47 protein-coding genes, 1 tRNA gene and 1 pseudogene (1 of these 49 running past the window's edge) are annotated in these 57,671 nt (G+C 48.5%); 23 read left to right on the top strand and 26 right to left on the bottom strand.

Going from position 1 to position 57,671, the window contains the following annotated elements:
* From lipA to ACTTHR_RS06830, 6 genes are all read left to right on the top strand, one after another.
* A protein-coding gene (lipA, locus tag ACTTHR_RS06855) for a lipoyl synthase (protein WP_442605636.1) crosses the window boundary here: on the top strand, positions 1-389 show its final stretch. Its footprint begins 496 nt before the window's first position; 389 of the gene's 885 nt are visible here — the last part of the coding sequence; the start codon falls outside the window, past its left edge; it ends in the stop codon at positions 387-389.
* Positions 390-421: 32 nt separating this feature from the next.
* A complete protein-coding gene (locus ACTTHR_RS06850) occupies positions 422-1,189 on the top strand; it encodes a type III pantothenate kinase (RefSeq protein ID WP_442605635.1) in 768 nt (255 codons plus the stop codon).
* Complete coding sequence (locus ACTTHR_RS06845; RefSeq protein ID WP_442605634.1) at positions 1,170-2,471, top strand: hypothetical protein; 1,302 nt, start codon at positions 1,170-1,172, stop codon at positions 2,469-2,471. The genes ACTTHR_RS06850 and ACTTHR_RS06845 overlap by 20 nt, the downstream gene beginning before the upstream one ends.
* Positions 2,472-2,537: 66 nt before the next feature.
* A complete protein-coding gene (locus ACTTHR_RS06840) occupies positions 2,538-3,908 on the top strand; it encodes a tetratricopeptide repeat protein (RefSeq protein ID WP_442605633.1) in 1,371 nt (456 codons plus the stop codon).
* 85 nt (positions 3,909-3,993) lie between these two features.
* Complete coding sequence (gene lptC / locus ACTTHR_RS06835; RefSeq protein ID WP_281676182.1) at positions 3,994-4,593, top strand: LPS export ABC transporter periplasmic protein LptC; 600 nt, start codon at positions 3,994-3,996, stop codon at positions 4,591-4,593.
* On the top strand, positions 4,590-5,879 hold the full coding sequence (locus ACTTHR_RS06830) for a hemolysin family protein (protein WP_442605632.1): 1,290 nt from the start codon (positions 4,590-4,592) through the stop codon (positions 5,877-5,879). The genes lptC and ACTTHR_RS06830 overlap by 4 nt, the downstream gene beginning before the upstream one ends.
* A 437-nt stretch (positions 5,880-6,316) precedes the next feature.
* Here ACTTHR_RS06830 and ACTTHR_RS06825 read toward each other — a convergent pair whose 3' ends face one another.
* The 3 genes from ACTTHR_RS06825 to ACTTHR_RS06815 all read right to left on the bottom strand — a co-directional run bounded on the left by ACTTHR_RS06825 (position 6,317) and on the right by ACTTHR_RS06815 (position 9,322).
* Positions 6,317-7,177, bottom strand: a complete 861-nt coding sequence (locus ACTTHR_RS06825) for a hypothetical protein (protein WP_442605631.1) — start codon at positions 7,175-7,177, stop codon at positions 6,317-6,319.
* A 627-nt stretch (positions 7,178-7,804) separates the two neighbouring features.
* Positions 7,805-8,140, bottom strand: a complete 336-nt coding sequence (locus tag ACTTHR_RS06820) for a hypothetical protein (RefSeq protein ID WP_442605630.1) — start codon at positions 8,138-8,140, stop codon at positions 7,805-7,807.
* Between the two features lie 78 nt (positions 8,141-8,218).
* On the bottom strand, positions 8,219-9,322 hold the full coding sequence (locus tag ACTTHR_RS06815) for an ATP-dependent nuclease (protein ID WP_442605629.1): 1,104 nt from the start codon (positions 9,320-9,322) through the stop codon (positions 8,219-8,221).
* Between the two features lie 460 nt (positions 9,323-9,782).
* Here ACTTHR_RS06815 and ACTTHR_RS06810 point away from each other — a divergent pair, with 460 nt between their 5' ends.
* The 3 genes from ACTTHR_RS06810 to ACTTHR_RS06800 all read left to right on the top strand — a co-directional run bounded on the left by ACTTHR_RS06810 (position 9,783) and on the right by ACTTHR_RS06800 (position 13,054).
* Positions 9,783-10,037, top strand: coding sequence for a type B 50S ribosomal protein L31 (locus tag ACTTHR_RS06810; protein ID WP_004333980.1), 255 nt, complete (start codon positions 9,783-9,785; stop codon positions 10,035-10,037).
* 395 nt (positions 10,038-10,432) lie between these two features.
* On the top strand, positions 10,433-11,920 hold the full coding sequence (locus ACTTHR_RS06805) for a Do family serine endopeptidase (protein ID WP_442605628.1): 1,488 nt from the start codon (positions 10,433-10,435) through the stop codon (positions 11,918-11,920).
* A 270-nt stretch (positions 11,921-12,190) separates the two neighbouring features.
* Positions 12,191-13,054, top strand: a complete 864-nt coding sequence (locus ACTTHR_RS06800; RefSeq protein WP_004333914.1) for a sigma-70 family RNA polymerase sigma factor — start codon at positions 12,191-12,193, stop codon at positions 13,052-13,054.
* Positions 13,055-13,255: 201 nt separating this feature from the next.
* Here the strand turns inward: ACTTHR_RS06800 and aroC are convergent, their stop codons facing one another.
* The 10 genes from aroC to ACTTHR_RS06750 form a co-directional block, all read right to left on the bottom strand.
* Positions 13,256-14,326 (bottom strand): chorismate synthase, encoded by a 1,071-nt coding sequence (gene aroC / locus ACTTHR_RS06795; protein WP_442605627.1) that lies wholly within the window; start codon positions 14,324-14,326, stop codon positions 13,256-13,258.
* An 85-nt stretch (positions 14,327-14,411) separates the two neighbouring features.
* Positions 14,412-14,993, bottom strand: a complete 582-nt coding sequence (locus tag ACTTHR_RS06790; RefSeq protein WP_377452781.1) for an FKBP-type peptidyl-prolyl cis-trans isomerase — start codon at positions 14,991-14,993, stop codon at positions 14,412-14,414.
* Positions 14,994-15,060: 67 nt separating this feature from the next.
* On the bottom strand, positions 15,061-15,510 hold the full coding sequence (locus tag ACTTHR_RS06785; protein WP_004333893.1) for a hypothetical protein: 450 nt from the start codon (positions 15,508-15,510) through the stop codon (positions 15,061-15,063).
* Between the two features lie 13 nt (positions 15,511-15,523).
* Positions 15,524-15,928 carry a hypothetical protein gene (locus ACTTHR_RS06780; protein ID WP_442605626.1) on the bottom strand — a complete coding sequence of 135 codons (405 nt, stop codon included), beginning with the start codon at positions 15,926-15,928 and terminating at the stop codon, positions 15,524-15,526.
* A gap of 72 nt (positions 15,929-16,000) precedes the next feature.
* The gene (locus ACTTHR_RS06775) at positions 16,001-16,573 is read right to left on the bottom strand and encodes an RNA polymerase sigma factor (protein WP_424038695.1); all 573 of its coding nucleotides are present in this window, start codon (positions 16,571-16,573) and stop codon (positions 16,001-16,003) included.
* Positions 16,574-16,701: 128 nt separating this feature from the next.
* The gene (locus ACTTHR_RS06770; protein ID WP_442605625.1) at positions 16,702-18,006 is read right to left on the bottom strand and encodes an MFS transporter; all 1,305 of its coding nucleotides are present in this window, start codon (positions 18,004-18,006) and stop codon (positions 16,702-16,704) included.
* A gap of 321 nt (positions 18,007-18,327) precedes the next feature.
* The gene (gene rpmH / locus ACTTHR_RS06765) at positions 18,328-18,474 is read right to left on the bottom strand and encodes a 50S ribosomal protein L34 (protein WP_004333961.1); all 147 of its coding nucleotides are present in this window, start codon (positions 18,472-18,474) and stop codon (positions 18,328-18,330) included.
* Positions 18,475-18,492: 18 nt separating this feature from the next.
* Positions 18,493-19,110 (bottom strand): Maf family nucleotide pyrophosphatase, encoded by a 618-nt coding sequence (locus ACTTHR_RS06760; protein WP_442605624.1) that lies wholly within the window; start codon positions 19,108-19,110, stop codon positions 18,493-18,495.
* Positions 19,111-19,138: 28 nt separating this feature from the next.
* On the bottom strand, positions 19,139-19,663 hold the full coding sequence (locus tag ACTTHR_RS06755) for a KdsC family phosphatase (RefSeq protein WP_442605623.1): 525 nt from the start codon (positions 19,661-19,663) through the stop codon (positions 19,139-19,141).
* The gene (locus tag ACTTHR_RS06750; protein ID WP_442605622.1) at positions 19,656-20,519 is read right to left on the bottom strand and encodes a Rossmann-like and DUF2520 domain-containing protein; all 864 of its coding nucleotides are present in this window, start codon (positions 20,517-20,519) and stop codon (positions 19,656-19,658) included. Before ACTTHR_RS06750 ends, ACTTHR_RS06755 begins: the two co-directional genes overlap by 8 nt.
* 237 nt (positions 20,520-20,756) lie before the next feature.
* Between ACTTHR_RS06750 and ACTTHR_RS06745 the strand changes: the two genes are divergently transcribed.
* From ACTTHR_RS06745 to ACTTHR_RS06735, 3 genes are all read left to right on the top strand, one after another.
* A complete protein-coding gene (locus ACTTHR_RS06745) occupies positions 20,757-21,734 on the top strand; it encodes a L,D-transpeptidase (protein WP_442605621.1) in 978 nt (325 codons plus the stop codon).
* A 10-nt stretch (positions 21,735-21,744) separates the two neighbouring features.
* Positions 21,745-22,323: a hypothetical protein gene (locus ACTTHR_RS06740; RefSeq protein ID WP_442605620.1), complete on the top strand. Its 579-nt coding sequence runs from the start codon at positions 21,745-21,747 to the stop codon at positions 22,321-22,323.
* A gap of 148 nt (positions 22,324-22,471) precedes the next feature.
* Positions 22,472-22,559, top strand: a tRNA-Ser gene (locus ACTTHR_RS06735).
* 164 nt (positions 22,560-22,723) lie between these two features.
* Here the strand turns inward: ACTTHR_RS06735 and ACTTHR_RS06730 are convergent.
* Positions 22,724-25,963 carry a sacsin N-terminal ATP-binding-like domain-containing protein gene (locus tag ACTTHR_RS06730; protein ID WP_442605619.1) on the bottom strand — a complete coding sequence of 1,080 codons (3,240 nt, stop codon included), beginning with the start codon at positions 25,961-25,963 and terminating at the stop codon, positions 22,724-22,726.
* Position 25,964: 1 nt separating this feature from the next.
* A pseudogene (locus ACTTHR_RS06725) lies at positions 25,965-26,124 on the bottom strand (helix-turn-helix domain-containing protein).
* 187 nt (positions 26,125-26,311) lie between these two features.
* Here ACTTHR_RS06725 and hcp point away from each other — a divergent pair.
* On the top strand, positions 26,312-27,964 hold the full coding sequence (hcp, locus tag ACTTHR_RS06720) for a hydroxylamine reductase (RefSeq protein WP_442605618.1): 1,653 nt from the start codon (positions 26,312-26,314) through the stop codon (positions 27,962-27,964).
* Between the two features lie 20 nt (positions 27,965-27,984).
* Positions 27,985-28,731 carry an iron-sulfur cluster repair di-iron protein gene (gene ric / locus ACTTHR_RS06715; protein WP_442605617.1) on the top strand — a complete coding sequence of 249 codons (747 nt, stop codon included), beginning with the start codon at positions 27,985-27,987 and terminating at the stop codon, positions 28,729-28,731.
* A 28-nt stretch (positions 28,732-28,759) separates the two neighbouring features.
* Here the strand turns inward: ric and hcpR are convergent, their stop codons facing one another.
* The 6 genes from hcpR to ACTTHR_RS06685 form a co-directional block, all read right to left on the bottom strand.
* Entirely contained in the window at positions 28,760-29,449 is a 690-nt protein-coding gene (hcpR, locus tag ACTTHR_RS06710; protein ID WP_314942649.1) for a nitrosative stress-sensing transcriptional regulator HcpR, read from the bottom strand.
* Positions 29,450-29,555: 106 nt separating this feature from the next.
* Entirely contained in the window at positions 29,556-30,062 is a 507-nt protein-coding gene (locus ACTTHR_RS06705; RefSeq protein WP_004333340.1) for a threonine/serine exporter family protein, read from the bottom strand.
* Between the two features lie 27 nt (positions 30,063-30,089).
* Entirely contained in the window at positions 30,090-30,872 is a 783-nt protein-coding gene (locus ACTTHR_RS06700) for a threonine/serine ThrE exporter family protein (protein ID WP_424772518.1), read from the bottom strand.
* Between the two features lie 102 nt (positions 30,873-30,974).
* Positions 30,975-32,339 (bottom strand): MATE family efflux transporter, encoded by a 1,365-nt coding sequence (locus ACTTHR_RS06695; protein ID WP_442605616.1) that lies wholly within the window; start codon positions 32,337-32,339, stop codon positions 30,975-30,977.
* Between the two features lie 45 nt (positions 32,340-32,384).
* Positions 32,385-32,786: a rhodanese-like domain-containing protein gene (locus ACTTHR_RS06690; protein WP_442605615.1), complete on the bottom strand. Its 402-nt coding sequence runs from the start codon at positions 32,784-32,786 to the stop codon at positions 32,385-32,387.
* A gap of 23 nt (positions 32,787-32,809) precedes the next feature.
* On the bottom strand, positions 32,810-34,309 hold the full coding sequence (locus ACTTHR_RS06685; RefSeq protein ID WP_442605614.1) for a potassium/proton antiporter: 1,500 nt from the start codon (positions 34,307-34,309) through the stop codon (positions 32,810-32,812).
* Between the two features lie 655 nt (positions 34,310-34,964).
* Here ACTTHR_RS06685 and ACTTHR_RS06680 point away from each other — a divergent pair.
* From ACTTHR_RS06680 to porW, 5 genes are all read left to right on the top strand, one after another.
* Entirely contained in the window at positions 34,965-36,404 is a 1,440-nt protein-coding gene (locus tag ACTTHR_RS06680) for a leucine-rich repeat protein (protein ID WP_442605613.1), read from the top strand.
* A gap of 31 nt (positions 36,405-36,435) precedes the next feature.
* Entirely contained in the window at positions 36,436-37,788 is a 1,353-nt protein-coding gene (locus tag ACTTHR_RS06675) for a saccharopine dehydrogenase family protein (protein WP_311551983.1), read from the top strand.
* A gap of 69 nt (positions 37,789-37,857) precedes the next feature.
* Positions 37,858-39,531, top strand: coding sequence for a diphosphate--fructose-6-phosphate 1-phosphotransferase (locus ACTTHR_RS06670; protein WP_442605612.1), 1,674 nt, complete (start codon positions 37,858-37,860; stop codon positions 39,529-39,531).
* Between the two features lie 108 nt (positions 39,532-39,639).
* A complete protein-coding gene (locus ACTTHR_RS06665) occupies positions 39,640-40,095 on the top strand; it encodes a hypothetical protein (protein WP_442605611.1) in 456 nt (151 codons plus the stop codon).
* A 16-nt stretch (positions 40,096-40,111) separates the two neighbouring features.
* On the top strand, positions 40,112-43,381 hold the full coding sequence (gene porW / locus ACTTHR_RS06660; protein ID WP_442605610.1) for a type IX secretion system periplasmic lipoprotein PorW/SprE: 3,270 nt from the start codon (positions 40,112-40,114) through the stop codon (positions 43,379-43,381).
* 107 nt (positions 43,382-43,488) lie between these two features.
* On the opposite strand, the gene ACTTHR_RS06655 is transcribed toward porW, so the two are convergent.
* From ACTTHR_RS06655 to ACTTHR_RS06645, 3 genes are read right to left on the bottom strand one after another with little or no spacing between them, the layout of a single operon-like run.
* Positions 43,489-44,562 carry a sirohydrochlorin cobaltochelatase gene (locus ACTTHR_RS06655; protein WP_442605609.1) on the bottom strand — a complete coding sequence of 358 codons (1,074 nt, stop codon included), beginning with the start codon at positions 44,560-44,562 and terminating at the stop codon, positions 43,489-43,491.
* A complete protein-coding gene (locus ACTTHR_RS06650) occupies positions 44,559-45,269 on the bottom strand; it encodes a precorrin-2 C(20)-methyltransferase (protein ID WP_442605608.1) in 711 nt (236 codons plus the stop codon). The genes ACTTHR_RS06655 and ACTTHR_RS06650 overlap by 4 nt, the downstream gene beginning before the upstream one ends.
* 17 nt (positions 45,270-45,286) lie before the next feature.
* On the bottom strand, positions 45,287-47,518 hold the full coding sequence (locus tag ACTTHR_RS06645; RefSeq protein WP_442605607.1) for a TonB-dependent receptor: 2,232 nt from the start codon (positions 47,516-47,518) through the stop codon (positions 45,287-45,289).
* A 194-nt stretch (positions 47,519-47,712) separates the two neighbouring features.
* On the opposite strand from ACTTHR_RS06645, the gene ACTTHR_RS06640 reads away from it, so the two are divergent.
* Positions 47,713-49,107 (top strand): YihY/virulence factor BrkB family protein, encoded by a 1,395-nt coding sequence (locus ACTTHR_RS06640; RefSeq protein ID WP_442605606.1) that lies wholly within the window; start codon positions 47,713-47,715, stop codon positions 49,105-49,107.
* 299 nt (positions 49,108-49,406) lie between these two features.
* Here ACTTHR_RS06640 and ACTTHR_RS06635 read toward each other — a convergent pair whose 3' ends face one another.
* Positions 49,407-52,187, bottom strand: a complete 2,781-nt coding sequence (locus ACTTHR_RS06635) for an outer membrane beta-barrel protein (RefSeq protein WP_442605605.1) — start codon at positions 52,185-52,187, stop codon at positions 49,407-49,409.
* 273 nt (positions 52,188-52,460) lie between these two features.
* Entirely contained in the window at positions 52,461-54,809 is a 2,349-nt protein-coding gene (locus tag ACTTHR_RS06630; RefSeq protein ID WP_442605604.1) for a tetratricopeptide repeat protein, read from the bottom strand.
* A 297-nt stretch (positions 54,810-55,106) separates the two neighbouring features.
* Between ACTTHR_RS06630 and ACTTHR_RS06625 the strand changes: the two genes are divergently transcribed.
* The 3 genes from ACTTHR_RS06625 to ACTTHR_RS06615 form a co-directional block, all read left to right on the top strand.
* On the top strand, positions 55,107-56,135 hold the full coding sequence (locus tag ACTTHR_RS06625) for a glycosyltransferase family 2 protein (RefSeq protein WP_442605603.1): 1,029 nt from the start codon (positions 55,107-55,109) through the stop codon (positions 56,133-56,135).
* 75 nt (positions 56,136-56,210) lie between these two features.
* Positions 56,211-57,272: an agmatine deiminase family protein gene (locus tag ACTTHR_RS06620; RefSeq protein WP_442605602.1), complete on the top strand. Its 1,062-nt coding sequence runs from the start codon at positions 56,211-56,213 to the stop codon at positions 57,270-57,272.
* A gap of 32 nt (positions 57,273-57,304) precedes the next feature.
* On the top strand, positions 57,305-57,671 hold a 367-nt coding region (locus ACTTHR_RS06615; RefSeq protein WP_442605601.1), incomplete at its 3' end, for a nitrilase-related carbon-nitrogen hydrolase.

Below are 57,671 nucleotides of genomic sequence, written 5' to 3'. Positions count from 1 at the left end.
CGGTAAGGCGTCTTACTCCCTCGGTGCGCAGTGTAGCTACCTACGAGCGCAGTTTGTCCGTACTGGGGCATATTGCCAAGCAGGGTATCCCTGCAAAAACGGGCATTATGCTAGGGCTGGGGGAGACCGAAGAAGAGATCTTAGAGACGATGGACGATGCCCTGAGCGTAGGCGTTAGCATCCTCACCATAGGGCAGTATTTACGCCCGAGCCGCAAAAATATTCCCGTGGAGGCCTATATTGAGCCGGCGCAGTTCGACCACCTCCGAGAGGTTGGTCTCCAAAAGGGATTTACTCATGTGGTTAGTGGCCCCTTGGTGCGCTCTTCGTACCACGCTGAGGAGCAAGTTAATCGCACTTCGCCCACGGATACCCCGCACGAACACTGATACTTTCCCACCCTTAGGCAGATAAGAGAATTATGGCATCCCTACCTCACGAGCGACATCTGCTCATAGACAAAGGCAACAGCTACGCAAAAGTGGCTGTGGTAGACGATGGCGTTTTTTCTCCCGAGGTGGTATTCATGGAGCAACTTACCCCCGAGACGTTGGCGCCTTTGTGCCGAGTAGCCCCGGGAGGACGACTATTTACCGTCTATTCATCCGTGGGGGAACCTCAATTATTTGCTCCTGCCTATCTGCAAGAGCAGTCATACTATTTCTTGCAAATCGATGCCGAGACAGAGTCTCCTCTCCGTGCTCTTCATTACGAAAGGGCGCAGCTGGGGGCCGATCGTCTTGCTCTGGCCGTTGGTGCCTTGGCTTTTACCGAGAAGGATACAGACGTGCTCGTTATAGATATTGGCACGGCTATTACCTACGAATGGGTCTCTAGCAAGGGAGAGTACCTCGGAGGCAATATCTCTCCTGGCCCTCGCACTCGGAGTCGTGCGCTACATATGGCAACGGCTCTCCTACCCGAGGTGGAGCTTACGTCCGATGCTCCCGAGATGGGACGCAATACGCATGAAGCCATCTTGGGCGGAATTGCTTGGGGGATTGTCTACGAAATTGAGGGATACATCCGCCATCTTCAGTCCAAAAAACCTCGTCTAAAGGTAATTTTGACGGGTGGATATGCTACATATTTTGCCGATAAAGTAAAAAATGTGACCTTTGTAGTGCCCGACCTTGTTTTGAGGGGGCTTGATAGATTATTAGAGTACAATGCACAGAACCATAAGTAACACCTTCCGTTGGATGTCAGCCCTCTTAGTGCTGGCTCTCACATTCGCCCTTCCTCATGGGTTGGGGGCACAGAGCAATAGTACGGAGTCTCCCTATTCTCGCTTTGGCATCGGAGAGTTGTCTCAGAAGACAGCCGGAGTATCACGAGGTATGGGTAATGTCGGTATTGCCTTACGCTCCGATCGCTTTGTCAATCCTAAGAATCCGGCCTCCTATGCAGCGGTGGATAGTCAGACTTTTATTTTCGACTTTAGTGCCAGTGCAGGTACTTCGTGGTTCGTTGAGGGGAATAACAAAGATGCTCGCCTCTTGGGCAACTTTGAGTATGCAACCTTGCTTTTCCCCGTCGCTCCCTGGATGTCTGTAAGTGCGGGGATTATGCCCTTTTCTACCGTTGGGTATCGCTTTGGGGCTTCCCAATCAATCGATGGGGCAACCAATAGGCAGTACACAACGCTCTATCAGGGGAACGGTAATATTTCGGAGACCTATTTGGGGATCGCTTTCGACCCCACTAAGAACTTTTCTTTTGGTCTGAACGGTTCGTATCTCTTTGGTTCGCTTACGAATCGACGTACCGTAGATTTTAATTCTTCCACAGCCTACAATCCTACAAATATCGAGATACTTTCATTGCACGGCTTTAAGCTGGATGCCGGGGTGCAGTACGGGTTTGCCATCTCTAAAGAGCACTCACTAACGCTCGGGCTTACCTATGCGCCCTCTTTGCCGCTTGCCAGTAGTTTTGTACATCGCAAACTGCTCTCTTCCGGCACCTCATCTACACCTTATGAGTCGGATACCATCACTGCCAAGAACGCTTACCATACGCCCAATGCTTTTGGGCTAGGGCTTGCTTACCAGTGGAGCAGTAAACTATTGCTTGCTGCCGATGTCCAATACAATATGTGGCAAAAAGCCCTCACGGGGCACCCGAATTATCGGGCTCGTGACCAGTGGCAAATAGGATTGGGCGCAACCTATACCCCCAGTGAGATAGCACGTTCTATTTGGCAGAGAATGGAGTATCGATTCGGTCTCTCTGCCGAGAATAGCTACATCACGTTGCCGAGTGATCTAGCCTACAAGGGCTATATGAAGGGGGGAATTTCATTTGGTTTGGGTATCCCGATGGTGGACAGACGCTCTTGGCTAGATCTGACCTTCGATTATAATCATCTCTTCCCCCAACAAACAAGTTGGGTACATGAAAACTATTTCCGCATTACCTTGGGATTGCGTTTCAATGAAGGTTGGTTCCGCAAAATACGTCTCGACTAAAAACGCTATAACGATATCTACCAATCCATTTATACAAGACGAAATAAATAGTAAACAAGCAACACTATGAAAGGACTAAAGTGTATTATCTTTTCGGCTACGCTACTTGCCTCTTCGCTTGTAGCTTTGGCACAAACCGGGATAGCCTCCGGTACTCCATATGGCTCGGGGCAAGATAGTATCCGCTGCCGCGAAAATATCAGCCTTTTCTCTACCTATGTAAAGAGTGAGAGCTATACGGATGCGTATGAATTTTGGAAGAAAGCCTATGCAGAGTGCCCCGGCTCTTCAAAGAATATATACATCTCCGGAGTAAAGATTCTCAATTGGCAAATACAACAAGAGACAGACCCTGCAAAGCGCGCTGCTAAGCTCGAAGAGTTGATGAAGCTCTACGACGATAGAGCAAAGTACTTTGGCGACGATCCTCGTTATGGTTTGGATTGGATTACCGCTAGCAAGGTTACGGATTACCTCCAGATTGTTCCCAAAGAAAAAGTGGACTACGACAAAATCTATGGCTGGACAAAGCCCGTTATAGAGAAGATTGGAGGGGATACGGATGCCAAGGTGGTGTACTTCAATGTTTACTCTTCGCTCAACAAGGCTATTGGCAACGAGTCTTGGCACCAGCAGTATATCAACGACTACATGAGTGGTAATGATATCATGGAAAAAGCCGTGGAAGCTGCTGAGGCAACGGGTGATACGGTACGCATCGAATATGTGAGAAGCCTCAAAGGTCAGCTTGATATGCTCTTTGTACAGAGTGGGCTTGCCAAGTGCGATATGCTGGTAAAGATCTATGGTAAAGACCTAGAAGCCAACAAAGAAAACATCGCTTTCTTGCAGGCAATGCTTGATATGTTCCGCAATGCCGATTGCGAAAAAGATCCTCTCTACTTCAAGGCTAGTAAGTATCTCTTTGCCATCAAACCAACAGCTGCCTCAGCTCTTGGGTTGGCTAAGGAGGCTATGAGTGCGAATAAGAACGCCGAAGCTACCGAATTCCTCAATAAAGCAATCTCACTTACAAGTGACAAGAACATAAAAGCGAGCTGCTACTATACGCTGGCTGTGATGAGCATGAATGCGCGTCAGTACTCGCAGAGCCGTGCTTATTGCCAGAAAGCAATGGCCGAGAACCCCTCCATGGGTAGCCCTCTTATCCTCATTGCCAAGATGTATGCTGCAACGGCGAGCAGCATCTTCCCCGGAGATGCCCTCAAACAACGCTGTGTATTCTATCTCGTATTGGATAAGCTAGAGCGTGCTCGCTCCATAGACTCACGTGTAGCCGGCGAAGCTGCTTCTCTCATTGCGCAGTATCGCCGTCACCTCCCCAGCTCGTCGGATGTTTTCATGCACCCCGAGCTAGACAAGGGTAAGAGCTTCTATGTCGGTGGTTGGATTGGCGAAAGCACAACCATCCGCTAACCATTATCATTCATGCCCCAAGGGGGGAGAGGATTCTTTCCCCGGGGCGTGAATCAATTTTTTTGACGTCGTTTCCCTTAGAGTCGTGCCAACTGCCCCTCATCTACAGGTCAAGCGTTCTCATCTTTGGGTGCTGAGCGTCTTGGCTTTTTTATTTCTCCCCCTGCTCTATGGTTGTGGAGGTGATGGTACTACGCAGGTGGTAAAGCACGAGTTTAGTCTCGACTCTATCTACAGCATGTACACCGATAGCGTAGATGTACTTATCTCAGACTCGGGCAAAACTCAGTACCGCATGGTAGCCTTGGAGTGGTATATCTATGAGAAGCGGGAGCGCCCTTGCTGGGTTTTTCCAAAGGGGTTTTATGCCGAGAAGTTCGACGATAAGAAAAACAAGCTAGCCCAAGTAAAATGCGATACAGCCTACTACTATATGAACGAAGAGCTGTGGGATTTTATCGGACACGTCTTGGTGGTCAATCTCTCGGGCGAGCGTTTTACCACTCGCCACCTTTATTGGGATAAGAATCAGGGAAAAGTCTTTTCGCAAGACACCGTGAGAATCGAGGGGCTAGGGCGTTCGCTGATGGGGAGCCACTTTGAGGCATCACAAAACTTTCAGCAGTATACGTTCTACAACAACGTCGGACAGATGGATGTAACAGAAGAAAATTCGGAAGAATGATACTCCTTACTACCTCTTTACCCCCCTTCTCGCTACTCTCTGTGTTGGGGGTGATTGCCCTGCTTATCCTCTCTGCCTTTTTCTCGGGGATGGAGATTGCCTACCTCACGAGTGACCGCCTTAGGGTAGAGGTCGACCTCTCAAAGGGAGGGGTGGTCTCGAAGGCACTCAAGATGCTCTTCCGCAATCCCGACCGCTATGTTACGACCGTACTCGTGGGCAATAACATTGTGCTCGTGATGTATGGTCTACTGATGTCGCTTATTTTAGACCCCTATTTGGAGCAATTCATCCACTCCGGGTGGCTTCTTGTCTTGGTCGATTCTCTCATATCTACCCTCGTTATCATTGTGTTTGGGGAGTATCTCCCTAAGTCTCAATTTAAGCGGAACCCGAATAGTGCAATGCGGCATTTTTCGTTGCTTTCTGCCTTTTTTTATTTCCTTCTTCTGCCTATTACCCTCTTCTGCTCGGTATTGTCGAGAGGCTTTCTCCGGCTTATGGGAGTGCGAGGGAACCAAGCTGTGGTACATCGCCACCTAACGACAATTGATCTAGATCACTACCTGAGTGATACTCTCCTGCACGACGACGATCAGGGGACGCTCAATACGGAGGTCAAGATTATTCAGAATGCAATTGGCTTCTCCGATGTGCGAGCACGAGACTGTATGGTACCGCGTAGTGAGGTGGTGGCCTGCGATATTGCGACGCCGCTAGAGACTTTAAGGGGGATCTTTGTCTCCACGGGGCTATCCAAAATAATTGTGTACGACGGAAGCATAGACAACGTGGTTGGCTATATTCACTCCTCAGAGATGTTTCGCGGGGATGATTGGCAGCAGCGCATGAAGCAGGCTCTTTTTGTGCCGGAGAGCGTCTTTGGGCATAAGTTGATGAAGCAATTGATGCAGCGGAAGCAGTCCGTAGCCATTGTGGTAGATGAGCTGGGCGGAATGGCGGGTATCGTAACGATGGAAGACCTCGTGGAGGAGATCTTTGGGGATATAGAGGACGAGCACGACAAGAAACAGCTAGTTATCCGTCAGATAGACGATAGCAACTATATCTTTTCGGCGCGTTGTGAGATTGACCTTATCAACGAAGAATACCACCTCAACCTGCCCGAGAGCGACGAATATAACACGCTGGCAGGGCTTATCCTTGCTCATCATGGAGACATCCCCAAGACTCGTGAGGTTGTAGAGATCGGCAAGCTACGCTTTACCATATTGCGCTCTAGCTCTACCCGTATCGAACTAGTTAAGTTGACGCTTCTCGACTAGTCGTGTCTTCCTCTCCCTCTTATACCTATCCTTTTTCGCTTCTATTCGCCTCCCTCTTCTCCTCTGAGGGGAAATTAAGGGGCGAGTCTTTCTAATTCTTTTGGCTCATTTTTTAGGATTGTTGCCTGAGGTGCAGCGGAATAGAGGCTCCTTGCCGAGAATGGGCTTCGAGAGACTGGAGAAATAAAAAGAAGGGCTGACTCCCATCGTTGGAGCCAGCCTTTTTTATTATTCCATCCGGAGTTTATTGAGCACTCATGGGTGCTCTCCGGAGTACTGGGTGATAAGAGAAAGAAATGTCGCTGAAAATGCCTCTTTGTTTTGCGTGATTTTCCGAGGATTCTTGCCTAGATTTCTTGGAGTTTTAGGCCTATTTCGAAACGAATTTCACGCTCTATTCCCCAGAGAAATTTTTGAGAAAAAGGAGGGCAACGCGCTTAACGGCTAATTTTGTCGATGCGATTGTAGAATACTACGCCGTCCTCTCCTTCGGTTGCCTTTATCTCCACATCCATAGAGCCAATGGGGTTGTCCTTGTATTTAGGGTAGAAGAAGGCCCTGCAGCATTCGTAGATGTCGTCGTAATCCTCTAGGGTATTGGTTGCTATCTCGACGTCAAGTTTGTAGCGAGAGATAACCTCGGGCGGATAGATGGATAAGGGTCCGTTTTTCTCCAGTTGCGCTACAAAGTTAGAGGTGCCATAAGCCTTTGCGATCTTCTGTAAAGAAGCCTTGTCTACAGACTTCTGTAGATTTTCATGCGTGTACATGATGTAAAAATCCACGATAAAGTCTGAGTCGTCCAGTGACAAAGGTCTCCGGTATTTCTTAAACAGCCCATCTTTCGAGAACGCGAGAATGAAGTAATTCTCCCCATCTGTTTCCCGGGAGAAAGCCTCCAGAGAGATATACACGGTTGTATTGGTGATCCCCTTGATGTATACGCTGGTCAATTGAAAGTGATTGTCAAGGGATGGATCTAAGATGCTCGGGGTGATCACCTTTTTATTGAACAGCGTCTTTCCGCTTTTCGAGATGGTGACCAAGAGTTTGCTATTAACCCGATTATGCTTGGTCTTGATGTCTGCCTTTTGCACCGTGACGTGCCAATCGCTATACGTGCTATCAACCACCGTCTTTTGTCCCTTGGGGGTTACCTCCGATCTCTGCATTGCAGTGCGGGCTACCTCTACCTCCGCTCTTTTCTTGTCGTTTTTCTTATAACTGAGAAGAAGTGCTGCACTGAAAATGGAGAGTAAAAAGAGCATTAATACTCGCGTCTTAGGGTAGTATTTCATAATCCTATATGCAGACTTGAATTTTCTATAGCATGAGTTTTCTCTATCCTGAGGATACGCGCAAATGTACTGAATTTGTTTTTGATAGATAGGGGGGAGTATTCCTGTGTATTTGAGAGAGACGTAAACGTAGTACTGGGGTCTGCAAAATGGGATCTGCAGGCGAGTGTGCTGAGGGAGTTGTCGGGATATCTAGAGAGATATTGTTGTTTTTTAATTGTAATTATATGTCCGTTGTGTACGATATGCCAAGTCAACTACTTTTTGTTGTGCCGTATATGACTCATTGCCTATAACGATCCCATGGTAATTCTTAATGAGATAGTCTATAACAGGATTTTAATACTGTCCACAGACCGAATTAGGCAGAGAGGTAAAATTGGTCAATCCATCAAGTAGGTTGGACACAGGATTATTATCGATGCTGATCTTGCGTTTGAATTGGCAGGGGCAAGCCAATATAGGAGGCCGATGCTGAATAAGACTGATTATGAAAACATTTGGAAAGCATCATTCATTCATGTGTCGGATGAACTCTTACAGCCTCCAATCATGTGGTGCTATTATCAGTATTCTTGGAACTTCAGCGTATCAACAAAAGACGTAAAAGAAAGTCGCAGGGGGTCTCTACCTATTTAGAATAGGCATTATTAGCCTTCTGATTTCATTTTGAAATCCTGGGATTTCAAATTTATGCGTAACATATGACTTAAAAAGAATCTCTTGAAAAATACTTTCTGTAATATTTGGTTCCCTCTGGTGTATTTTGTCAAATAGATTTTTGTAACAGCCCTTAGCCCTTTTTCTTGGATTACCAGTTTCTGGCTCTTCTTCATTTACTGTAGAGATAAATTCACTAACGTTGAAAAGTATATCTTGGAATCGATTCCCGAGTGCTGTCTTGAACCATTCTGCGTTGTTTGTCAATTCTTCCCAGACTCCTAGTTCTGGGGTTATCGGCAAAAAGTTATAGTTGTTGTGATTATTCTCTAGTAAATGAATTCTTCATCTGATGGAGTTTTCGCACTCTTATTTTTTAATTCAGTATATATCCTCTACATCCTTATCTAGGAAGCTATGAACAGTCCTTTGTGTAAAAGGTTGAACTCCATAAAAATATATCATCAATATCAATACTTGCTTATATCCTCCTACTGGTAAAATCTTGAAAACCACTCTGTTTAAGCCTTCCTCTACGTCTTTGAAAGCATTTAATATTTCCGACAAGTAGGCACGAGCCATTTCATCTTCAACAAAGAAAAGGTAATCGGGACAGTTATCCAATTCTACAGACAAGTCTTTCAGTATATATGCAGGTTTTATATTGTCAATAACACAGACTTGACCATCTCTATTTTCAAGATAATGGATCTTATCTGCAACCTTAATCAAGCTAGCCGAGTGAGTCGAAATAATAATTACTAAGTTCTTTTCATCCGCCTTGTCTTTCAGTAATCTATAGAACTTAACCTGTGCTATAGGATGAAGTGCCAATTCAACTTCATCAATCAGAAGCATCCCTCCCTCCTCTACTGTCTCGAGGAAATCGAGAGCATTTAATACCATTCTCTCCCCTAGGCTAAAACTTTGCTCGGTATAATAGGATCTGGATGTTTCCTCTATAATGTATAATTTATTATCTCTTCTTAATCTACTCTGACGCCCCCTCATCGGAGAAAATCTATACCTTAGATTGTCGAATTTTTGTGTTTCAAAAATTCTGTTGAGAGCATCCTTCATTTCTGGTCCTACATCTTGAGGATGAGAGTTTTGTCTGTTATTGTCTATTTGAGTCTCATAAAATCTCAATCCTGTTGCTGTTAGAAAATAAGTCTTTGAGTATGGATACCTATTTAATAACTGGCTTAGTCTTTTTGGGGTAGGAACCCATCTCTCCTGCCCTCTCTTATAGACAACACTTTCGTTTTGGATTATATAGGTAATTGACGCATCTGTCCTCTTAATATCTTTCAGCCCAGTCATGAATGCGTTCTTATTTCCCAATCTATCCAATGCCGTTAAGAGAGATGTCTTCCCAGAACCATTACTTCCAGTTAATAGATAAACACCCTTCCTCGTTGGTAATGAGTAGTTTAGCTCTCTAATTCCACGTATGTTCTTAATCTTTATTATGTATGTACTCATATCTTGAATCTATAGACAAATTGAAGGTACTAAAAATATAGATATTTCATTCTTTAAAATCAAGGAATCTGCAAATGAAAGAATAGGACTTTCCTTGCTTCAGAAGTCGATCAATTGTGTATCTTTGCTCTCGGCTCAAATGGTTGTATTTTTTCATAACAACGCAAATATAAACTTTTGAGTTCAACCACCCTGGGGCTAGCCCCAGGGTGGTTTTTATTTATCTAAGTGTTGCACTTACAACTGGAAAATACAATACTGGAATCTGCAAAGTGGAATTTGTTGGAATCGAAACAATGTAGTACCTTTGTGCCTGATATGCGGATAGCTATACACCTAGCTCTCCCATCTTGCTTAGATAGCTCCTTGCCATCCTTCGATGGAATTGGGAGGCGAGACTGGCAGACGATGGGCAGGTGAAGCCCCGCAAAAATAGAATAAGTAATAGATAATAAGAGCAATGAAAAAAGGTCTTCACCCCGAAAACTACCGTCCCGTAGTATTCAAAGACATGTCTAACGAAGAGGTGTTTATCACCAAGTCTACCATCCAAGCTAAGGAAACGATTGAAATCGATGGCGTAGAGTATCCTCTCGTAAAGGTCGAAATTTCAAATACTTCGCATCCTTTCTTCACCGGTAAGGCTAAGCTTGTCGATACTGCCGGTCGCGTAGACAAGTTCATGAACCGCTACGGCAATCGTAAGAAGAAATAATACCTTTTGAGGGAGATGTCTTCGATCTCTCTCTTCAAATAAAAGATTTATATACTCCTCCTTTCAGCCTTTTTCTTCCATTTGTGGAGGGGGCGGCTGATGTGAGGAGTCTCTTTGTAGAGAAGAATTGGAGGGTGTGGAAAAGCAATCTCTGGTTCTTTTTGTCGTCGCTTTGTAGCAGAGAGGGTATACGAAAAGTATTGATTCGGTCGTTATAAGGATTGGAGTGGCTCCGCTCTCAAAGTCGAGAGGGAAGGCTCTGATAGATGTAATGATAAAAGGTCTAAGCAACAATTGTCGCACAAAATCGTCTCTATGTTGGAGGTTGTCTCGTTTAGAACGAGAGGATGTACTCCAAAGTTGATAGAGAACTTGTAGATAATATATTTGGATCTATGAAACGAATTCAGAAAATCATTTTAGGGGCTATGGGCGTTGCTCTTCTGAGTGCGTCTGTATCCGTCGGTGTTTACTCTCTAATGGAACGTCGCTCGGCGCGTCGAATGGCTTCGACGGAGGTCGATGGAGGGGCTTTCCGGAATGCCGCTATGGGCTTCGATATGACCCGTAGTGTGGGTAATGCACCCGATCTTGTACCGGCAGCAGAGGCTTCGGTGCATTCTGTAGTACATATCAAAGTAGAGGGTGAGCAGCAGATAGATCAGAGCTATATGGATCCTTTCGAATTTTTCTTCGGAGGGGGGAGTGGTAGTTTCGATCGCCCAAGCTCGCGTCCCGTTGTAGGCTATGGTTCCGGAGTAATTATCAGTACCGATGGGTACATCATTACCAATAATCACGTTGTTGATAATGCCAATAAGATCTCCGTTACCCTCAACGATAATCGTACCCTCAGTGCCAAACTTATAGGTAGCGACCCGGCTAGCGATATCGCCCTTATCAAGGTGGATGCAGAAGATCTCCCTACCATTCCTTTTGGTAATAGCGATGCGCTCAAAGTTGGAGAGTGGGTTTTGGCCGTAGGTAACCCCTTTAATTTGACCAGTACTGTTACAGCCGGGATTGTAAGTGCTAAGGCTCGCTCCACAGCTTCGGAGGGTGGAAGCAAGATCGGTGGATTTATTCAGACCGATGCTGCCGTAAATCCCGGTAATAGTGGAGGTGCTCTTGTAAACGCAGCCGGCGAATTGGTGGGTATCAATACGATGATTTATTCTCAAACGGGCAACTACGCAGGTTACTCGTTTGCCGTCCCCATCAATAGTGCTGCCAAGGTAGTGGCCGACATCAAAAAGTTTGGTTCCGTACAGCGTGCGGTTCTTGGGATCGGAGGCACTGACGTTACGAGTGAAATCAAAGAAAAGCTAGGGCTCAAGGTAAACGAAGGTGTAGTTGTAACCACCTTTGCAGAGCGCAGTGGAGCCTTCTCCGCAGGGATGGAAGAGCATGACGTGATTACGGCCGTAGATGGTAAGCCCGTCAAGAATATGGCACAGCTCCAAGATCTCATCAGCATTCGCCGCCCCGGTGATAAGGTAGAAGTAACCGTTAATCGCAAGGGTAGCACCAAAATGCTAAAGGTCACACTCAAAAACGAAGAGGGTGGGGAGCAGATCATCCATAATGATCCCAAGGTGATGCTGGGTGCTCAGCTAAAGGCGCTAACCAATGAACAAAAGCGTGCGTATGGCGTTTCTTATGGTGTAGCCGTGGCCAAAGTGGGTGATGGTAAATTCAAAGAAGCAGGCATTAAGGAAGGATTTATCATCCTTTCTGTCAACAATAAACCGGTACGCTCCGTAGAGGAGGCTCGTAGAGCCATCACTCAGGTGCAGCAATCCCGCAGAGGAGATGGTAGCCTACTCCTAAAAGGATTCTACCCCAATGGGCGTACAAAGTATTATGTTATAGACCTATTGTAAAAGGGCTGTGGCTCTTGCCTCGTAAGGGGCGGATAGGTGCCGTAACAGCAAGGTAGGGCGTCGCCGAAGCTATCCAGAGAATAGCATCCCGAAGCCTCCCTTGCCGAGAACAACTAAGAGCAAGACTTGTGATAGAAGCTCTCCAAAGAAGCAGTATGCCTCTGCATGGGATAGTAGCTACCACAAGGCTTGTCTTCTTTCGCTAACCTCATCTCCCCAGGCGATGGATGGTGCTGAGAAGCGTAGAGAGAATAGAAGAATGTATTATATATGAGACAACTAAAGATTACTAAGTCCATTACCAATCGTGAGAGCGCGTCTCTCGATAAATATCTGCAAGAGATTGGTAGAGAAGAGCTTATTGATGTGGATGAAGAGGTGCGCCTTGCACAGGAGATTCGCCGAGGCAATCGCCGTGCTCAAGACAAACTCACACGTGCCAATTTGCGATTCGTAGTGTCGGTGGCGAAGCAGTATCAGAACCAAGGTCTGAGCCTCCCCGACCTCATAGACGAAGGTAACTTAGGCCTTATCAAAGCTGCCGAGAAGTTCGACGAAACCCGCGGTTTTAAGTTTATCTCTTATGCTGTGTGGTGGATCCGTCAATCCATCTTGCAAGCATTGGCAGAGCAGTCTCGTATTGTACGTCTCCCTCTCAATCAGGTAGGTGCTCAAGCTAAGATCAAGAAAGCTATTGAGCAATTTGAGCAAGAAAACGAGCGACGTCCCTCTATTGCGGAACTCGCCATTATCCTTGATCAAAGCGAAGAGAAGGTGGCTGTTACGCTTAAGTCGTTCAGTAAGCACGTCTCTATAGATGCCCCCTTTGTGGATGGCGAGGACAATAGTCTCTTGGATGTACTCGTAAACGAAGATGCTCCCAGCACAGACCGCTCTCTGATGCGCGACTCGCTCAATACAGAGATTGATCGAGTGCTCTCTACACTTTCTGAGCGTGAAGCTGAGATTATAAAGCTCTTCTTCGGGATTGGTCCTAATCCGGAGATGACGCTCGAGGAGATTGGCGATAAGTTCGGACTTACTCGCGAGAGAGTTCGCCAGATTAAGGAAAAGGCAATTCGTAAGTTGCGTGCAGGAAATAAGTGCGATCAGCTCAAGAGTTTTCTCTGCTAAGGCACTACTGATTACTCCGAATACAAAAAAGGCTGAGGGTTTCCCCCCCAGCCTTTTTTTTGTTCTGTCTCTAGTCCCTATAAATCTTCCCCATTGACGCAGTTGAACTCGTTAGATAGTCTTTTTAAGGGATGACTAGATACAAGGGGAGGGGAAGGGAGAGAGGGCGTGCCTATTGGTCCGTGGAAGGCTTAGTTTGGGTTAGCGGGAGGCTAGGTAGGCGTCGGCTAAGACAAGAGCCGTCATGGCGTGTACCACGCTTACGCCGCGTAGAGCTACGCAGGGATCGTGCCGTCCGGTACCTGCAAAGCACACAGCCTCTCCCTCTAGGTTGAGCGTCTCTTGCTCCAGTGCAATGGTGGGGGTGGGTTTGAAGGCTACGGAGAAGCGAATTTCGGCTCCCGTAGAGATTCCTCCTTGTATACCTCCCGAGTGGTTGGTACGAAAGGCTATAGTACCGCATTCGGTGCGCTCCATAACGTCGTTTACATGACTACCCAAGCAACGTGCAAGGGCGAATCCATCCCCTATCTCAAAGCCTTTTACAGCATTGATGGAGAGCATCGCAAAAGCCAATCGTGCCGAGAGTTTATCGTAGAGGGGGCTACCCCAACCAACAGGGACTCCCTGCACTAGGCACTCCACAAGCCCTCCCACGCTATCACCACTCCGGCGCACTTCGGTAAGGTTGTTCTCTAGTTTAGCCGCCCAAATAGGGTGGGGGCAGCGCACCGAAGAGTGGTATATCTTATCCAAATCAAGATCCGTAAGCGCATCCGAGGGGAGCTGTACTTCTCCAATACCCCTGATATAGGGATAGATTTTTACCCCTAAGGGTTGTAATAATTGCAAGGTCATCGCTCCTGCAGCGCAGCGCACAGCTGTTTCGCGTGCCGAGGCTCGTCCGCCACCGGGTTGTGGAGGCACTCCGTACTTCTCGTGGTAGGTGAAATCGGCATGAGAGGGGCGATACAGATGCTCCAAAGGCCTATAATCCGCACTGCGAGCATCTTGGTTGGCAATAATAAAGCCTATCGGAGCTCCCGTGGTTGTGCCATCGGGGAGAAGTCCTGACAAGACCTCAACTCTATCCGCCTCCCGGCGTTGCGTAACGCTCAGGCTGGAGCCTGGGCGGCGATGGTCGAGGAATTTCTGCACCTCTAGGAGGTCAATACGAACCCCGGCAGGCATTCCATCCAGTATACCACCGATAGCTTTTCCGTGCGACTCTCCAAAGGTTGTCAAGCGAAGATGCTGGCCAAATGTATTCATATAGGTGAAAAATAAAACTCCCCTCTTCCACTTTTCTAGAGCGGAGAGGGGAGCTATAGGGATTTATTTTAGGGATAAAGGCGGATTAGTGGCATCCTCCACAGCAACCACCTTCGCAACCGCCCTCGCCATCTTCGTCGTGGCAACCGCAACCGCAGCTACCTCCGTGGGGATGCAGAAGAGCCTCAATCTCGGCGCGTTCGTCCTCAGAAGCAACATGAGCTTCTAGTATCTTGCCCGAGAAGTGAAGGTGCATACCGGCAAGAGGATGGTTAAAGTCCAAGGTTACTTTTTGGTCGTTCATATCTACTACCTGACCTTCGATGCGTTGCCCATCAGCTGTTTGCATAGGTACGCGAGCACCTACGAATACGTGCTCTTCGTCGAATTTTCCGTCTTCGTCACAGAAGATTTTGTAGTCTAGAGGTACTACACGATCGGAGAAACGCTCCCCGTAACCATTTTCGGGCGTAAGCTCAAAATCGAAAGCTTCCCCTTCTTTGAGTCCTTCTAGTTTTTGCTCAAAAGCAGGGAGCATCATCCCAATACCATGTAGGTATTGCATGGGGCTCTCGGGAGTGGCTTGCTCTATAAAGTCTCGTACTTCGTTGGGACCGGCATAGAGGTCGTAGCTGCACGATACAAAGTAGTCTTTTGTTATACTCATTGGTTCTATTTATACGTTTGAATAATTGTTCCTTGTTTATACTGACCTCAAAGGTACGGCAAAACAATCATTTGAGGTGTTTTTCTCGCGACAATTCTTGCCCAAAACGCCTCTGTACCTTATCTAATTCGAGAAGTTTGTCAGGGGGGAGTACGTTGGAGAGTTTCAGGTAGTATTCCTCCACAAGCTTGGCATCTTTGATCTTGCATTCGCTCTTTAGCTTTAGATACTGAGCCATCTCCGCCTGTGATGCTTGCGGATTTTTTTTGATCTGCATATGGAGCTGCCCAAAGTCGGCCCAGATATTCATACGCTCCTCATCCATCTGATGCAATATAATGGTTAGCTTGGTGCACTCCTCGTTTGTCAGGCTGAGTTCTTTGCAAACAAACTTATCTCGCCGTGCCGCCAGTGCCCTGCGCTCCGGTATTGAGGGGGGCTCTTGAGCGAAGGCAATAGCTCCGTAGAAAAGCGATAGGCAGGTGATAAAGAAAATACGTAGGGTCGATTGTTTCATTATGGAGAGGTTATTAGTCAGTATAGTTTGCATCCATGAACCAAAGATTTTCCTCTTCGGATTCTTCTGTGTATTCACCGGCAAGTAGTTCGTAGTATCGAGTGTCCTTTTCTTGCTCTAGCTTGGCCTCCTTTTCTATTACAGGGCTTGGGATATGCTGAGAGCGGATGTATCGGAATCCCCTAAACATGCCAATTGTAAGAACGAAAGAGGCTGCCAAATAAACGTAGGGGCGCAGACGTTGCCATACAAGCCGCTTGCCTAGTGGAGGTGTTATTTGCTCTTCTAAGACAACGGGCTCCTCGTCAATACGTGCCATGATACGTTCCTCCAAAGTCTCGAAATACCCTTCGGGAGTTGTGTAGTGGCTGCGACTCTCCTCGGCATCGTAGTTTAGTTGCTCTTTATTAGTTCCCATCTTTTGACGAAATGCTTTTCGATTATAATTCCCATATCTCGTACAATATAGGATAGATTTAGCGGCTAAGGTTTAATGGTGTACCTCAATATAATGTTTTATCTTGGCTACGGCGTGATGATAACTTGCCTTAAGTGCCCCCTCACTTGTGCCTGTGAGCTCCGCAATTTCTGAGTAGTTTTTCTCCTCATAATAGCGCAGTAAGAAGACCTGTTTTTGCTTGGGAGGGAGTGTGGCTATCGCCTGCTGGAATAGCACCTCGGCGGCATCCCCATCAAAGTAGGGATCCCCGGATACATTCTCCACCAGGTAACGGTTCTCTTCGGTTATCTCTACAACGTTTTCGCTGCGCTTCTTAGCTTTCCCGGCATAGTTGAGGGCTTCGAAGACGGCGATCCGATAGAGCCAAGTGTAGATTTTCGATTCTCCCCGAAAGGCATCTAGTCCCCTCCACGCCTTGAGAAAGGTCTCCTGTACCAATTCGTCTGCAATAGAGTGGTTTATTACAATACGACGGATTTGCCAATAGAGAGGGCGCGAATACTGCCGAACGAGGGTCGCAAAAGCAGTGCGACGCTTGCTCGGCTCACGAAGAGCGGCTATGAGATCTTGTTCTTCGGGAGGTAGTTCTCGTAATTTTTCCATACCTGCTCGGCAAATATACAGAATCTACTGCAAACCTAGTCTACTGCCTAGACAAAGGGAAGGTAAAGACTGGGTTGCGAAGCCCAACTGTGGTCGGGGCATTTACTATCCCCGTAACCAAGTCTTTTTCACGCTCTCTTCACCTGCTTGGGTTTGTAGCCCCAAAGAGCATAGTAGAGCATGTATACCTCCCCTGCAATGATGAGGAGCCATGTCCAAGTCCAGCTGTGGAATAGGTCGGCGAGCAGCCCTTGTGTAAAGGGAAGTATGGCTCCGCCGACAACGCCCATCAATAACACTCCGGTAGCGCGTGCCGTGTATTTCCCAAGCCCCTCAAGGGACAAAGAGAAAATAGCTCCCCACATAAGAGAGTGGAAAAGCCCTACACCAATCAGCAACCAAGGCATCTTGAGGAGGATGGCGAGCACGACCAAAAGCCCTGCACAGAAGGTGCTTACGGCTAGTTGTATGTGGGCTTTGATCATCGAAAGGAAGCTAGAGAAGAAGCGCCCCACTAGCATAGAAAACCAATAGAGAGAAGCCCATTTAACGGCCATTTCGTACGAGATCCCAAGATCCTGCTGGGCGTACAGTACAATATTGCTGCCTACGCACACCTCGCAACCAACGTACATAAATATGCCTATAACGCCTAATGTAAGGTGACGGAATGAGAATACGGAGAGCTCTAGATGCTCCCCTTTCGTCTCAGTCGTATTGGGCAATTCGGGCAAATTTGTTGTCCTAACTCCAAAATAGAGGAGACCAACAAAGAGAATCAAGATAGCCATGGGTAAAAAAATGGCACTGACCTCCAGTTCACTCCCTTCTTTGCCACCAAAAATTACCAAGCCGACAAAGAGGGGCACCAAGGTGGTCATGAGAGAATTGCCCGTACCGGCGATATTCTGACGCGTTACCCCCGTGGTATGAGGTACGTTACAGACAACAACGTAGGGATTAACAGACGATTGCAGATAGGTCAGCCCCGTACCCGATACGAACGACCCTATCAAAAACAAAAAGTATCCTAGAGGTAACCGGATACTCCCAATAGTGATATGATTGAGCGACCCCTCACCAATCCATTGGAAACTGAGGGCTGATAGCTCAAAAACAATGAGCGAAAAAGCAACAACTACGATCCCTTTGAGCAGTGTTTTCTTGTAGCCGCAGCGTTGTAAATAACGAGCACTTACGGGCCCCATCAAGAGATAGGACAAGAAAAAAGAAAAGGTAATAAAGGTGGCAAAGGCGTTCTTGAGCGCACCACTCTCTGCCAAAAAAGTTTCTTTGAGGGGGGCTTGAAATTGTTGATTAAGACTTGTGATAAAACCGATGAGTGCCATCAGTATTACCATAAAAATAAAGGGTCTTAAATGGGTAGGAGCCTTCTCCGAAAGGGATTGTTGCGAAGGGGAGGTATTACTCATATCTCTAAAAATTCTGTTTTCTCTTGTCAAAAGTACAACAAAAGTGCAACAAACCCAATTTATCTATAGGGTATTGATTTTCTTAGGTTGGGCAACTCTAGCTTGAGAGCAGCCGATCTATCATTTCTTTGGAGACAAGAAAACCTCCCAAACTAGGCTACCTCTTCGTATAAAACGACGGAGACTCTGAGTTTGGGAGGGCTAACAATAGGGGGCTGTTCGGTCAAGTCCTCGCGGCGCTTGCCGCGCCCTGAGTTTGCCCCTGCTTGACCTCGGGACTCTCTCCTTTCAGCGGGAAAGGGCAAGAGAGCCTTGTGTGTTTTAATACTCGTCCGAAACCGTTAGCTTGGCACGACCTTTAGCACGGCGCGAAGCAAGTACACGGCGACCATTTGCCGTTGCCATACGGGCACGGAATCCGTGCTTGTTCTTTCTCTTTCGGTTCGAGGGTTGGAACGTTCTTTTCATCGCTACTTATCCTATAATCTATTCTTTGTCTACTATAACGGTGGGCAAAGGTACGAATTTTTTTTCGCATACCTGCCATTTTTGGAGAGTCTGATATACAAGATGCACGGGCAAGCCCATTACGTTGTAAAACGAACCCTCGATTTTTTCTATGGCTACATAGCCAATCCACTCTTGGATGCCGTAGGCTCCGGCCTTGTCGTAGGGGTGGTAAGAACGCAAGTAGTAGTCAATCTGCTCCTCGCTAAGCGATGCAAACCAAACGCGTGTAGTAGCTACAAATGAGGTGCCTCTTCCATCCGGTCCCATGAGAGCCACTCCGGTAGAGACTTGGTGCTCATGCCCCGAGAGCTCGTGCAGCATAGCCCTCGCCTCCTCGGGGAAATGCGGTTTGCCCAGCACTTTGTCTCCCACAATTACCACCGTATCTGCCGTTAGTACTACTTCGTCTTCTGCAAGAGAAGCTTGGTAGGCAAGAGCCTTTCGCTCCGCTATATATTGGGGGATTTGATGGAGGGGAAGTGTGCTCGGATAGCTCTCGTCTATACCCTCAATCAGGCGAATTGTGAAGGGAATATCTAGCCCCGAAAAAAGCTCGTGACGCCGTGGGGATTGAGTTGCTAATACTACTTTCATATGCTCTTTCTAATCCTGTTGCCACTCGTTACCAAGCGAGTCCGGCACCTTCGCTCCCCCATAGTCCTTGGGCACGGAGGGTTTGTTCTATCACGTCTCGGGCTACCCCTTCGCCGCCACAGCAGTGCGAGATATAATGCGCCAAGGCCAAAATCTCCGGAACCGCATCTTGGGGCGCCACAGCGAGTCCAACTCGGCGCATTACTTCCAAATCGGGGATATCGTCGCCTACATAGACGACCTCTTGGGGCTGGAGCTGATGTTTTTCCATTAGATCTTCTAAGTCTCGCACCTTGTTGCGCGATTGTTGGTAGTAGTCTTCGATACCAAGATGTGCCATCCGAAGCGCCATTGCAGGGGTGTATCCGCCGGTGATAACGCCCACCACGAAGCCCCTTTTTACGGCAAATTGTAGGGCATAACCATCTTTTACGTTTACCGTTCTATGAGGGGTGCCATCCTCGTCGAGGGGGCAGGTGCTACGGCTAATTACTCCGTCTATATCAAAAACAAAGGCTTTAATCTCTTGCAAATTGTAGGGGATACTACTCATGGGATAGGGAAGTCTCGGGGTGATACATTGACCAAATGGATTGTGAGGTCACGTCGTAGAGGGTTCGGATTGCCTCTCTGCTCTCCGCCAGTAAAGCGCGATGGGCTGCCAAGGTAGCAGTATCGCCACGGAGCGCGGGCCCCGTTTGGGTATCTCTAGGGTCGAGTGCTATCGCTTTTTGCAACGTCTCTTGGATGAGAGGATGTAGCACCTCCCGAGGGATCTGGTGTTGCTCAAGTAATTCTGAGGCAATAGCCCATTGGTGATTGACAAAGTTGCAAGCAAAAACGGCTGCTACATGGATCTCTTGGCGGAGCGTAAGTGTAGAAGGGCGAGGCTCTACGTGTAAAACCTTTGCCAACTGCTGTATAGCTTGGGCGGCAATCTCACTCCGATGTTCCACAAAGAGAGGGATGCCTTGCCAACTGAGGGGACGCCCTTTACTAAAGGTGTTGAGGGGATAGAAGATACCACTATTGGGGTGATACTGAGTAAGGGTCTCTACGGGTACGCAAGCCGCCGTGTGTAACCAAACTCCTGATGTGGAGGGCATCTGAGCTGCACACGAAGCAATAGCCGTATCTGTGACAGCCAAAAGATAAATATCCGCATTCCGTGGCATTTCCACCAAGTCATGCAAGACAGAACTCTCAGGCGCATAGAGATCGCGTAGACGCTCTGCGTGCCCCGGAGTGGGGCTTACAATAACTCTTGGAGCAACCCCGGCTTGAGCCAATGAGAATACAAGGCTTTCGGCAACGCCTCCGCTCCCTATTACTACAATATCCATGGCGCAAAGGTACGAGTTTATTAAGGAGAGACCTAATCCCTTTTTCGCTGACTTTGCCGGATTCATCACGAAGGGCTCTCCCTTTTCTTACTAGAATTGCTTCTATTCTTTAGAGTGATACATAGGGAATCCCACAATGCCCCTTTCGTGTCTTAAAGACTTGATTCCCTGGATTGGTTGTGGCGTAAATAGTGCGCTTAGGATGAGATTTTGTACATTTGCAGGATAATTTAGAGAGATTACACCTCAACTCTTTTGGGGAGGTGAGGGGTAGAACCCTAAAATTATAAGGTTGAAAAACTCATGAAGAAGTATTTATTAGTGGCAATTGCCCCTCTCATTCTACTCCTAGGGAGCTGTACGGGGTCTTCACAAAAAGAGCAGGAGCAAACCGTTCCTACAGATACAATTGTAGAGCCGGATACGCTCTCCATTGAGCAGCAAGTGGCTGAATGGGAGGCGAATGATACGCTTTACCACGCCTTTGTTGATGCAGATGAGGCTCTCCTCTATATGGAAAAATCGAGCCATGCAAAGCAATATAAGGAGGGGATTTTGCCCCGAATGGCTCGTGAGAACCTACCCTACTGCGAGCGATTGATGAACAATCGATTTGATTATTTCATCGTTGTGGATAAGGCATCTATGCGTGTGCTCCTCTACAATCGCTATGGAGTCAAGGAGAAAGAGTATACCTGCGCTTGTGCTCGCAACTATGGTCATAAAGCAAAGAAAGGCGACTGCCGTACCCCAGAAGGCTTCTTCTATGCCGGAGAAACGTTCGACAGTACCGACTGGCTTTATACGGACGATAACGGCTATACAAGTCCTGTTCGAGGGCAATACGGCCCGCGATTTATTCGCATCAAGGGGGAGGGGAACCTACCGGTAGGTATCCATGGCACTTGTGCTCCATGGGCTCTTGGGAGGCGGTGTAGCCATGGTTGTATCCGTATTCACAATGATAATATCTTAGAACTCGTGAAATACGTTCAGCCCAACATGCCGATTATTATCAATCCCGGTCCCAAGGATATGTGGGTGAATGAATCTGAGGGAAGAGAGATTCCTGTCATTACGATTGATGATAATCCCGTAGTGGCTAAACCTCATACTATTGCTAAACCGGAAGAGTCCAAGCCCGAAGTTACTACGGATACTCTCCCCGAGCAGCCTCAGACGATGGAGGAAGACTCGACCGAGAGGGCCCAACCACAACCTTCTGAAGTTGAGGAGAATCCAGTCGAAGATGAAGTCGACTCTTTAGAGAATAACCTATAATGTCGTTCTTATGAAAAGCGTAAAAATCTTTGTTGTGTGTGCTGTGGCATTCTTGCTGTCAGCCTTCTGTCCACAACCCGATAAGAAACCTTCACTACAGGAGGCCATAGGGAAGATGTGGCCGGAGAAGTATAACGAGGAGTTCAAGCCCGAGGAGTATGTTTACAAACTTGTAGACCTCGACCGGAATGGTTCTCCCGAATTGCTCATCATGAAGGAGAAGGTTAGACAGTATAATTGGTATGGGGTCTACTCCTATGTGGATGGCGTTGTTGAACTGATCTGTGAGCGAATATCCGGTGGACTTGCCGACTATGCTTACTATTCAGATGGGTTTGTTCGGTACTATGAGGAACACTCGGGCGGACTTAGTTTTGAGGAGGTTTATTACAAATTAGAGGAGGGTAAAGTAGTTGCTTATGTAAAGCATACCGTGAGTCGAGGTGCTTGGGATGATGATGAATTCGAAGAGAGTCGGACGCTCACTATTCTAGACAAATCCACTCCTCGAAGTGAAAAGATAGAGGACTACTACCCAAAGGGGAAAGCCTATTCGCTCTACGATATTAAGGATTGGGAGAGCTTTTGATGTGGGCAAAGTCTTCGTCCCCTAGCGTTAGATGGAACTTTGTCATGACTCCCGCCTGGCGGTTGCATTTGATACTGGGAGCTACGGGAATCTGCAAATAATCTTTTTCGAATTTCTTTCGTACCTTTGTCGCTGGTTCTAGCAACCAGGAGAGATGCCAGAGTGACCGATTGGGCCGGACTCGAAATCCGGTGAACGGCTTGTCCGTTCCGGGGGTTTGAATCCCTCTCTCTCCGCACCAAAGGGAGTAGATTGTGCGCATTGCGCACAATCTACTCCCTTTTCTTTTTTCCAAAAAAAACAACGTCTCCCCCAATGCCTCCCCTCTTTATCTGAAAGATACAGCAAGGATATCAAGACCCTTCCGCTTCTATACCCCCGTCGTGTATGAATCTTAACACTAAAGACTATCTCCCTCTAGTTTGGGGATTCTTTTATGGATGGCATCAATCAAAGGCTCCAATCCTCTTGCTCCACTGGTGAAGAATCCTTTATTGAGCGAGCTCTGATAGTCTTTGATCTTTAGATGAGTCTCCTCATCGCTATTATCATCGACAATCCTCTCTAAAAAGAACTTTAGCTTTTTCCCTATGTCAAGGTGAACATAAGTATTATCGACAATAATCTTATCCTCTAAACTGTCAAGGTTAGATGCCCCATGTTCTGTTAAGTCTACACAACACAAGGCGTAGCAATCTTGGTTCAGGACTGCTTGACGCATCTGATTTGTGCTCATGTGGGCTGGCTGGTCAAAGTTCCACTTACTTTTGACTTCAATAAAGTAAATTATCTCTCCATTGTATTTTATGATAATGTCTTGCCCATTTTGGATGTCATTTACCTCCATGGGCTTGTCAATCTCACGCCACTCAACAAGTAGTTCCGTTTGGAGATATCTTCGGAAACGCTTCTCTATCTCCTTCCCGATACTAAGCATATGTCCGAAGGAGGCGTCTCGCTCCCTTTCTATCTTTAGGCTTTCTTCAGCTTTAGCTACAATGTTCTCAAAGTTTGGATTATCCATAAGCTCGGCCACTTTTGCCTTTTTAGATGCCTCGGCTTGCATAAATTGATACGTATGGTCTCGTTCGGCTCCTTGCAAGCGATTTAAAAAGATGTTAGCCTTATTGGATTGGATATTACTAAACCACCTACTCCAATATTTCTCGTCTTGATTTTTAGCTTCAGAGTCTAATTCCTTGATAATATCGATAGTGCTAGAGGGTCCATACTCATCCTCCTTCAGCTTCTCCTCAATCATACGCCCGATATCTTGAGCTTTTACCTCTTTGACTTGAACAAACTCAACATACTGCTCTTCGGTAAGCTTAGCCTTGTATGACTCATTGAATACCTTTAGATATACCTCTAATAGTTTGGCTTGGGCATCCTGAGGAATCTTCTCTCTATCTGCTAAGATATTTAAGTTTTCCACCAAACAGAGCACTCCTTCTTGGTTCGGAATAATAGCATATTTAGGGAAAAACTCCTTTTGGTAAGTGGTTGGTCGATCTTTGTTGCTGAGAGCCTGGAGAAGTTTGTAGTGTAGATCTTTGTTTGCCTCCTCTTTCAACCAGGAGCTGTCTTTCTCCCTGCCATAACCCTCTATCACCCCAAGGCTATACTCCACTAGAACATCAAAAGCCGTGCGATATAGATCTTGCTCTTTATCAGTCTCTATATCTGGGAGTGGAGGAATATATTGCCTGTTATAAGGGCGACCATGTAGTGCGCAAATCATGGGCATAGCTTTGTCACGAGTAGAGCTTCCCTCTTGAGTGGGGAATATAGAGCAATACTTGAGTAGAGCACTCAATATATCGTCACTCCAGCTTCTTTGATCTTTCAACAATGAGGTGAAGTGATTGATATCCTTCTTCAGGTCTTCTCTTCGATATTCTACTAAGTCATATAACTCAGTATATGCAATAGAGACAAATGAACATGTAATTGTCGGGATGAGTTGGTGGCATATACTGTACAATTCCTCTGGAATATCCTTGGCATTTCGGAGGTCTTTAGCTATCTTTCTCTCCCCCTCCCGATTAGGGATGAGGGCCTTTTCTTCGAAATAATGGTTTTGCTTGCACTCCTTCAAGAACCTAAGAAATCGTAGGAGACCCTCATCAACCTCATGGCTTGATATACTTGTGACAAGTTCATCTATGTCGATGAATACATTACGGCTGATAAGTTCATCTAATACATTTGTTGCAGATTCCCCCCATTGCTTAATTATTTCTGACCAGATAAGCACTACCTCTTTTGCCGGTAGTCTTGAGATTTTTGAAGCATAGTCGTATACGACATCAAGATACTCTCCATCACCAACGTTCCTGAGAAATGTTACTATATCAGGTGCTAGGAACCGGATATTCTCGTCATTAATTACAGAGACCTTTGAGCTGTTGCTGTCTTGTAGTTCGACAAAGGGATAGCTTAGGAACCTTGCCACAAGCTCATTTTGTAGGTCTTGGTAAAATCTAGCCTTTTCGTTATCTTCTTTTTTGTTAATACATGGGAGTGCAATTGGTGCAAGGAGATGTGAATGCTTGATTGAGCCAGAGTACTTCTCTAGGTAGTCATAGAGAAGTACTCTCATAGTACTAAAAACTTTTATATTATGGGTATACTTACTCTTCTTCTCTGTATTATCCTCTGGTAGCACGATAGCATTGCGAGGTTCCTCGGGATAGAAGCGTTCACTATGGAAAATATAGTTCAACCCAAAGTTTTCTGTTCCTAGTAGCGGGAAATAAATGAAGAACTTCGGAACTCCTTCCAAAGATATTGCCTCGTCTTTAGTCTTGAGAGGCAGTATGATGATATCTTTCTTGTCTTCAGACCTCAAGAAATAGACATCTTTATCATCTCCTCCTTGTTGGATAATCTGCACCTTATAGTAGCCTATAGTTACATCCAAACAAACCTCCTCTCCTCGTTTAAAAAGAATTGATTTACCTGAAATAGTATTGTCTAGGTATACCTCCTCAATACGCTCATTGAGTACCATTACATAGGGGATAAGGTCGAAAGCCATGCCTATCCCTTTCTCTGCATAGGGCAGCCGGATCTCGTCCAGTTGATACACAAAGGTGGTTTCGGGCCTGGGATTTTCCCTAGTCTCTTGATCGAGTAGCTTGTCTGCAAAAGTCAGTTGCTTACTCATTGTCTCAAGCATACCTTGGAGATCATCAGGGCGACGATCAAGTTCAAAATCCTCGATGTCAACGAAGATTCCTTCGTCTAGTTTTACGCTTCCCGATATCTTGACTATGCGGCTAAACTTATGCGTTGTCATAAAGCCAGTACCAAACTGACCGACAGTATCTTTCTCTTCCTTGTGGACGGATGAGATTTGCTTGATCAGCGAGGTGAAGCTCTCATAGTCAAAGGGGCTTCCCTCATGGGTGAAAATCAAGTGATCCCTAGTTAAGGTAAGCTTAACTTTTGCATGCTCCGACAAGTCTCGAGCATTCTGTATGAGCTCCCATACTGCTCGCTCAGCTGTCGTATTATCAAACTTGCCGATTCCATCAAGAATCTTCTGGCAGTGCTGTTTGTTGTCTTGCCTGCGCTTTTGTTCCTCCTGTTCTTCCTGCAGTTGCTTTTGTTTTTCTTTTGATAGAAATGTAGCCATACTATTTGACGAGTTCCTTGGGTGAGACATTAAGCAGGTCTGCGACCTTGAAGATGATGGTAATGTTTGGCTTTACGGTTGCACACATAAGTGCTGGTGATACTGAAGCTTATGCCGAACTCTTTGGCGAGCCACGTTTGGGTGATACCTCTCTTCTTCAAATCTCCTTTCGTTGTCCCATAAAGTCTTCTTTTATTTCTGTTGCAAAGATATGAACTTATAAAGGGAGAATGAGAAGATTTTTCAACACAAAAGGGGGGAGTGTCGCATAGGCGACTTTTGAGGAAAGGGAGGCTATCTACCTTTGCCCCTGTAAAAGGAAATAACAAAGAAAAAGAAGACGAAGAAATGGAAAATAGAATGTTTTGCTACCAGTGCCAAGAGACGGCCGGCAATAAGGGTTGCACCCTCAAAGGAGTTTGTGGTAAGGACTTTACCACAGCCAACTTAATGGATTTGCTCATCTTCAACCTCAAGGGAATTGCCATTATCACCACGGCGGCACGTAAAGCCGGAGTAGCATTGGATTATCGTACGGCTGATAAGACGATTATGGAGTCGCTCTTTGCTACGATAACGAATGCCAACTTTGACTACTCTTCCATCGCCAAGCGTGTGACCCACACTTTCAATCTCAAAAAACAATTGCGCGAGGAGGCTCTCTCCCTAGGCGTTGTATTGCCCGAAAATGAGGCTGTTACGATGCAGGGCACTCCCGAAGAATACGACCAACTCGCTCTCGGCGTTGGGATCCTTCGTGAGCAGAACGAAGATGCCCGCTCGCTTAAAGAACTTACCATCTATGGACTAAAGGGCCTCGCTGCCTATGCCGAGCATGCCGATCGCCTAGGCTACAATGACGATGAAATAAATGCCTTTACCGAACGAGCCTTGTGTGACGTTACAATGGGGCTCCTCTCTGTAGAGGAACTAACCGCCCTAGTACTCGAGACGGGTGCATTCGGAGTTAAAGTGATGGCTCTCCTTGATAAAGCCAATACCGAGACCTACGGGCATCCCGAGATAACCGAAGTAAATATAGGTGTAGGCACTCGTCCCGGTATTCTTATCAGTGGGCACGACCTCAAAGATATGGAGATGCTTCTCGAGCAGACCGAGGGAACCGGAGTCGATGTCTATACACACGGCGAGATGCTTCCCGCTAATTACTATCCTAAGTTCAAGAAATACAAACACTTTGTTGGTAACTATGGCAACGCTTGGTGGCAACAAAGAGAAGAGTTTGAGACCTTCAATGGCCCCATCCTCTTTACTACTAATTGTATTGTACCACCTAAGGCGAATGCCTCTTACAAGGATCGTGTCTTCACGACGAACTCAACGGGTTACCCCGGCTTTAAGTACATAGAAGGCGATGAGCAGGGCAATAAAGACTTTAGTGAGGTTATCGCTTTGGCAAAAACCTGCCAGCCCCCTACGGAGATTGAGCATGGTACGATTGTGGGCGGCTTCGCGCATCATCAGGTTCTCAGCATAGCCGATAAAGTAGTGGAGGCTGTAAAGAGCGGAGCTATCCGCAAGTTCGTTGTGATGAGTGGCTGCGATGGCAGACAGAGCGGACGTAGTTATTTTACCGACTTTGCCAAGGCTCTCCCGCAAGATACGGTGATTCTTACTTCAGGTTGTGCCAAATACCGTTACAACAAGTTGCCTCTAGGGAATATCGGAGGGATCCCTCGTGTATTGGATGCCGGTCAGTGCAACGATAGTTACTCGCTTGCCGTGATTGCCCTCAAGCTGAAAGAGGTGATGGGGCTAGACGACATCAATAAACTCCCCATCGTCTATAATATCGCATGGTATGAGCAAAAGGCTGTTATTGTGCTCCTAGGTTTGCTGAGCCTTGGGGTGAAGAACATCCACCTCGGTCCTACGTTGCCTGCCTTCCTCTCGCCTAATGTGGCTAAAGTACTCGTCGATAACTTTGGCATTGCCGGTATCGGCACCGTAGAAGAGGATATCCAAAATCTCATTGCTTAACCCCTTTAACAGATATAATTATGGCTGGAATGAATTATAAAACCGCTACGGTTGGCGCTATTGCGGCTTACGACTACCGCGCCGTCCCCGTATTTCATCGCTATGGGATTGACTTCTGCTGTCATGGCGAAGAGCCCTTTATAGAGGCCTGTGCTAAGGCAGGGGCTTCGGTAGAAGAGGTGATTACAGCCTTGGATCAAGCACTCCAAGAGCAAAGCGAAGGATCTTATTCTTACGCTTTTAAGGAGTGGGACAAAGATCTTCTAATGGACTATATCCTCAAGGTACACCACCGAGGCATCCGCCGAGAGGGGCCTATAACGCTCCAGTTGCTAGATAAAGTAGCGAGCGTGCATGGTGAGAATCATCCCGAATTGATGGAGGTGCGGAGTCTCTTTGCCGAGTCTTTGCTAGCCCTCGAAGAGCACCTCCAGAAAGAGGAGCAGGTACTATTCCCCTATCTATACGACCTTTTCGCAGCATTGGCGGGGGAAGGCACGTTGGGCTCTTTCCACTGTGGTTCGGTGGTTCACCCCATCGGAGTGATGCTTACGGAGCACGACGGCGAGGGCGAACGCTATCGCACGATTGCCGCTCTCACCCAGGGATATACCCCACCTGCGGATGCGTGCGAAAGTTATAAATTGGTTCTTCAGCGGATTGCTCGCTTTGAGCAACAGCTACACGAGCATATTCATTTGGAGAACAATATTCTTTTCCCTTGGGCTATTGACAACGAACCCCCATGTAATTGGGGAGGCCAATAGTTCGATTATATCTATATAATATGTGTGCTTACTCCAACCCTGCCATCCGGTGCGGTTGGAGTATTTCTATAGACTTACCCTCTACGCGGAGCAATCCCTCTTCTTCTAGTTGGGCGAGGCTGCGTGCCAGCGATTGCCGATTCACGCCAAAGCGATCGGCTAGTTCCTTCCACGATGAGTCTATTTGCAGTCGTTTGTTGCCCTCTTTTAGGTAGATTTGGAGCAGGTAGTCCGCAATTTTCCCTTGCAAGCTCCGTAGGGAGAGTTGGTAAATTTTGCCCATGAGGAAAACGCTGATGTTGGAAACGATGCCGATAAAGTTCGTCATCAGTTGGGGCGATTGGTGCATAAGGTCGCGGAAGTCTTCCTTGCCCATCCTAAAAAGTATGCTCTCCTCATTGGCCATGAGCGTTACGGGGAGGGCATTGTCTTCGGCAAAAAGAAGTGCCGGAGCAACGATTCTCCCGGGTGTTAGCGTGTCCATCAGTAGTTGTTTGCCCGAGGTGCCTACCATTTCCGCCTTGATGCCGCCCTTGCCTACGATGCGTAGGTCGCGCAGTTTGTCCCCTCCGATGGCATATAATTCGCCCCGCTTTAGAGTCTCCTTTTTGCACGGGCACTGACGGAGCAGACGAGCTACCTCTTCTGTGCTCATCTTGCCGGCAAGCCCACTCCGTTGCCAAGCCTCCAATAATAGATCAAAATCGCTCTCTGTCATACTCTATACCGTTTACTTTGCAAATGTAACCAAAGGGGGAGAATGGGGCACCTTTTTTTGGGGGAGGTGGCGAAGCCGTCTCTCGAGAGGGGCCGGCTTCGAGGGGTTACGAGTCCTTAAACTTCCTACGAGATAGCGTGTAGGAGCTTTTGTAGAGGATGAAGACGGGCAAGATGCTACCCACCCCCAGCGTGAAGATAACCGTAAGGGCTATTACAAAGTTGGTCTGGAAGTCTTGCATGTATTGTACGGCAAGAGAGGGCTCTTTGTGGTGTATTACAAAGAGTACCAAGCTCAAGACGGCATTGTAACAATACATACCGGGGATCATGGGCAATAGGGCAGGGATATAGAGTACCGTCATGGGGATGTGTACCCACCAGCGCCCGAAAATATAACTACCAAAGCCGATAAATATAGAAGCCAAAAGGGAGGCGCCCACGATGTCGACTCCGAGGTGATTCATCAGATACCAACGAAGTCCATGCCCTAGGGCGGCTAGTATTATGATGGGAGGGAAGCTCCTACGAGGGGGAACCGATACCGCGGCAAAGCCTACCGCAGCCATGCCGGCAAAAAAGGCATCTTGGAGCAAACTCAGTAGTATATCCATAGTGGTATTGAAACGGAGGTGAGGAGACTATATCTTGGCAATGCCACCGGTTGCAACAAGGAGCGTGATAGCCATACCGGAGGCAATCGAAAGGATGATCAAGGCTCCGTGGATAAGTCGGGAGGTCCCTGATAAGGTATGCCCTTCTACGATATCTATAATACCATTGATTAGAGGTACTCCCGGGATGAGGTAAAGCACCGAGGTAGCCAAGGCGGTAGGGCCGGTCTCGGTAGGGCATCCCAGATAAATCCCGAGAGCCGGTATGGCGATGGAGATAGCGGCGGCTAGCGTAATGGCTACGTAGTGGTTTAGCCCCCTACTGATGAGGAATTTGCGCAGATAGAAGCCGGCTGCCGTATCGAGTGCCACCAAGAGGCAGGCAAAAAGGTCGCCACCAAAAAGGGCACAGAAGCAGGCATTAGACATGGAGATAAGGAGCCATGCTTGCCAAAAGGGTTGTCTATTGGAGCGGGCAAGTACCTCTTGGTATCGCTTCTCGGCTTCGTTTATAGAGAGCTTACGATCGTGGATTTCCCAGCTGAGGGCACTTAGATCGGAGTTGAGTACAAACTTTATTGGGAGTGTGGGGATATCGATAACCTCGGTGATAATATCCCCTGTTTCCTCGTCGCGTACGGTTAGGGTCATGGTCTTCATCGAGAGGTTGAGGTGCGTTTCGCAGCCTAGAGCTGTACCTATACGCTTAGTATTGCGCACGGTACGAGACGTATGCACTCCCGAGCCAATAAGACGCGCTGAATAGTCGGCAAGGAATTGAGCAATACGTTTAAGATGATTAACTGTCATATGCTGAAAGCTAAAATCCTATCAGTGGTTTACCTAAAAATTTTCGCTGCAAAGATACAGCTTCCTGCCCAATATCGGGTTGTATTGCCTACTTGTGGGTACTTAGCTTTTAAGCTGAAGGCTCTCCTTGTTGCAATTTTTATAAAAATCCCGATAGAGCAATATCCCTATGAGAGTAAGGCTGATGGGGAATGCACTCCACACGGCAAGTAATTGCCACTCAGGGTAGTTTGCCATAAAAACGAAAGCAAATAGGTAGCCCAAAATAGGAGCAACCAACAGATGGCATAGGATAGAAATAGGTACCAGCTTGCGTACATGCTCCAGACCTCTGAGGGCATTGGCGTAGACGATTTGCAGCATATCTCCCAATTGATAGATCACTACCGGTATCAAGGTAATGGCAACAAGAGGAGCCAACCGCTCATCGGGATTAAAGAGCAGGCTCACTTTGCCTCGGATGGCAAAGATCACAATCATGGCAACGAATGCCATAACGATACCAATTTGATGGGCGGCTTGAGCTACGTTTTTGGCCTCTTGGTAGTCTTCTATGGCTCTGTAGTGGCTCACCCGTATGGCGGTTGCCGAGCCTAACCCGTAGTACATAAGAAAACCGAGTACGGTTACCGTATTCACCACTTGGTGGGCAGCGAGCGCGAAACTACCGATGCGCGCTACAAAGATTACGGCGATGGTAAAGGAGGCTGTCTCCAGTCCCAGTTGGATGGCAACGGGGGTGCCCAATAGGGTAAGGGGTTTGAGTATGGAGCGATCTAGGCGTCCTGCGAAGAATCCGTTCCGCTCTTTCCCTAGAGAGCGATCGGCAAAGAAGCTCAGCCCTAGGAGCACGACCATGGCGACACGGCTGATGAGCGTTGCGATACCGGCTCCGTACAGCCCCCACTCGGGTAAGCCCATGCGTCCGTAGATAAGTCCCCAATTGAGTAGAATGTTAATCCCTACGCCGGCTATGGTGATGTACATAGGTAGGCGAGTGCGACTCATGCCATCGTAGAACTGCTTCAGCCCATTGAAGAGCATCGACACCACAAAGCTAATGACCTGTAGGTAGTAGTAGGGTTGGGCTAGAGGCATCAACCGAGACTCCAAATTGAAGAATTCGAGAAAGAGGGATAGCCCCAATGCGATACCCCCTAAGGCCAATGCCAGTAGGGTATTGAGCAGCATACTACCCTTGAGGTAAAGGCCTGCACGCTCCGGGCGGTTAAGCTTGTGCGACTCCGCAACGAGAGGGGTCAAGCCGTACGAAAAGCCCATCCCCAACACGAGTAGTAGGTTGAGAAAGTTATTGACAAAGGCTGCCGCAGCCAATTCGTCTAGGCTATGATTGCCCACCATAATGTTGTCGACAAAGCTGACTAAAACAATAGCAACTTGCCCGATCATGATGGGGATCCCTATCGAGAGTAGTGGTTTGTAGTGTGCGCGTTGGAGGCGTAGCATAGTGGAGGATCGAGGTGTGTTTGGGGAGGGTTGAGGGTCTGCTCCTTAATTGTGAGCGGAGTAGGCAAGATATCCCCCGGTGAGGTTGTAGATAGGCCCCGAGAAGCCTGCTTCGCTGAGTTTTTGAGCTGCTATGGCACTCCGTTTACCTGAGCGGCAGTAGATGGCTATGGGCTTCTCCTTTTTCAGAAGTTGTGTGGCTTTTGGGATGAAATCTTCGGCCAAAACATCTATGTTAATGGCGTTCCCGATATGCCCCTCGTTGTATTCTTTTGGGGTGCGAGCATCTACCAGTTGTATGTCGGGTCGCTCTATTATTTTCTTGAAAGTGGGCACATCGGTATTTACGATTTGAGGAGAGTTCCCTTTTTTGGGGAGCGTGCAACCCAAGATAGCTCCAATTATAACTAAGGCTACAAGGCTGATGAAAATGTAATTGCTGTTCATAGGGGTAGTATATCTGTACTTTGTTATTGTAATAGGCTCTTTCGAATGCGCTCTATGAGTTGGTGGTGTCCGTCATCGCTTGCGGACTGCTGGGAGTGCTCCGAAACGATAAGTAGAATATCTCCCACGTGAAGTTTGAGCGCGCCCTTGGGCACAATAAATCTATTTTTGCGCCGTACCAATATAACAAGTTCAGTCTCTAATAGTTCGATTTGACGCAGTTCATCCCCTTTGGCAAGCATCTCTTTGCGTACTTCTCTCTCCTGCATTTGCGTCCCCAATTCGTCGGGGATCTCTACACCTATAAAGTTCCCCTCGGGGGGAGCCGGCTTTGCCAATCCTAGTAGGCGAGCCATAGGGGTAATGGTCATCCCCTGGATGAGTAGGGAGAGAAGAGTTACGATAAAAACGATGTTGAACAGAATAGAAGATCCCGATACGCCACTCACCACCGGATAGGTAGCAAAGATGATCGGTGCTGCACCGCGCAGTCCCACCCAAGAGAGAAACCCCTTACCCTTGAATCCCAAGCGGCGGAAGGGGAGGAGGGTGATATGCACAGCCAGAGGGCGACCTACCACCATCATAAAGAGGGCAATGAGTACGCCCAATACGCCCACGGAGAGTAGTTCGTTGGGGTTGACAAGCAGCCCTAGCATGATAAAGAGGATGATTTGCACGAGCCAGGTGATGCCGTCGAAGAAGTGATTGATGCTACCCCGGTGGCGCAACTTGGCATTCCCCAATACAATTCCCGTGATATAAACGGCAAGGTATCCATTCCCTTGGATTATGTTTGTAAGGGCAAAAGAGAAGAAGAGGAGGCAGAGCAGCATAATGGGGTAGAGGGTGCGGTTGGGGATTTCTGTGCGATTGACCAACCAGACCGCCAACCAACCGAAAAGTAGCCCCAAGGCTCCCCCTAGTACAAATTGCTGGACGAAGTGTAGTAGTAAAGCCCCTATCGAAAGTCCCGATTGCTGCAAAAATCCAATGAGCGCAATGGTGAGCATATACGCCATAGGGTCGTTACTCCCGCTCTCTAGCTCTAGGATGGGTTTGAGATTGTGCTTGAGGTGTACACGTTGAGAGCGCAGTAGAGCAAAGACAGAGGCACTGTCGGTACTCGACATGGTGGCTGCCAAAAGGAGCGAGAGCGGAAGACTCAGCGTTACCCCAAGAGCAAAGTTCTTAGTGAGTAGGTAGATAAAAAGTCCGGTGAAGAGGGTCGTAAGCAGTACCCCGAGGGTAGAGAGCAATAGCCCCGGTAGCATAACGGGGCGGATCTCGCGCAGCTTTGTATCCATCCCCCCTGTAAAGAGGATAATGGCCAAGGCCACCATGCCAATGTGTTGTGCTATCTGTGCATCCTCAAATTGGAACCCGAATCCATCACTCCCGAAAAGCATTCCCGTAAAGAGAAAGAGCAAAAGGGCCGGAATGCCATACCGAGAACCCACTTTCCCGATGATGATACCCGCAAATACGATAACCGATGCGAGTAGGATGAGGTATTCTATCATGCTCTGCAAAGATAGCAAAAAAAATCACCCTGTGGAGGGGTAACCTGCTAGAGGAGAGAGGAAAGGGGGGAGAGGTCTGGGGAAGAATAGTATATGAGAGGGGTGGTTTTGAGAATCTCGGTGAGACGAGGAGAAAAGGTAGCTAAAGGGAGAGGTCGTTTTCTTTTTAGGTCTACGCATCTAGGAGTGCAGGGCAAAAACGGCTCCAGAAACTGCCTGATTTTCCAAACTTTTTAGGCTGGTTTTGAGGTACAAAATTAGCTGTGGAACGAAATTTTCTTGCCCTATTCCGCTCGAAATTTAGGGCAGCGTTTTTAGCGCGTTTCACACGGCGATTTCCTCCCCCTACCTCCATATCCATTTTGGGAGAAGACTTTAGGGTATGGCTGTGTGTATGGAAATAATTTGTAATCTAAGAGGTTTTTGGTGAGTGTGAGGTAGGCAAAGTGACTGAATTTCCCCTCCTTGGATATTGTAGATGTATAATAAATGTATACATTTGCACCATGTTAGTGACATTCAGGAGGCGATTTGTTCCCTGATGGGCTTAATGTAAAAGATGATTTCTAGTAGGAAATGGTAGGTATGGAGCGGAGGATGCAAAGGTCTCTACCTCTGTTGCCGTATTTGTTTATGGAATAAAACACACAGAGAAATGATGAAAAGAAGACTGATATTTCTATTGCTCTTTTTGGGGCTGGTCTGTTCTCCTGAGGTATGGAGTCAGGAGAGTTTCTTCGATGCGAGGGTGAGCAGGTATGGTGAGTTGGAGCAAGTTTTGGGCGACAAGTGGAACACCATAGATTCGTTGGTCGTACATGGCCCCATCAGTGCTCCCGATTTCAAAACTATAGTTCGTTGCGCAAAGGATGGAAATCTGCGAATCGTCAATTTACAATATGCACAGATTGAGAACCATAAGATTCCAGATTCTGGATTCGTTGACTGGAACTGGTATACTTCCGGACACTATCTAGACATTCGTCGCATCATTCTTCCTGATGATATTACGGAGTTTGGCTACTGTGCATTTATAGGGTTGACGTTGAGGCAGATCAATATTCCCTCTTCCTTGAGAAAATTAGGGGCAAGTAGTTTTGAGGATAATCGATGGCTTGAAGGAGACCCTTTGGTAATTCCTGAAGGCGTGAAGGAGATACCTATTCGATGTTTTCAGTGCTGCGATAGTCTTAAGAGGGTTGTTCTGCCTTCCTCCCTTAAGACCATTGACCTACTTGCATTCTATTACGCAAGGGTCAAAGAGCTGAACTTCCCTGAGGGGCTCGATAGCATTGGATTCTCCGCTATATACGCTACTCATCTCACGGAGATTGTTCTGCCTAGTACGGTAAAGAGAATAGGAGGTGCTGCCTTAGCTGACAACAAACGGCTAAAGAGGGTTGTCCTACCTGAAGGACTTAACGAAATTCCCGAAAGACTTTGCGGATTATGCCACAATTTAGAAAAGATTAATATTCCCGAATCTGTAACCAAGATAGAGAGGAACGCTTTTCAGTTATGCTATAAACTTAAAACCGACATTCCATCAAATTTGACTTGGGTAGGTTGGGATGCTTTTGATTATTGTGCTCTTGATTCGATTGTTTTCCCCTCTACCGTGGAATATATTGAAGGCGGTGCATTTAGAGACTTGCGTTACCTCCAGAAGATATATTCTCTCTCTCCCAATCCTCCTCATTGTACCGAAGATCATGCGAATCCTGGGAAGGGCCCATTTCATGGCTTTACTCCCAAGGACATTCCTGTTTACGTCCCTATCGGCTCAGGGGAGAAGTACCGGCAGGCATTCGGCTGGAACTACTTCACCAATATTATAGAAACGGATAAGTTTCCCTTAGGAGTAGAGCCTCCATTGGTGGAGGGGGTTGGGAAGTACACGGTATATGGGAGGGATGGCAGTCTCGTTATCGAGCTTCCTGAGGAGCCATCGTCCCCCATTCTCTACTCTATCTACACAGTGGAAGGGAAAACGATAGCTCAGGGATACCTCACGGGCTCTCACGTGCTACAGCTTCCGTCAAGGGGTGTTTATATAGTGCGAGTTGGCACCTCTATCCACAAAGTGTCCCTGTAATCTCATCTCTTTATATTATGCGGCACTTGACATGGGATTCCCTGTTCAAGTGCTGTTTGGGGTATGGAATATATCTCGGTATTGTGGGGTATGTTATTCAGAGGATAGTTCTTTTTCTCTATCTTTGTGGAGCATAAAAATAACAGAGCATAGAAAGCAAACAACTATAACTATGGCAAGAGTCTTGATAATTGGTGCCGGAGGCGTTGGCACCGTCGTAGCTAAGAAAGTGGCTATGAACCACGAGGTCTTTACCGATATAATGCTGGCAAGCCGTACCAAGAGCAAATGTGACAAGATTGCTAAGGAGATTGAAGAAACCCTTGGTGGGGTGAAGATACAAACGGCTTCGGTAGATGCCGATAAGGTGCCCGAGCTGTGTACTCTATTCCGCAGCTTTAAGCCCGACCTTGTAATAAATGTAGCTCTTCCCTACCAAGATCTTACTATTATGGATGCCTGCTTGGAGTGCGGAGTAAACTACCTTGATACCGCCAATTACGAACCTCTAGACGAGGCAAAGTATCAGTATAGCTGGCAGTGGGCCTATCGCGAACGATTCGAAAAGGCCGGCCTTACCGCTATCCTCGGATGTGGTTTCGACCCCGGGGTAACGAGCGTATTTACAGCCTATGCCGCCAAGCATCACTTCGACGAGATCCACTACCTCGATATTGTAGACTGCAACGGAGGGGATCATCACAAGGCATTTGCTACGAACTTTAATCCCGAGATCAATATCCGCGAGATTACCCAAAAGGGTAAATACTACCTCAATGGTGAGTGGATAGAGACGGAGCCTCAAGAGATCCATCGTCCCCTCCATTACCCCGGTATCGGTGTGCGTGAGAGCTACCTTCTTTACCACGAAGAGCTCGAGAGTTTGGTGCTTAACTTCCCCACTATCAAGAGAGCACGCTTTTGGATGACCTTTGGTGAGGAGTATCTGACCCATTTGCGCGTAATCCAAAACATTGGTATGGGAAGCATCGAACCCATTAATTACAACGGTATGGAGATCGTACCCATTCAATTCCTCAAAGCCGTGCTACCCAATCCTCAAGACCTCGGGAGCAACTACACGGGCGAGACCTCAATAGGTTGCCGTATCCGTGGGGTGAAGGATGGTAAGGAGCACACTTATTATATATGGAACAATTGTAGTCACCAAGCCGCTTTCCGTGAGACCGGGATGCAGGGTGTAAGCTACACAACGGGGGTACCTGCCACGGTGGGAGCCTTGATGTTCGCACGAGGGCTTTGGAATAAGCCCGGGGTGCACAACGTAGAGGAGTTCGATCCCGATCCATTCCTCGAAGAGGTGGCCAAGCAGGGTTTGCCATGGCACGAACATCTCGATGTAGATATTGAGTTTGAAGCCTAATATGTAGTCAAAGAGTGGGGTGCCCGGCATGATGCTAAGGTGCCCCACGTTGTTTTTAATCTTTGCCCTATGACCTATATTCGTCTTGATAAGTTGCGCGCTGTCTATAAGCCTCAACTCCCCGAGGTGCTAGAGCACCCTACTAAGCTTGATGTCTCTACCAATGCCGCGACTCCTGATGAGCGTATTGCAGCTCTTTTCCCTCACACGGCACAGCTCCCCGTAGTCTCTTTGGCAGAAGCTGGGGCAGAGGCAGAAGCTACTAGCCCTCTTACGGTGGGGGTTTTGCTCTCAGGGGGGCAAGCTCCCGGGGGGCACAATGTAATAGCCGGCATATTTGATGCCCTCAAGATGCACCATCCTGCCTCCATTCTCTATGGCTTTATCATGGGCCCTGGGGGGCTGCTCCGAGGCGAAGCTCGGGAGCTTACGGCAGACGTTATTAACCGCTACCGCAATACGGGAGGCTTCGATATGATTGGTTCTGACCGTACAAAACTTGAGACTAAGGAACAGTTTGAGCAGGTACTTCTCCATGCTCATCGCTTGGCTTTGGATGCTCTTATGGTTATTGGTGGGGACGACTCCAATACCAATGCTGCCCTGCTTGCCGAGTACTGTCGAAGCGTAAACGATCCTCTCTGTGTAGTGGGCTGCCCCAAAACGATAGACGGCGACCTCAAAAATGGTTGGGTAGAGACGTCGTTTGGTTTCGATACTTGCGTTAAGGTTTATGCCGAATTGGTGGGTAACATCCAGCGCGATTGCTACTCCTCGAAGAAGTATTGGCACTTTGTCAAACTCATGGGACGCTCGGCCTCGCACCTGACCTTGGAGTGCGCTCTTATGACCCAACCCACGGTGGCAATTATTAGCGAAGAGGTAGCGGCTCGTGGGCTCACCCTGGGAGACCTAGTGCGTCAGCTGGCGGATGTTATCGTGGATCGCTCACGGCGAGGTATGGACTTTGGCGTGGTGCTTATCCCCGAGGGATTGATAGAATTCGTGCCCAAGGTACGTCGTCTTATTGCCTCACTCAACCGAGTATTGGCAGAGAATGGGCATAAGCTCCATCTTGTGAAGGAGAGTCAGATTATCAACTACATTGCCAGCAAACTCTCGGATGAGGACGAGGAGACTTTGCGCTCACTCCCCGAGGAGGTGGCTCGTCAGCTTGCCCTAGAGCGAGACCCCCACGGTAATGTACAAGTGTCGCGTATCGAGACGGAATCTCTCATTGTCACTCTCTTGGGGCAAGAGCTAGAGAAGCGTCGCTCACAGGGCGAATTTGAGGGTAACCCCTCTCCTCTGACCCATTTCTTTGGGTACGAAGGTCGCTGTTCGATGCCCTCCAATTTCGACGCTTCTTACTGTTATGCTCTGGGCCGTACTGCGGTGGCTCTTGCCAAAGAGGGCTGCTCCGGATACATGGCTACGGTGGGCAATTTGGTTCATCCCCCCAAAGAGTGGATACCCAGAGGGATCCCCCTTACAGAGATGCTGACCATAGAGGAGCGAAATGGTGTGGACAAACCCGTTATCGCTAAGGCGTTGGTAGATATAGAGGGGGCCCCATTCCGCTACTTCCGAGACCACCGCGAGGAGTGGGCAGAGGGCATTGCCTTCCGTTATCCCGGCCCTATTCAGTATTTTGGTCCCTCTGCCGTGTGTGATGCCACAACCATTACGCTACGCCTAGAGCACGCCCTAGAGCCGGAAGAAGATATCGAGACTATTTGGTAATTCGCTTGTTTTCGTATCCATCCCACCGAGGAGAAAGTTTCTCTTTTCTTGCCCGATGTCACGGGGTAGAGGTGCCTATTATCGTAGCTCAATCGTTATCTTTGCCCTATGATGTCAACTAAATTATTGGGCATCCTCTTAGGGATTGCTCTGCTCATTTGGGTGATCTTTCGCTGGGGGCGACGCCACGGCGCGATCAATGAGCACAAAAAAGATATAGCTAAGGGGATCGATTCTTGGGGGCAGTCGGGCGAGAAGTGCTCTGTTTGCACCTGTGGCGAGGGCACCTGTAGCAAAGAAAAGGCTGCTCCGAAGATTGATTATTACGACGACGAGGAGCTAGACCGCTTTGCCTCTCGGTCGCATAGCGATTACACCCCCGAGGAGGTGGAAGAGTTTCGTGGCGTACTCGTTACGCTCTTACCCGAGGATGTGGCAGGCTGGATGCAGAGCCTTAGCCGTCGCTCTATAGCTCTGCCGCAGTCGCTTATGGGCGAGGCCGAGGAGCGTTTGAGGGCTGCTTCGGAAAAAATGGAGGCGACTTCCCAACCGCCGATTCGCTAAAAGACCATTGTTTCGTATGCGCCGTGCTTCGTTTGTCTCCGTAGTTTGCTTGTGCTTAGCCCTCTTTTTGGGGAGTTGCTCGGTGCGGCGCAATAATGCTTCAACCCGCTTTTACCATAATCTGACCACGCGCTACAATGTCTATTTTCATGGCAAAAATGCTTTTGACGAGACCTATAATAGTTTTGTGGCGAATTACTCCGAGAGTTACTCTCGGCAGATATTCCTTGACCCGATAGAGGCACAACGGGGTGAGCTTAAGGAGCAAAAAGGAGGGGCATTTGACCCGGCTTTAGCCAAAGGGCAGACGGCCATCAAACTCCACAGCATCCGTACAAAACCGGAACGAAAGGGGAGACCCTCAGCCCGCGAAGCCGAGTTTTACAAGCGTCGCGAGTACAATACCTTTTTGCATAATGCTTGGCTCCTTGTGGGGAAATCGCAGTTTTACAATGGCGACTTCCTCGATGCCATGGCCACCTTCTCGTACATGTCTCGCCTCTACGCCACGGAGCCAGCCATCCGAGACGAGGCACGTCTCTGGCAGGCGCGCAGCTATACGGCTATGGGCTGGCTGCATGAGGCGGAGGAGATGATTAGGACATTACAAACAGACGCTTCGTATCTCAGAAAAAGTCTGGTCTACGACAAGACCTTGGCAGAGGTAGCTCTCTCTAAGGAGCGAATTGACGAAGCTATTGAGCCTCTGCGGCGTGCTATTGCTAAGGAAGAGAGCCGAACAGAGAAGTTGCGTATGCGTTACCTCTTGGGGCAGTTGCTTGTGCAATCGGGGCGTCCCGGTGAGGCACAAAAGGTTTTCCGCTCCCTATTGAGCAAGGCTCCGCCCTTTGCATTGGAGTTTGCCACGCAGCTCCGCTTGGTAGAGATAGAGGCGGAGAGGAATGTGCGTAGGGCTATCACGACAACGGAAAAGATGGCACGTCGTGGGCGCAACAAGGAGGTATTAGATCGCCTTTACCTCACACAGGGAGATTTATACCTAAGGCAATTGGATTCCCTCTCGGCTCTAAAGTCTTATAACCTGGGGGTGGAGAAGAGTACGGAGCATGGGGGAGACTTCGCCCTATGTGCCGTGGCAGCTGGGCAGATCTACCTTGCAAAGCGAGATTGGGACGAGGCGCAAAAAAGTTTTGCTACCGGGGTGGCGGCTCTTCCTAAGTCGCACCCAAAGAGCGAAGAATATACCACACTTTCTAAACAACTTGATGCCTTGGCTCTCCACGTGCGAGCCGTGGCAGAGCAGGATAGTCTGCGCCATCTTGCCTCTCTCCCCGAGGTGGAAAAACTCCGCATTATAGATAGTGCTATTGCCGCTTATGAGAAGGCGCAACGAGAGCGAGAGCGTGATGAGCGGATGGCTGCTCGGCAAGAAGAACAAGATGCTATCAACGAGCAACTCGGTAGTAACACCCCATCAGGGGTATCTAAAACTCCGGATCAGGGGATGCCTACTTCGGGTGAATTTTATTTCTACAATCCCCAGCTCATTGCTCGTGGGAAAGCTCAATTCAAACAGAAGTGGGGCAATCGCACGTTGGAAGATAATTGGCGTCGCCGCCAGAAGAGTGTGATGCCCTCAGCCTCTTCCCCTGCATTTGAGTCGCAGCCCACTCCGGAGCAAGCCGATTCGTTGGCGTCGGATACCGCGGCTACAGCCTCATCATCTTCCCAAACCCTACCGCCCGGCCAAGACCCAACCAAGCGAGAGTATTATTTGGTTCAGCTACCTACTACGCCCGAGGAGCTCGCAGCTAGCGACGTTATTATCCAAAATGGACTCCTAGGGATGGCTCAAGTATTCCAAGAAGAGATGGAGCTTTTTGACGAAGCTACGTATGCTCTAGAGGAGTTGCTCCGCCGCTATCCTAATTATGGAGAGCGTTTGAGCGTTTACTACCGTCTATATATGCTGATGGAGCGGCGCGGCTTGACAAGTGAAGCTCAGGCTTGGCGACGAAAAATATTGGCAGAGTTTGCCGAAGAGCCCTTGGCTAAGGCGGTGGCTTCTCCGCACTATCTTGAGCAACTCCGCACGGCTCAAGAGCAAGAGGAGAGGCTCTACAACGAGGCCTTTGCTGCCTATTTGAGTGGTAATCCTATGGCGGTGAGAGCTTCTGCTACGGAGCTACATACAGAATATCCGCTCTCGCCTTTGATGCCTAAGATGGACTTCCTCAAAGCCCTCTCTTACGTATTGGAGGGAGAGGAAATCGCCTTTAAGCAGGCTTTGGAACAGCTCCTGAAAGAGTACCAACGCGACGAGGTGTTGGAGCTGGCTCAGCAGATGTTGCGAGAGCTGACAGGCGGTAGAAGCATTAGCAAGGGAGGCTACTCCGGACTCAATTACGAGTTGTCGTTTGCAGGGGATGGTGAGTCGGTGCCGGACTCTCTCTACACCTATCGCTTGCCACTTCTGCGCTCTCCGCATAGTGTGGTATTGCTTTGTGCCGAGGCAAATGTGGAGTATCATTCGCTCCTTTTTGCGCTTACTTCGTTCAATTTCTCACGCTATACCGATCTTCCTCTAGAGGTCTCTCTAGAGCGACTTTCGCCCATCCAAAGAGTGACTATTAGCGGTTTCTCCTCTGAGCGTGATGCTTGGAACTACGTACGCGATGCCTATAGTCCCGAGGGGTATATGCCTGCCTTGCCGAGCGATGCTCTCCTCTTTGCCATGGATCAGGCGAGCTACAAAGCACTTCTCTCCGGAGCTTCTTTGGGGAATTATTTCGACTTCCTGGCCGATAGCATAGCCCCCCGTCAGGCAGCGGTTGCCTTGGCACTGAGTCGTTACGAAGAGATTGCAAAGGCTCGAGAAGAGGCCGCCGTAGCTCCCACTAAAGAGGTCGAAATACCTCGAGAGACTGCACCCGTAGAAGCAGAGAAAGCACCCGATCCCAAACCCGAACCGAGAGAAGAGGAAACGCCTATTTACCAAGTAAACGAAACCGCTCCCATCTCCTACGAAGATGTAGAGCAGGCAGCACGTGAGCGTAAGCAGCGTGAGCGCGAAGAGGCAAAAGCCAAGAAGAAGAGAGAAGAAGAGGTCAAACGGCAGCGAGAAGAGGAGCGGCGAGCCAAGGAAGCTGAGCGCAAACAACGCGCGGAAGAGCTCAAGAAAAAGCGTGAAGAGGAGCGGCGAGCCAAAGAGGCTGAGCGCAAACAACGTGCGGAAGAACTCAAGAAAAATCGGGAAGAGGAGCGGCGTGCCAAAGAGGCTGAGCGCAAACAGCAAACGACAGAGCGCAAGAGTGTAGAGCGCTAATGGCTGAGACTCTCTAGACCCACCCTATCGGAATATAAAAAAGGCTTCTACTTGTCCGTAAAGTAGAGGCCTTTTTGCTGGTGAAGAGAGCGGGAGGAGCGGAGGCGTTATCGCTTGCGAGTGATCTGCTTCTCCAGTTGTCGCTCTAGGAATTGTACTACCTCGGGCATCTCAATAAGCCCTATAAGTCGGCAATCTTCTTTGCTGCATTGGTACCCTGTTTTTATGAGTTCTGCACGCCAGCTCTCCGCCTCGGGCGTATCTTCGTCGCCCCCTTGCATATCGTTGTGGGCATGATCTCCGGCAATGGTCATGAGAGGGATGCAGATCACTTTGCCCCCTTTTATTCCCTTTTTCTGCATTCGAGCGATGGCATCTTCTAGTAGATTGCCCTCGGTATCGACGGTAGCAACAAAGCAGCGTGGAGCCTGTTTTTGCAGTTCTTGCTCGAATAGAAGGTGGATCTCTTCTCGCCCTCCAATGTCGTATTTCTTGGGAGTCCCATGCCCCATAAAGAGTAGCGTAGCCCCGGACTTTAGTTCACTTTCGTAGCTCTTGCAGAGTATCTTGGCTACCTCGGGTGCGTGGTCGAGTAGTGGCCCTTGTAGCGCAATATCTATAGAAGGATACGCTTGGGTAAAGGCATTTACCTCTTGCACGAGATCGAGATATTCCTTGCCTTGGGCTACATGTAGAGATTGCACTACTATGGAGGTGTAGCCCGTTTGGGCTAGAGCCGCGAGCCAAGTGTGTGGGGAATAGAAGTCGCCCAGTCCCTTTTGTTGGCAGCGTTGAATGCACATCCCCGAGGTAAAGGCGAGGTATACGTCTTGCGGAGCATTTTTCCCCGTGGAGGCGGAGTTAAAAGTGCGAGTTAACTCTCTTTGTAGGGCATTGTAGGCATTGTGAGCCTCTTGCCACGTGCTACCAAAAGCCACGAGAAGGATGGCATTCTTTCCCCGCTGTAGGGAGGAGATCTTTTGTGCTAGCTTGTTTTGTTTTTCCTTTTCTTGGGGTGGAGTGGAAACTTGCATGCTTGGGCTTTTTTGCCCCTCACCTTGAGGGGCTATTGTTGCAACTGAAATTGGAGTCTTTTCTTGGCTGATTCTTTTTGAAGCACAAGCCTGCAATAAAAAGATTCCTACCCAAAGAATGAATAGGTAGTGGCTGATACGTTTCATCGGTTTGTATGGGATGGATGTAGTTTGCAGATAAGGAGAGAGAAATAGGTAAAGGGGTGCGTTTGTATCGCCTCTAGGTCACGGAGGTAGAGGGCGTTGGGGCGTTCGACAAACTCACAATAGAAGTATTGGAGGTAGGGCGCAAAGTGAGGCATAAGGGCTTTTAGCTTGGCCTCGCATTGCGATAGCTTCATAACGACAAGGGTGCCGCCCCCATCGGCTACACTCTGTAGTAGCTCCCGAGAGACTTTGCCGGGGGAGACAACCAACATTTCGTTCCCCTCTACGAGAGATATGTTGAGGGCAGAAGCTGCTGCAATAAATGAGGGGATGCCTGCATGATGGCGTATAGAGATGCCTCTCTCCTCCAGTTGGGTAGCAATATAGTGGGTGGAGGAATAAATGCTTACATCGCCCTCTGCCACAATGGCAATAGAGTGCTCTTGCCGGGCTAGCTCTGCTACCTCTCTAGCCACTTGGGCGTATGCCTCAAGGGCTGCCTGCCTATTGTGGCTCATGGGTAGGGTATAGCCTCTTAGCTTTTCGCCGGAGATCCCGAGTTGTACTAATAACTCCCGGGCTTGACTTTTGCCTCCCAATTCAGGGTAATACACGTACTGCACGGCATGCAACGCAGCAAGCGCACGTGCCGTTACAAGGTGAGTACCCCCGGGCCCTAAGGCTACAAACTCTACTACAGAAGCCATATTGCCCTTCTCTACAATTAGCGGCGATAGTGGAGCGTTAAGCTCACATAGGGAGAACGCCCCGGCTGTAGACTGGCATAGGGTTTAGAGGTGTTCCAGGGGCGAGCATCGCGCCAGTCCAAAATGTTTTCTACTCCGGCTCCCAAGGTTATTTTGTAGTCTCCCAAAGTAAAGTCGTGGGTTGTTACAAAGTCGAGTAGGTAGAAGGCAGGGGAGTAATAGTCGTAGGTTGCGGAGTAGCGTTCGCCTTGCCCATAAGCTAAAATACCAAGCTTGAGATCGTACAGACCCCAAGTGTGCCCCCAATTGAGGCGAGCATTCCCGAGTATGCCCACACTCTTATCGAGTTGGATAGGATCGGGATGAGGGTTCTTTTTCGTGGCCATGGGTGTAATGTTTTTGCCATCGAGTAGGGAGAGAGAGCCGGCAAAGTCGAAGCCTGCCCCTAAGTAGGCGTGGGCAGATAGGTTGAGCCCTAATACTCTGGCTCGGTCGATATTGTCGCGCATTTGCACCTCGTCATACTCTTTGAGGTAGGGAGCTGCCTCTTCTTTGGTGAGTGTACGGTAATTGATCATATGCGAGATATGATTGAAAAATGCCGTTGCCGAGAGCGAAAAACGACGGTGCAGATACTCTAGATTTACCGAGAGGTTGTGGCTCTCTTCGGGCTTTAGGTTGATGTTTCCTAGGGTTAGACGATTGCTGCTTTGAGCCACTTCCGAAGAATAGATCTGTTGGAGCGTAGGAGCCTTGAAGCCCGTAGAGTAGGAGACCCTACCACGCAATCCTCCGCTTACGCCCATGATGGATAGCGAGGGGGATAGGTGGCTGTGGAATGTTTCGTTGAAGGAATAGCGCAGCCCTGCCACTAGCTCCAGCCCGGGTGCGATGGTCCATTCATCTTGAGCGAAAGCCGAGGCGGTGTAGGTGCTTTTGTGGTCGTAGGAGTCGGTAGCACTGCTGAGAGCATCATTAAGGTACTCCAAACCGGTGCTGAGTTTGTTGTTGCGACTCAGTTTGAATACCCCGGACACATCCCCCTTGTAGTACTGTATTCTCTTGCGTTCTAAGCGGTCGCCTTGCTTATTTTTCTTGGTGTCTTTGAGGTAGATGAAGCTGGAGCTGTAATTGTCCGCAGCAAAGTTTGCCGTAACAAAAAGGCGCGGAGAGATGATGTATTGCATACCGGCTCCATAGGCATAGGCGCGGTGGTTTACATTGTAATCGTAGCCTTCGATAGGACGCCTACTCATATTGTCGTAGAAACTTCCCTCCGCCCTAAAGGTGAGATTGGTAAGGGGGGAATAGGAGAAACGTTGCTGAACGAGATGATTCCCATACCCTAGAGAGGCTTGTTTCATCGTGGGTTCTTCTTTTACCTTTTTGGTCTTCTTGTCTATAACTTCTGCTAAGGGCGATAGTTGCCAATTGCCGGCTTGGCGGTAGAGGTACGAGGTACCGGAGGTGAGTTTCCCGAGGTTAAGATCGAGGGTGACAGCCTCGCTTATACGCTGATGGTTGCTTACTCGGGTAGTGGAGGATACCTCTATTCCATTTTTATCGTCGTCGGTAATGATGTTTACCACACCGCCCACAGCATCGCTCCCATAGAGTAGGGAGGCCGAGCTATTCAAGATCTCTATACGCTTGACATTAGCCATATTGATTCGTTGTATAGCATCGTCGGAGATCATCCGCTGCCCATTGAGTAGGAAGAGTATATAGCCGCTTTTGAGTCCGTTGAGCGAGACTTCGGTACCCATGGCGTTGCCGGAGAAGGAGAAGGATGAGGAGAGTTTGGAGAGAGCCTCCTCGAGGGTGGAGATATGCGCTGAGGAGAGATCTCGTGCGGTAATCACCTGTACGGGGATGGGAGTCTCTGCCATACGTCTGTGTGTGCCGGTACTTGTCACCACCACTTGCGCCAATTGCCGATTCTCTTCTGCCATACCGATGTGTACGTTTGAGGTGGTTTGGGCAAATGTGGCGTGCTCAGATCGGTAGCCAATGGCGGAGAAGCGAAGAGTTTGCTCGCCATCGGGGAGATTTTTGAGGATGAACTCTCCTCTCGCATTACTCGTGGCTCCCTTCAGACTGTGATCTACACGGATGGTAACACCGGGGATCGGCTGACCCGTGGCTTTGTCGGTAACCTTACCGCTGATGGTGATTTGCGCTTGTAGGTTGAGCGCAGAGGCGAGGAGGAAAAGTGAGAAGAATATTCTCTGCAAAGTGGTTTGGTTCATAATGTATATAACGTCCTTATAGCGGGGTCTCATCCCTGTATCTTAGTTGGGCAGAGCCGGAAGTCCAAGTCGGAGAGGCACTTTCTTCAGATGCCTCTTGCCTTATTCCGTTTGCTCTTTGACGGGACAAAGGTAGCATTTTGCTGCGCTATTATTACTATCTTTGGTCGGTCTAAAGACGAAAAGTATTCTGTATGGCAAAGAAAAATAAGGTGAGAAGATGGGTTCGCGTAAGTCGAGTGCTTCTCGTTGACTTCATGGATTTTGTGTCGAGAGACATGTGGCATATTGAGACATCTGAGGTGGTGGGCTTCCGTCGTATCTACATCAATTCGCTCAAGTCCCTATACATGGCAATAAAGGGTTTTGTGCAGGGAGACCTCACGAGTAAGGCCTCTGCGCTCACTTATAGTACGGTACTTGCCATTGTGCCGATGCTTGCCGTCTTGGTGGGGATTGCCAAAGGCTTTGGGGTACAAGACGCGATTTCGGACTTCCTTATAGAGACGCTTCCCACTCATACTGCGGAGATCTCCAAGTCGTTGGGCTTTGTCGAGAATTATTTGTCGCAAGTAAAGGGGGGACTTTTCTTAGGGATTGGTCTTGTCTTTTTGCTCTATACGGTCTTCAATCTTCTCTCCACGATTGAGAATGCTTTCAATCGCATTTGGGAGACCACCAAGGGTCGAACCTTCAAAGACAAGGTGACGAGTTACTTTACCATGATCTTTCTTTTACCCGTTCTGATCGTGCTATCTTCGGGTATTACCATCGCCATGACTACCATCAAGAATACCTTTATGAAGGATTTCTTCCTCCTCGGTAGCATGACTACGTTCCTTATCAATTTGGTGCCTTTTGTCCTCACCGTCTTCTCGTTTGTGGCCATATTTATGGCTCTGCCTAATGTGAAGGTGCGCTTCGTGCCGGCCCTCATCTCCGGTACTTTGGCGGGAGTTGCCTTTCAGGGGTTCCAGATGCTTTACATCGGAGGTATGCTGTGGATCTCGAGGTATAACGCCATCTACGGGGGATTTGCCGCCTTCCCTCTATTGCTCCTCTGGATGCAACTGACCTGGATTATCACGCTCTTTTGTGCCAAACTCTGCTACGCGATACAGAATGTGAATAAGTTCACCTACGAAAAGGAGGTAACTAAGGTCTCGCGTCGCTATACGGACTTCCTTACCGTGCTTATCATGGCACATATTGTGCAACGCTTTGTAGATCCCAAAAGCCAAGAACCCTATACTGTGGAGCAATTAGCGGATCGATGCCGCATCCCCGTGAAGCTGACTACCATGATTATACGCCAGCTCTTGGCGCTCAACCTTATTGTGGAGGTGAAGTACACCAAGCAATCGCGAACGGGCAACTACTATCCCGCCGTGGATCCCGAGACGCTTACTGTTGGCTCTCTTATTGCGCGACTTGACAGCGTTGGGAGCGAAAACTTCAAAGTCGATCGCCGGAAATATGCCCGAGAGTGGGAGCTAACCCTTGCCTCCAGAGCTTCCCTCCAAGAGGAGTCTACACACGTCTTGCTTAAACATTTGCCCTTAGGGCGCGAGAATCTCCGCCCTATATAAAACTCCCTCTTGCCCTAAAACGCAAAAGAAATAGCCTAGTTTCTGAGAAGAAACTAGGCTGTTTTTGTTCAGAAATTAGCTGTGTTCTGGTGAGAAACTAGCCTGCTCCTGCCTGGGGGTTCGTTGCTCCTTTGCTTGTAACCTGACTATTCCTTGATCGAACTTGCCTTGGTCTCTCTTGTTTCCCTACTGGGAGTTGGGATTTTCCAAGTGTGGAAACCTACTTTTCCTCCCTTGGAAAGTTAGTTTTCCACCTATGGAAAGTTGCCTTTCCTCACTTGGAAAATGGTAAGAGATGATTAGCGTGGAGGAGGACCGCCGAAGTGTCGCTCCCCGAAATCGCTGCGAGAGCTCCCCTTACCAAAGCTGCTGAAGCGGTAGATAAAGTGTACCATAAAGTACCTACCCAGCACATTGGTACGGCTGTCGGTTACGTTGAGGGCGGTCACCTCACGAGAGATTCCGGTCTCACTATTTAGGAGATCATAGCCTTTGAGGCGAATTGTCGCGGCCTTGTTTTTGAGGAAGCTGTAGGAGAGGGCTGTATTCCATAGCCACGAGTTCTTTTGGTAGTTCGTGCCGTAGCCTTGGTTGGTTTGGTAGAGAATGTCGCTCTCAAGCTTTAGCCCGAAGGGGAGATCGTAGGAGCCTTCAAGCCCGGACTCGTAGTCCCACGCGGTGCGTTTGGCTTGGCTGCTTAGTGAGTTAAGGGCCGTATTGAAGGAGAGGCCGCCTCGCAAGCGAAGGTAGAGATTGCCCTTGGCAAAGGAGAGAGAAAGCGAGGGGCTTACGCTCCAGTTGTCACTCTTATTGAGTTGCTCTGTGTTTGTAGCGGCATCGACAACGTACCCATTTTGATGGTTAAACATCCCACGAAGCCCGGCATTGAGCGTCAGCAAAGAAGAGAAAAAGGGCATGGAGCTCATTCCAAACAATCGTACGGAGGAGTTGCCATCCACATTGCGATAACTGATGTGCTGCTGCCCGGTCGTGTTGTCGTAACGAACTACAGAGGCTATGCCGTTGAGCTCGTAATTCGCTTCCATAAAGAGGTTGATGGCAACGCGTGTGGTGGGGTTGAAACTGCGGAAGAATGAATGTATTTGATGCGTGAACGAGGGCTTGAGGCTGCTATTCCCCTCGGTGATGCGAAGTAGGTCAGTGGGGTCTACCGTGGGGATCATATAGGAAACACTCGGCATCTCCGTGCTCCCTCTATAATCGAGTCGCCACATCGTTTGCTTGTTGGGCTGGAGGTTGATGCGAAGATTGGGCACGAAAAAGAGTTGCTGATTGACCCAAGACCGGGTGAGGTATTGGGTCGTCATCTTGCCGGGCTCCAGCCCCAGACCTGCCGTTATATCGAAGCCACTGGTGCGGTATTGCAGGTTGAGAGACCCTCTATAAGCATCAAGTTCGCTGGTAAACTTAGAGGAGAATTGAGGGTCGAGTAGGGTGTATTTGCCCGATGCGTCGGGGGTGAACACTTGGCGATCTCCCTCACGTGTATTGTGCTTCCACTCGCCTAGCACTTGCAAAAAGAGGCGAGAGGTAAGGGGCTCTACGTAAGATAGGCGTAGCGTGGTGGAGAGGGTGTGGCTGTCGTCTTGTTGTAGTAGGTCTCTATTTTGCTTAATGCCGCTACCTGCCCCGAGTCCGGAGAAGGAGGCGAGGTAGTTGCCTTCGCTCTGATTGCCGTTGTATCTCGTGCGAACGCCTAGGCTCAAGACACGCCCCTTGCTGCTGAGGCGACGGCTTACATCTAGGTTCCCTCCCAGCGAAAGGAAGTTGCTTGAGGCGTTGTATTGCGTCTGTGCCGTGCTGATGGGGTTCGCTTGCTCTTCCCAAGTAGAGGTTGTGTTGTACCCCAATTCGTAGTTCTTATTCCACCAGACGGAGGGGCGGAAGACGAGTTCTGTGAGGGAGTCTATCTTATAGGTAAGGCGTAGTTGAGAGCCCAGTCTATGTGTAAAGGAGCGGAGGTCTTGTTTCTCTTGAGAGAAGAGACTTGCCGCATTGGTGCGGAATTGTTCCGTAAGTTTTTCGCTCTTGGCAACGCGGTCTGTGTAGCCATAGCGGCCGTTGCCTTCCAGGTCTAGGTTAGATAGCAAACTCCACGCAATGTCTCCGGCTACAGAAGAGGAGGTGGCAATCCCCTGCTGAGGTCTGCCGCGGCGTCGGAATCCGCCTCCGCTATCGGTGTCGAGTTCTCCGGAGCCGCGGTCGTTGGTGTTGTTGCTTCCGGCAATGAATGTGAGGCGGTTCTTTCCCGAGAAGTTGTTGATAGTGGCATTGGCTTCGTAGCGGTTGTTCGTTCCATATCCGGCAAAAAGATTGCCAAATAGTCCCGTTTTGTGGGAAGCTTTGAAGGTGAGGTTTAGTACCGTCTCTTCGTCTCCATCATCGAAGCCCGTCATGCGAGATTGCTCGCTAGAGCGGTCTAGTAGTTCGAGTTTATCCACGACTTCGGCAGGGAGGTTCTTGGTGGCTACTTTGGTGTCTCCGGAGAAAAACTCCTTGCCCTCTACAAGTATCTTGTCTACACTCTTTCCGTTGATGGTAATACTCCCTGAGGAGCTAACCTCTGCACCGGGGATGCGCTTGATGAGGTCTTCGAGCATAGCTCCTTGCCCCACGTGATAGGCATCGGCATTGAAAACCACCGTGTCTCCCTTGATGGTCATATCCGCAGCGCGCCTCTCTACGGTCACGGTATTGAGGAGCTGGCTATCCTCTTCGAGAACAATGCGGAGACTGCCCGAGTAGGGAATCTTGATTATGGTTGTGTATTCTTTGTAGCCAACAAAAGATACGCGTAAGGCGTAACTCCCCGAGGAGAGATTGCGGAGTCGGAAATTCCCTTTGGCATCGGTGGTACTACCGGTTACCTGCTTCCCTTGCTGGGTAAATAGCACGGCATTCCCCCCTACAATCGTCTCTTGCTGGGTGTCGAGCACCGTGCCCGAGAGGGTGTACGTCTGGGTCTGAGCGACTAGGGGAAGGCTGAAGAATAGGGTAGTGGCGAGTGCAACGAAAAAACGTTGCAGATGGTTTGTTATGGTTCTGGGGCTATCTGTCATCTTTTTCTTCTCTTTCGTTACGAGGCATTTGCATTCAAAACCTCTACAGAACTAGAGATAGAAAACGATTCTCGAGGTTTAATTACCCCCTTTCCCCTTGTGTATTTAGGGCCGACACATAATACCGCAAGATTTGTACATCCCCCCTCAAGTTCCCCACGAAAGAAACTAGGCTACTGCACCCCATACGGGGTTTCTACTTAAATCAACAAGCGAGATGTACGCTCTAGAGGGAATCGTAATTAAACATGAGGTCTAAAAACCATGCGACAATCACCCTTTGGCGAGTTTCTCTATGATATTTAGTAGCTTTCGGGCTTTAGGATGCTCGGGGTATTTACCTAGGATCGCCTTTGCCTCCTCAAGATCCTCCTTCGGCTTGCCCAGTAGGCCAAAGCCTATTGCAAGTAATCTAGCATGGTCGATTTTATAGGTGGCAGGATGGCGACTCGCTAGTTTTTGGTAAATGTCATGCGCCCCTTGGTAAGCCTTCTCGGCATCCTCTTTCTTCCCTAGTCCCAGATAAAGGATCGTAAGGTTATTAAGGGATGTAGCAAGATCAGGGAGGTATGCCTCCGGATTCTGCTTGGCTAACTCTCGGAGTATCTGTAGCGCCTCTTCGTAGTAATCTTGGGCTTGCTTGAGGTCGTTGGTGATGCTGAGTAGATTCCCTAAGTCATTTAGGGATGCCGCTACATCAGGGAGGTATGCCTCCGGATTCTTTTGGGCCAACTCTCGACGTATCTGTAGCGCCTCCTCGTAGTAATCTTTGGCTTGCTTGAGGTCGTTGGTGTGTTTGAGTAAATTTCCCAAGTTATTTAGGGATGTCGCTACATCAGGGAGGTATGCCTCCGGATTCTGCTGGGCCAATTTTCGGTGTATTTGTAGCGCCTCCTCGTAGTAATCTTTGGCTTGCTTGAGGTCATTGGTGTCGCTGAGTAAATTCCCCATATTGTTTAGGGATGCGGCTACATCTGGAAGGTATGCCTCCGGATTCTGCTTGACCAACTCTCGACGTATCTGTAGTGCTTTCTCGTAGTAATCTTTGGCTTGCTTGAGGTCGTTGGTGTCGCTGAGTAACTTCCCTAAGTTATGTAGGGATGCCGCTACAACTGGAAGATATGCCTCCGGATTCTTTTGGGCCAACTCTCGACGTATCTGTAGTGCCTCCTCGTAGTAATCCTGGGCCTGCTTGAGGTCATTGGTGTCGCTGAGTAAAATTCCAAAATTATTTAGAGTTATAGCTACATCTGGCTTGTATTTCTCTGGATTCTTCTTGGCCAACTCTCGGAATATCTGTAGCGCCTCCTCGTAGTAATCTTTAGCTTGCATGAGGTCGTTGGTGTTGCGGAGTAAGGCCCCCAAGTTATTAAGGGTTGTAGCTACATTTGGAAGGTATTCCTCCGGATTCTGCTTGGCTAACTCTTGGAGTATCTGTAGTGCCTCCTCGTAGTGATCTTTGGCTTGCTTGAGGTCGTTGGTGTTGCTGAGTAAATTCCCTAAGTTATTTAGGGATACCGCTACATCTGGAAGGTATTCCCCCAGATTCTGCTCGGCCAACTCTCGACGTATCTGTAGTGCCTCCTCGTAGTAATCTTTGGCTTGCTTGAGGTCGTTGGTGTTGCGGAGTAAGTTCCCAAAATTATTTAGGGATGCCGCTACATCTGGCTTGTATACCTCCGGATTCTGTTTTGATAATTCTCGGAGAGCCTGTAGCACCTCCTCGTAGTGGTGTCTTGCTTTCTCGAAGTCATTGAGGCTTTGGAGTAAGAGAGCATATTTGAAATGATGCTCAATAGTCGGGGATAGCTCGATCAGACGCTCGTAGAAGCTACGAGCCTCCCCGAAGGAGACCTGGATTTGAGCCGCCTCAATCAGCTCCTTGAGGACTCTGACCTCGTTCTGCTGCTCTCGGGTCTTGAACTCTTCGTAAACAGTTGTCAGGCTCTGTTCGCTCTCCCCCGTCAGTACCCTTTTGATCTTGTCTAGGGTGTCGGCAAGATAGCTGTCTCCAACCTCCCTTAGTCTCTTGATCTCTTCGGCAATCTTGTCGGTGTGCTCGAAGAGAAATCGGACAAACTCTGCAACCAGGCATTTCGCACCCTCCGAGTGGATGCGTCCGTTGCTGAGCATCCCCTCAAGTGCCAGCTCTGTAGGTTCTAGTCCCTGCTCTAGAGGGAGTTCTTTGAGGAGCGCTCGGATGTACTGTGGGGCCATGTTGAGTCCTTCCATTCGACTCATCAAGCCTTGTATCGACTCTTGTGTCTTGCTGTGTTCTCGAAGATTCTGGTCCTGGATTTTTACTTGCTCATCCGCTCTGTCCATCATCAGGGAGTTGTGTGCTGCGGGTTGCTCGCTCAGCCTTTTCTTGAAGCAGTCGATGAATGCTTGGGTATCCGCATCAAGACTTTCGTAGCTCGTTGGGTTTTGGAGATATTTCTTCGAAGCCTTCCTTAGGCGGAGTTTGTCACTAGAGGACGGGGTGTGCTTAGACCAATCAGTAAGTGAGAGTTGAAAGGCTTCCTCAAAGCCTTCATTGACCGCTGAGGAGTGGAGTTTCTTGAGTTGGCGCCAGATATACCCTACTGGTTTGAGGGCATATTCTATTATAGTGAAATCCATTGTGTGATAGTGGAGCTATAAGGGGTAAACGATTCAAAGATAATAAGTATTTCTCCTAATTAAGGAGAGATGGCAATAAATCTATTGTGTGTACATTCCCCCACCTTCTCGTCCTTTATGCGAAGAGAAGGGGCAAACAGCAATCAGCCGACCTTGCTCCAAGAGCTCGAGGATAGCTCTCCGAAGCAAGGCCTATAGACGATTATGCGTCAGCCCTGCTTGTGTGTTACTTTATGGAGTACATCTACTAGTAAAGTGTACCTTTGTGCCCAAGAATAGATTGTGTAGAGTATCCCTATGGCTGCTATATCCTTGATTATCCCAGTGTATAATGTGGAGCGTTATTTAGCTCGTTGCCTTGATAGTGTACTCAATCAGACCTATACTGATTGGGAAGCTATCTGCGTGAATGATGGAAGTCCCGATGGCAGCAGGGCTATTCTTGCCGCCTATCAAGCAAAGGATGCCCGCATTAAGATTGTGGATAAAGAGAATGGAGGGCTCTCCGATGCACGTAATAAGGGCCTAGAGCAAGCCCAAGGGGAGTATGTGGTATTCCTTGATTCGGACGACTTCATTCACCCCCAGACCTTAGAGTTTAGCTTGGCCCTCGCCCGAGCCAATGGGAGTAATATCGTTACGTGGTACAAAGATCCCTACTACCGACTCACCACCATCCTGAGGAGAAAGTTGGGCTTTGATGTGGATAAAAAGCTGCCCAAGAGCTATTACAAACGCTACCAACTTGAGAATGTAAATCAGCTCACGACGTCGGACGTTTTTGCCCATTTTACGGAGCAATCGCACTCCGATATTAAGATGCCTCTCAAGCACTTCTATGTGTGGCGCCTCCTGATCCGTAGAGAGCTGCTAGCCGACTTCCGCTTTATCAAGGGGATCACTTTTGAGGATTTCCCTTGGACAAGCGAACTCATGCTCCGCAACAAAGGGCGCGTCACCATCACCTCTCTACCTTTTTATTACTACTATCCCAACGAGGGCTCGATAGACCTCTCCACCAAGCGGGCGCGCAAGATAAACGATTGGATAACCGGCCTAGAGCATGCCTACAAACTCTACGAGGCCGAAGCCGAGGAGAGTCAGCGCATCCGATGGCAACGGCAATGTATGTGGGTAGTTATCCGGGGGAGGATAGAGCGGCATTTGAAAGAGATACGAGAGGAAGATTTGTGTCGTTCTCTTGCCCGGCGTCTGCAGTCCGTTGTAGAATTGGGCTGCTTGGATCATCCCTTCGATGCTCGCTCCAAGGCCTGTAAAGAGCGTATTCTTTCCTTTGTAGAGCAGCATCTCCCACCCTCGCAATAGTAAGGTAGTCTGCTGGATTATTGGGCTATAATGCCTAATTTCGTGCTAGAAAAAAAAGTCGATATAGACCACTATATGCACAGAGCCTCTCTATCACAAGGATTGTGCCCCGAGTGGGCGCCCCAAGATGCCGTACTTATCACTTGGCCTCATGCTGCTAGCGATTGGTGTGAAATCCTCCCCGAGGTCGAAGCCAATTACCTAGCTATGGCTACAGCTATCCTTCGCTATGAGCCGTTGGTGGTTGTCCTCCCCGAGGGGCAAGAGATAGGTCATTTGTTTCCCGAAGATTTAAGAACAAGACTTGTGGAGATTCACCTCCCGAGTAACGACACATGGGCTAGAGATTATGCTCCACTTTGTTGCCTTATGGAGGGGAAGAAGCGAGTTGTAGACTTCCGTTTCAATGGATGGGGACTTAAGTTTGCCTCAAACTACGATAATATGATCTCCAGACGTCTGCATGATATGGGCTTCTTTGCCAAGGATGCGGAGTGGTGCGATGAGCAAATGATTGTGTTGGAGGGCGGTTCGATAGATGCCAATAGTAGAGGCGAGATGGTAACTACTCGTCGTTGCCTTACAGAGCCTAATAGAAATATCTTTCCCGAGCAAGAGGCGGCTTTGAATAACTTGCTTTCGTCCTCTTTGGGGGCGCAGAAGGTTATCTATATAGAGCATGGAGCGATTGAGGGGGATGATACGGATGGTCATGTAGATACACTTGTGCGGTTTATCAATGATGACACACTGGTATATGTCGCGCCCACCGATCCCAATTCGATTAATTACCACGAGTTGAAGGCCATGGAGGAGGAGCTTTTGCAGCACGAAGAGATAAAAGAGTGTGGGTATAAGTTGCTGGCCCTGCCCGATGTGGGTACTCTTCGTGACGAAGAGGGCGAAGCACTCCCTGCCACGTATGCCAACTTTTTGTTCGTTAATGGAGCTCTGCTTGTTCCCACCTACGGGGTGCCTCAAGACGAAGAGGCTCTAGCGATTTTGCGAAGAGTCTTGCCCGAGCGAGAGATTGTGGGGGTCAATTGTCGCACCCTTACGCAGCAGCATGGTAGTTTGCACTGTGCTACAATGCAGTTCCCCCTCGGTTTTGTCGCCCCGAAGTACCTCCCCAAATAAGCCATAAGAGCAAGACTAAAAAGAGAAATCACGTGAATACGCTAAAGATAGGAATCATACAGCAAGCCAATACGGCCGATCGCGCGAGCAACAAGCAACGCTTGGTACAGAAGATAGAGGAGCTATCGAAGAATGGCGCCCAACTGATTGTGTTACAAGAGTTGCACAACGGGCTTTACTTTTGCCAGACAGAGGAGGTCTCCGTTTTCGATCAGGCCGAATCTATCCCCGGTGAGAGTACAGAGTATTTTGGGGCTGTGGCTCGTCAGTTTGGGGTGGTATTGGTGCTGTCGCTTTTCGAGCGTCGTATGGCAGGCTTGTACCACAATACGGCGGTGGTTATAGAGAAAGATGGCTCTATTGCAGGCAAATATCGTAAGATGCATATCCCCGACGATC

Origin of the sequence: Porphyromonas endodontalis, assembly GCF_052173515.1 — a bacterium.
Lineage (GTDB): Bacteria > Bacteroidota > Bacteroidia > Bacteroidales > Porphyromonadaceae > Porphyromonas > Porphyromonas endodontalis_A.
This window is presented reverse-complemented; position numbering and strand designations above follow the sequence as displayed.

Coding starts and splice junctions, on each gene's coding strand:
- ACTTHR_RS06850 (WP_442605635.1), top strand. CDS start 422: ATGGCATCCCTACCTCACGAGCGACATCTGCTCATAGACAAAGGCAAC.
- ACTTHR_RS06845 (WP_442605634.1), top strand. CDS start 1,170: ATGCACAGAACCATAAGTAACACCTTCCGTTGGATGTCAGCCCTCTTA.
- ACTTHR_RS06840 (WP_442605633.1), top strand. CDS start 2,538: ATGAAAGGACTAAAGTGTATTATCTTTTCGGCTACGCTACTTGCCTCT.
- ACTTHR_RS06830 (WP_442605632.1), top strand. CDS start 4,590: ATGATACTCCTTACTACCTCTTTACCCCCCTTCTCGCTACTCTCTGTG.
- ACTTHR_RS06825 (WP_442605631.1), bottom strand. CDS start 7,177: ATGAAATACTACCCTAAGACGCGAGTATTAATGCTCTTTTTACTCTCC.
- ACTTHR_RS06815 (WP_442605629.1), bottom strand. CDS start 9,322: ATGAGTACATACATAATAAAGATTAAGAACATACGTGGAATTAGAGAG.
- ACTTHR_RS06810 (WP_004333980.1), top strand. CDS start 9,783: ATGAAAAAAGGTCTTCACCCCGAAAACTACCGTCCCGTAGTATTCAAA.
- ACTTHR_RS06805 (WP_442605628.1), top strand. CDS start 10,433: ATGAAACGAATTCAGAAAATCATTTTAGGGGCTATGGGCGTTGCTCTT.
- ACTTHR_RS06800 (WP_004333914.1), top strand. CDS start 12,191: ATGAGACAACTAAAGATTACTAAGTCCATTACCAATCGTGAGAGCGCG.
- aroC (WP_442605627.1), bottom strand. CDS start 14,326: ATGAATACATTTGGCCAGCATCTTCGCTTGACAACCTTTGGAGAGTCG.
- ACTTHR_RS06790 (WP_377452781.1), bottom strand. CDS start 14,993: ATGAGTATAACAAAAGACTACTTTGTATCGTGCAGCTACGACCTCTAT.
- ACTTHR_RS06785 (WP_004333893.1), bottom strand. CDS start 15,510: ATGAAACAATCGACCCTACGTATTTTCTTTATCACCTGCCTATCGCTT.
- ACTTHR_RS06780 (WP_442605626.1), bottom strand. CDS start 15,928: ATGGGAACTAATAAAGAGCAACTAAACTACGATGCCGAGGAGAGTCGC.
- ACTTHR_RS06775 (WP_424038695.1), bottom strand. CDS start 16,573: ATGGAAAAATTACGAGAACTACCTCCCGAAGAACAAGATCTCATAGCC.
- ACTTHR_RS06770 (WP_442605625.1), bottom strand. CDS start 18,006: ATGAGTAATACCTCCCCTTCGCAACAATCCCTTTCGGAGAAGGCTCCT.
- rpmH (WP_004333961.1), bottom strand. CDS start 18,474: ATGAAAAGAACGTTCCAACCCTCGAACCGAAAGAGAAAGAACAAGCAC.
- ACTTHR_RS06760 (WP_442605624.1), bottom strand. CDS start 19,110: ATGAAAGTAGTATTAGCAACTCAATCCCCACGGCGTCACGAGCTTTTT.
- ACTTHR_RS06755 (WP_442605623.1), bottom strand. CDS start 19,663: ATGAGTAGTATCCCCTACAATTTGCAAGAGATTAAAGCCTTTGTTTTT.
- ACTTHR_RS06750 (WP_442605622.1), bottom strand. CDS start 20,519: ATGAATCCGGCAAAGTCAGCGAAAAAGGGATTAGGTCTCTCCTTAATA.
- ACTTHR_RS06745 (WP_442605621.1), top strand. CDS start 20,757: ATGAAGAAGTATTTATTAGTGGCAATTGCCCCTCTCATTCTACTCCTA.
- ACTTHR_RS06740 (WP_442605620.1), top strand. CDS start 21,745: ATGAAAAGCGTAAAAATCTTTGTTGTGTGTGCTGTGGCATTCTTGCTG.
- ACTTHR_RS06730 (WP_442605619.1), bottom strand. CDS start 25,963: ATGGCTACATTTCTATCAAAAGAAAAACAAAAGCAACTGCAGGAAGAA.
- hcp (WP_442605618.1), top strand. CDS start 26,312: ATGGAAAATAGAATGTTTTGCTACCAGTGCCAAGAGACGGCCGGCAAT.
- ric (WP_442605617.1), top strand. CDS start 27,985: ATGGCTGGAATGAATTATAAAACCGCTACGGTTGGCGCTATTGCGGCT.
- hcpR (WP_314942649.1), bottom strand. CDS start 29,449: ATGACAGAGAGCGATTTTGATCTATTATTGGAGGCTTGGCAACGGAGT.
- ACTTHR_RS06705 (WP_004333340.1), bottom strand. CDS start 30,062: ATGGATATACTACTGAGTTTGCTCCAAGATGCCTTTTTTGCCGGCATG.
- ACTTHR_RS06700 (WP_424772518.1), bottom strand. CDS start 30,872: ATGACAGTTAATCATCTTAAACGTATTGCTCAATTCCTTGCCGACTAT.
- ACTTHR_RS06695 (WP_442605616.1), bottom strand. CDS start 32,339: ATGCTACGCCTCCAACGCGCACACTACAAACCACTACTCTCGATAGGG.
- ACTTHR_RS06690 (WP_442605615.1), bottom strand. CDS start 32,786: ATGAACAGCAATTACATTTTCATCAGCCTTGTAGCCTTAGTTATAATT.
- ACTTHR_RS06685 (WP_442605614.1), bottom strand. CDS start 34,309: ATGATAGAATACCTCATCCTACTCGCATCGGTTATCGTATTTGCGGGT.
- ACTTHR_RS06680 (WP_442605613.1), top strand. CDS start 34,965: ATGATGAAAAGAAGACTGATATTTCTATTGCTCTTTTTGGGGCTGGTC.
- ACTTHR_RS06675 (WP_311551983.1), top strand. CDS start 36,436: ATGGGATTCCCTGTTCAAGTGCTGTTTGGGGTATGGAATATATCTCGG.
- ACTTHR_RS06670 (WP_442605612.1), top strand. CDS start 37,858: ATGACCTATATTCGTCTTGATAAGTTGCGCGCTGTCTATAAGCCTCAA.
- ACTTHR_RS06665 (WP_442605611.1), top strand. CDS start 39,640: ATGATGTCAACTAAATTATTGGGCATCCTCTTAGGGATTGCTCTGCTC.
- porW (WP_442605610.1), top strand. CDS start 40,112: ATGCGCCGTGCTTCGTTTGTCTCCGTAGTTTGCTTGTGCTTAGCCCTC.
- ACTTHR_RS06655 (WP_442605609.1), bottom strand. CDS start 44,562: ATGAAACGTATCAGCCACTACCTATTCATTCTTTGGGTAGGAATCTTT.
- ACTTHR_RS06650 (WP_442605608.1), bottom strand. CDS start 45,269: ATGGCTTCTGTAGTAGAGTTTGTAGCCTTAGGGCCCGGGGGTACTCAC.
- ACTTHR_RS06645 (WP_442605607.1), bottom strand. CDS start 47,518: ATGAACCAAACCACTTTGCAGAGAATATTCTTCTCACTTTTCCTCCTC.
- ACTTHR_RS06640 (WP_442605606.1), top strand. CDS start 47,713: ATGGCAAAGAAAAATAAGGTGAGAAGATGGGTTCGCGTAAGTCGAGTG.
- ACTTHR_RS06635 (WP_442605605.1), bottom strand. CDS start 52,187: ATGACAGATAGCCCCAGAACCATAACAAACCATCTGCAACGTTTTTTC.
- ACTTHR_RS06630 (WP_442605604.1), bottom strand. CDS start 54,809: ATGGATTTCACTATAATAGAATATGCCCTCAAACCAGTAGGGTATATC.
- ACTTHR_RS06625 (WP_442605603.1), top strand. CDS start 55,107: ATGGCTGCTATATCCTTGATTATCCCAGTGTATAATGTGGAGCGTTAT.
- ACTTHR_RS06620 (WP_442605602.1), top strand. CDS start 56,211: ATGCACAGAGCCTCTCTATCACAAGGATTGTGCCCCGAGTGGGCGCCC.